The organism is Rhodobacter capsulatus, from assembly GCF_052363175.1.
GTDB classification, from domain to species: domain Bacteria; phylum Pseudomonadota; class Alphaproteobacteria; order Rhodobacterales; family Rhodobacteraceae; genus Rhodobacter; species Rhodobacter capsulatus_D.
On record NZ_CP198946.1, the window covers coordinates 3,844,736 to 3,899,985 of the forward strand.

53 protein-coding genes and 1 tRNA gene (2 of these 54 running past the window's edge) are annotated in these 55,250 nt (G+C 65.3%); 29 read left to right on the top strand and 25 right to left on the bottom strand.

Features of this window, described 5'->3' with window-relative positions; all coding sequences use genetic code 11:
* Positions 1–409: the 5' portion of a type I methionyl aminopeptidase gene (gene map, locus ACTTAI_RS19970; protein ID WP_444453351.1), read on the bottom strand. Its footprint begins 401 nt before the window's first position; 409 of the gene's 810 nt are visible here — the first part of the coding sequence; the start codon lies at positions 407–409; the stop codon falls past the left edge of the window.
* Between the two features lie 112 nt (positions 410–521).
* Here map and ACTTAI_RS19975 point away from each other — a divergent pair, with 112 nt between their 5' ends.
* The 3 genes from ACTTAI_RS19975 to ACTTAI_RS19985 are packed head-to-tail and all read left to right on the top strand — an operon-like array spanning position 522 to position 2,892.
* Entirely contained in the window at positions 522–1,250 is a 729-nt protein-coding gene (locus ACTTAI_RS19975) for a competence/damage-inducible protein A (protein WP_444453352.1), read from the top strand.
* Positions 1,247–1,960, top strand: a complete 714-nt coding sequence (locus tag ACTTAI_RS19980) for a GNAT family N-acetyltransferase (RefSeq protein WP_444453353.1) — start codon at positions 1,247–1,249, stop codon at positions 1,958–1,960. Before ACTTAI_RS19975 ends, ACTTAI_RS19980 begins: the two co-directional genes overlap by 4 nt.
* Positions 1,957–2,892 carry an OmpA family protein gene (locus tag ACTTAI_RS19985; protein ID WP_444453355.1) on the top strand — a complete coding sequence of 312 codons (936 nt, stop codon included), beginning with the start codon at positions 1,957–1,959 and terminating at the stop codon, positions 2,890–2,892. The genes ACTTAI_RS19980 and ACTTAI_RS19985 overlap by 4 nt, the downstream gene beginning before the upstream one ends.
* 39 nt (positions 2,893–2,931) lie before the next feature.
* Here the strand turns inward: ACTTAI_RS19985 and ACTTAI_RS19990 are convergent, their stop codons facing one another.
* The gene (locus ACTTAI_RS19990) at positions 2,932–3,837 is read right to left on the bottom strand and encodes a LysR family transcriptional regulator (RefSeq protein WP_110804644.1); all 906 of its coding nucleotides are present in this window, start codon (positions 3,835–3,837) and stop codon (positions 2,932–2,934) included.
* 270 nt (positions 3,838–4,107) lie between these two features.
* On the opposite strand from ACTTAI_RS19990, the gene ACTTAI_RS19995 reads away from it, so the two are divergent.
* Positions 4,108–6,120, top strand: coding sequence for an oxidoreductase (locus ACTTAI_RS19995; protein WP_444453357.1), 2,013 nt, complete (start codon positions 4,108–4,110; stop codon positions 6,118–6,120).
* 55 nt (positions 6,121–6,175) lie between these two features.
* Here ACTTAI_RS19995 and ACTTAI_RS20000 read toward each other — a convergent pair whose 3' ends face one another.
* From ACTTAI_RS20000 to ACTTAI_RS20010, 3 genes are all read right to left on the bottom strand, one after another.
* The gene (locus ACTTAI_RS20000) at positions 6,176–6,523 is read right to left on the bottom strand and encodes a hypothetical protein (RefSeq protein WP_444453358.1); all 348 of its coding nucleotides are present in this window, start codon (positions 6,521–6,523) and stop codon (positions 6,176–6,178) included.
* A gap of 9 nt (positions 6,524–6,532) precedes the next feature.
* A complete protein-coding gene (locus ACTTAI_RS20005; protein ID WP_444455814.1) occupies positions 6,533–7,297 on the bottom strand; it encodes a DUF6478 family protein in 765 nt (254 codons plus the stop codon).
* A 170-nt stretch (positions 7,298–7,467) separates the two neighbouring features.
* Positions 7,468–8,097: a hypothetical protein gene (locus ACTTAI_RS20010; protein ID WP_444453360.1), complete on the bottom strand. Its 630-nt coding sequence runs from the start codon at positions 8,095–8,097 to the stop codon at positions 7,468–7,470.
* Positions 8,098–8,229: 132 nt separating this feature from the next.
* On the opposite strand from ACTTAI_RS20010, the gene ACTTAI_RS20015 reads away from it, so the two are divergent.
* Together ACTTAI_RS20015 and nagA are read left to right on the top strand one after the other, a co-directional pair.
* The gene (locus tag ACTTAI_RS20015) at positions 8,230–9,054 is read left to right on the top strand and encodes a BadF/BadG/BcrA/BcrD ATPase family protein (protein WP_444453361.1); all 825 of its coding nucleotides are present in this window, start codon (positions 8,230–8,232) and stop codon (positions 9,052–9,054) included.
* Complete coding sequence (gene nagA / locus ACTTAI_RS20020) at positions 9,042–10,187, top strand: N-acetylglucosamine-6-phosphate deacetylase (RefSeq protein WP_444453363.1); 1,146 nt, start codon at positions 9,042–9,044, stop codon at positions 10,185–10,187. Before ACTTAI_RS20015 ends, nagA begins: the two co-directional genes overlap by 13 nt.
* Here nagA and serB read toward each other — a convergent pair.
* Positions 10,163–11,035 carry a phosphoserine phosphatase SerB gene (gene serB / locus ACTTAI_RS20025; protein ID WP_444453365.1) on the bottom strand — a complete coding sequence of 291 codons (873 nt, stop codon included), beginning with the start codon at positions 11,033–11,035 and terminating at the stop codon, positions 10,163–10,165. The two genes, nagA and serB, sit on opposite strands and share 25 nt — an antisense overlap.
* A gap of 156 nt (positions 11,036–11,191) precedes the next feature.
* On the opposite strand from serB, the gene ACTTAI_RS20030 reads away from it, so the two are divergent.
* The 4 genes from ACTTAI_RS20030 (at position 11,192) to ACTTAI_RS20045 (ending at position 16,269) form a co-directional block, all read left to right on the top strand.
* Positions 11,192–12,337 carry a phosphoserine transaminase gene (locus ACTTAI_RS20030; protein WP_444453367.1) on the top strand — a complete coding sequence of 382 codons (1,146 nt, stop codon included), beginning with the start codon at positions 11,192–11,194 and terminating at the stop codon, positions 12,335–12,337.
* Between the two features lie 97 nt (positions 12,338–12,434).
* Positions 12,435–14,030, top strand: coding sequence for a phosphoglycerate dehydrogenase (gene serA / locus ACTTAI_RS20035; RefSeq protein WP_444453368.1), 1,596 nt, complete (start codon positions 12,435–12,437; stop codon positions 14,028–14,030).
* A 63-nt stretch (positions 14,031–14,093) separates the two neighbouring features.
* A complete protein-coding gene (locus ACTTAI_RS20040) occupies positions 14,094–14,825 on the top strand; it encodes a metallophosphoesterase family protein (RefSeq protein ID WP_444453370.1) in 732 nt (243 codons plus the stop codon).
* 268 nt (positions 14,826–15,093) lie between these two features.
* Positions 15,094–16,269, top strand: coding sequence for an acetyl-CoA C-acyltransferase family protein (locus ACTTAI_RS20045; RefSeq protein WP_444453372.1), 1,176 nt, complete (start codon positions 15,094–15,096; stop codon positions 16,267–16,269).
* A 70-nt stretch (positions 16,270–16,339) separates the two neighbouring features.
* Here the strand turns inward: ACTTAI_RS20045 and pbpC are convergent, their stop codons facing one another.
* Together pbpC and ACTTAI_RS20055 are read right to left on the bottom strand one after the other, a co-directional pair.
* Positions 16,340–18,397 carry a penicillin-binding protein 1C gene (gene pbpC, locus ACTTAI_RS20050; protein ID WP_444453374.1) on the bottom strand — a complete coding sequence of 686 codons (2,058 nt, stop codon included), beginning with the start codon at positions 18,395–18,397 and terminating at the stop codon, positions 16,340–16,342.
* A complete protein-coding gene (locus ACTTAI_RS20055; RefSeq protein WP_444453375.1) occupies positions 18,394–23,838 on the bottom strand; it encodes an alpha-2-macroglobulin family protein in 5,445 nt (1,814 codons plus the stop codon). Before ACTTAI_RS20055 ends, pbpC begins: the two co-directional genes overlap by 4 nt.
* 140 nt (positions 23,839–23,978) lie before the next feature.
* Between ACTTAI_RS20055 and ACTTAI_RS20060 the strand changes: the two genes are divergently transcribed.
* Together ACTTAI_RS20060 and ACTTAI_RS20065 are read left to right on the top strand one after the other, a co-directional pair.
* Positions 23,979–25,802 (top strand): ATP-binding protein, encoded by a 1,824-nt coding sequence (locus ACTTAI_RS20060; protein WP_444453376.1) that lies wholly within the window; start codon positions 23,979–23,981, stop codon positions 25,800–25,802.
* Between the two features lie 8 nt (positions 25,803–25,810).
* A complete protein-coding gene (locus ACTTAI_RS20065; RefSeq protein ID WP_444453377.1) occupies positions 25,811–26,215 on the top strand; it encodes a response regulator in 405 nt (134 codons plus the stop codon).
* Here the strand turns inward: ACTTAI_RS20065 and recQ are convergent, their stop codons facing one another.
* Complete coding sequence (gene recQ, locus ACTTAI_RS20070) at positions 26,216–28,279, bottom strand: DNA helicase RecQ (protein WP_444453379.1); 2,064 nt, start codon at positions 28,277–28,279, stop codon at positions 26,216–26,218. It lies immediately after the preceding gene.
* Between the two features lie 4 nt (positions 28,280–28,283).
* The gene (locus ACTTAI_RS20075; protein WP_444453381.1) at positions 28,284–28,571 is read right to left on the bottom strand and encodes a YggT family protein; all 288 of its coding nucleotides are present in this window, start codon (positions 28,569–28,571) and stop codon (positions 28,284–28,286) included.
* A gap of 152 nt (positions 28,572–28,723) precedes the next feature.
* Here ACTTAI_RS20075 and ACTTAI_RS20080 point away from each other — a divergent pair, with 152 nt between their 5' ends.
* From ACTTAI_RS20080 to dxs, 8 genes are all read left to right on the top strand, one after another.
* Positions 28,724–29,263 (top strand): acyl-CoA thioesterase, encoded by a 540-nt coding sequence (locus ACTTAI_RS20080; protein ID WP_444453382.1) that lies wholly within the window; start codon positions 28,724–28,726, stop codon positions 29,261–29,263.
* A 57-nt stretch (positions 29,264–29,320) separates the two neighbouring features.
* Positions 29,321–30,661 carry an MFS transporter gene (locus ACTTAI_RS20085; protein ID WP_444453384.1) on the top strand — a complete coding sequence of 447 codons (1,341 nt, stop codon included), beginning with the start codon at positions 29,321–29,323 and terminating at the stop codon, positions 30,659–30,661.
* A 16-nt stretch (positions 30,662–30,677) separates the two neighbouring features.
* Positions 30,678–31,580, top strand: coding sequence for a penicillin-insensitive murein endopeptidase (gene mepA / locus ACTTAI_RS20090; RefSeq protein ID WP_444453385.1), 903 nt, complete (start codon positions 30,678–30,680; stop codon positions 31,578–31,580).
* Positions 31,553–32,470, top strand: coding sequence for an esterase-like activity of phytase family protein (locus ACTTAI_RS20095; protein WP_444453387.1), 918 nt, complete (start codon positions 31,553–31,555; stop codon positions 32,468–32,470). Before mepA ends, ACTTAI_RS20095 begins: the two co-directional genes overlap by 28 nt.
* Before the next feature lie 97 nt (positions 32,471–32,567).
* Positions 32,568–33,188 carry a queuosine precursor transporter gene (locus tag ACTTAI_RS20100; protein WP_444453389.1) on the top strand — a complete coding sequence of 207 codons (621 nt, stop codon included), beginning with the start codon at positions 32,568–32,570 and terminating at the stop codon, positions 33,186–33,188.
* A gap of 358 nt (positions 33,189–33,546) precedes the next feature.
* On the top strand, positions 33,547–33,789 hold the full coding sequence (locus ACTTAI_RS20105) for an exodeoxyribonuclease VII small subunit (RefSeq protein ID WP_110804625.1): 243 nt from the start codon (positions 33,547–33,549) through the stop codon (positions 33,787–33,789).
* Positions 33,789–34,655, top strand: coding sequence for a polyprenyl synthetase family protein (locus ACTTAI_RS20110; RefSeq protein ID WP_444453391.1), 867 nt, complete (start codon positions 33,789–33,791; stop codon positions 34,653–34,655). The genes ACTTAI_RS20105 and ACTTAI_RS20110 overlap by 1 nt, the downstream gene beginning before the upstream one ends.
* Positions 34,656–34,665: 10 nt before the next feature.
* A complete protein-coding gene (gene dxs, locus ACTTAI_RS20115) occupies positions 34,666–36,576 on the top strand; it encodes a 1-deoxy-D-xylulose-5-phosphate synthase (protein ID WP_444453392.1) in 1,911 nt (636 codons plus the stop codon).
* Positions 36,577–36,684: 108 nt separating this feature from the next.
* Here the strand turns inward: dxs and ACTTAI_RS20120 are convergent, their stop codons facing one another.
* The 4 genes from ACTTAI_RS20120 to mbfA form a co-directional block, all read right to left on the bottom strand.
* A complete protein-coding gene (locus ACTTAI_RS20120; RefSeq protein WP_444453394.1) occupies positions 36,685–37,599 on the bottom strand; it encodes an ornithine cyclodeaminase family protein in 915 nt (304 codons plus the stop codon).
* Positions 37,596–38,213 (bottom strand): HAD family hydrolase, encoded by a 618-nt coding sequence (locus tag ACTTAI_RS20125; RefSeq protein ID WP_444453395.1) that lies wholly within the window; start codon positions 38,211–38,213, stop codon positions 37,596–37,598. Before ACTTAI_RS20125 ends, ACTTAI_RS20120 begins: the two co-directional genes overlap by 4 nt.
* The gene (locus ACTTAI_RS20130) at positions 38,210–39,127 is read right to left on the bottom strand and encodes an AEC family transporter (RefSeq protein WP_444453397.1); all 918 of its coding nucleotides are present in this window, start codon (positions 39,125–39,127) and stop codon (positions 38,210–38,212) included. The genes ACTTAI_RS20125 and ACTTAI_RS20130 overlap by 4 nt, the downstream gene beginning before the upstream one ends.
* 102 nt (positions 39,128–39,229) lie before the next feature.
* Positions 39,230–40,207 carry an iron exporter MbfA gene (gene mbfA, locus ACTTAI_RS20135; RefSeq protein WP_444453399.1) on the bottom strand — a complete coding sequence of 326 codons (978 nt, stop codon included), beginning with the start codon at positions 40,205–40,207 and terminating at the stop codon, positions 39,230–39,232.
* A gap of 153 nt (positions 40,208–40,360) precedes the next feature.
* Between mbfA and ACTTAI_RS20140 the strand changes: the two genes are divergently transcribed.
* From ACTTAI_RS20140 to pncB, 3 genes are all read left to right on the top strand, one after another.
* On the top strand, positions 40,361–40,519 hold the full coding sequence (locus tag ACTTAI_RS20140) for a hypothetical protein (protein WP_444453400.1): 159 nt from the start codon (positions 40,361–40,363) through the stop codon (positions 40,517–40,519).
* Between the two features lie 90 nt (positions 40,520–40,609).
* Positions 40,610–41,215: a bifunctional nicotinamidase/pyrazinamidase gene (pncA, locus tag ACTTAI_RS20145; RefSeq protein WP_444453401.1), complete on the top strand. Its 606-nt coding sequence runs from the start codon at positions 40,610–40,612 to the stop codon at positions 41,213–41,215.
* A gap of 1 nt (position 41,216) precedes the next feature.
* A complete protein-coding gene (pncB, locus tag ACTTAI_RS20150) occupies positions 41,217–42,524 on the top strand; it encodes a nicotinate phosphoribosyltransferase (protein WP_444453403.1) in 1,308 nt (435 codons plus the stop codon).
* On the opposite strand, the gene ACTTAI_RS20155 is transcribed toward pncB, so the two are convergent.
* From ACTTAI_RS20155 to dapF, 7 genes are all read right to left on the bottom strand, one after another.
* On the bottom strand, positions 42,521–43,993 hold the full coding sequence (locus ACTTAI_RS20155; RefSeq protein ID WP_444453405.1) for an inorganic phosphate transporter: 1,473 nt from the start codon (positions 43,991–43,993) through the stop codon (positions 42,521–42,523). The genes pncB and ACTTAI_RS20155 overlap by 4 nt on opposite strands.
* Before the next feature lie 99 nt (positions 43,994–44,092).
* The gene (locus ACTTAI_RS20160; RefSeq protein ID WP_444453407.1) at positions 44,093–44,539 is read right to left on the bottom strand and encodes an NUDIX hydrolase; all 447 of its coding nucleotides are present in this window, start codon (positions 44,537–44,539) and stop codon (positions 44,093–44,095) included.
* Entirely contained in the window at positions 44,536–45,510 is a 975-nt protein-coding gene (locus ACTTAI_RS20165; protein ID WP_444453409.1) for a phosphotransferase enzyme family protein, read from the bottom strand. Before ACTTAI_RS20165 ends, ACTTAI_RS20160 begins: the two co-directional genes overlap by 4 nt.
* A complete protein-coding gene (locus tag ACTTAI_RS20170) occupies positions 45,507–46,769 on the bottom strand; it encodes an aminotransferase class III-fold pyridoxal phosphate-dependent enzyme (protein WP_444453411.1) in 1,263 nt (420 codons plus the stop codon). The genes ACTTAI_RS20165 and ACTTAI_RS20170 overlap by 4 nt, the downstream gene beginning before the upstream one ends.
* Entirely contained in the window at positions 46,762–47,184 is a 423-nt protein-coding gene (gene arfB / locus ACTTAI_RS20175) for an alternative ribosome rescue aminoacyl-tRNA hydrolase ArfB (RefSeq protein ID WP_444453412.1), read from the bottom strand. Before arfB ends, ACTTAI_RS20170 begins: the two co-directional genes overlap by 8 nt.
* A 91-nt stretch (positions 47,185–47,275) precedes the next feature.
* Complete coding sequence (mtaB, locus tag ACTTAI_RS20180; protein ID WP_444453414.1) at positions 47,276–48,535, bottom strand: tRNA (N(6)-L-threonylcarbamoyladenosine(37)-C(2))-methylthiotransferase MtaB; 1,260 nt, start codon at positions 48,533–48,535, stop codon at positions 47,276–47,278.
* Complete coding sequence (dapF, locus tag ACTTAI_RS20185; RefSeq protein WP_444453416.1) at positions 48,532–49,365, bottom strand: diaminopimelate epimerase; 834 nt, start codon at positions 49,363–49,365, stop codon at positions 48,532–48,534. Before dapF ends, mtaB begins: the two co-directional genes overlap by 4 nt.
* Before the next feature lie 105 nt (positions 49,366–49,470).
* Here dapF and ACTTAI_RS20190 point away from each other — a divergent pair.
* The 3 genes from ACTTAI_RS20190 to msrA all read left to right on the top strand — a co-directional run bounded on the left by ACTTAI_RS20190 (position 49,471) and on the right by msrA (position 50,587).
* Positions 49,471–49,546: transfer RNA gene (locus ACTTAI_RS20190), tRNA-Lys, on the top strand.
* Between the two features lie 92 nt (positions 49,547–49,638).
* Positions 49,639–50,085: a peptide-methionine (R)-S-oxide reductase MsrB gene (msrB, locus tag ACTTAI_RS20195; RefSeq protein WP_444453417.1), complete on the top strand. Its 447-nt coding sequence runs from the start codon at positions 49,639–49,641 to the stop codon at positions 50,083–50,085.
* 4 nt (positions 50,086–50,089) lie between these two features.
* The gene (gene msrA / locus ACTTAI_RS20200; protein WP_444453418.1) at positions 50,090–50,587 is read left to right on the top strand and encodes a peptide-methionine (S)-S-oxide reductase MsrA; all 498 of its coding nucleotides are present in this window, start codon (positions 50,090–50,092) and stop codon (positions 50,585–50,587) included.
* Here msrA and fliP read toward each other — a convergent pair.
* From fliP to fliF, 4 genes are read right to left on the bottom strand one after another with little or no spacing between them, the layout of a single operon-like run.
* Positions 50,578–51,300 carry a flagellar type III secretion system pore protein FliP gene (gene fliP, locus ACTTAI_RS20205; protein ID WP_444453420.1) on the bottom strand — a complete coding sequence of 241 codons (723 nt, stop codon included), beginning with the start codon at positions 51,298–51,300 and terminating at the stop codon, positions 50,578–50,580. The two genes, msrA and fliP, sit on opposite strands and share 10 nt — an antisense overlap.
* A 1-nt stretch (position 51,301) precedes the next feature.
* Positions 51,302–51,574, bottom strand: coding sequence for a FliM/FliN family flagellar motor switch protein (locus tag ACTTAI_RS20210; RefSeq protein ID WP_110804587.1), 273 nt, complete (start codon positions 51,572–51,574; stop codon positions 51,302–51,304).
* Positions 51,567–52,172: a FliH/SctL family protein gene (locus ACTTAI_RS20215; protein ID WP_444453421.1), complete on the bottom strand. Its 606-nt coding sequence runs from the start codon at positions 52,170–52,172 to the stop codon at positions 51,567–51,569. The genes ACTTAI_RS20210 and ACTTAI_RS20215 overlap by 8 nt, the downstream gene beginning before the upstream one ends.
* Complete coding sequence (fliF, locus tag ACTTAI_RS20220) at positions 52,169–53,881, bottom strand: flagellar basal-body MS-ring/collar protein FliF (RefSeq protein WP_444453423.1); 1,713 nt, start codon at positions 53,879–53,881, stop codon at positions 52,169–52,171. Before fliF ends, ACTTAI_RS20215 begins: the two co-directional genes overlap by 4 nt.
* A gap of 78 nt (positions 53,882–53,959) precedes the next feature.
* Between fliF and ACTTAI_RS20225 the strand changes: the two genes are divergently transcribed.
* The 3 genes in view from ACTTAI_RS20225 to ACTTAI_RS20235 are tightly spaced (at most 10 nt apart) and all read left to right on the top strand, a layout consistent with a single transcriptional unit that may run on beyond the window.
* The gene (locus ACTTAI_RS20225) at positions 53,960–54,490 is read left to right on the top strand and encodes a flagellar basal body-associated FliL family protein (RefSeq protein ID WP_444453425.1); all 531 of its coding nucleotides are present in this window, start codon (positions 53,960–53,962) and stop codon (positions 54,488–54,490) included.
* A gap of 10 nt (positions 54,491–54,500) precedes the next feature.
* A complete protein-coding gene (locus tag ACTTAI_RS20230) occupies positions 54,501–54,884 on the top strand; it encodes a hypothetical protein (RefSeq protein WP_444453427.1) in 384 nt (127 codons plus the stop codon).
* Positions 54,881–55,250 carry the 5' portion of a MotE family protein gene (locus ACTTAI_RS20235; RefSeq protein WP_444453429.1) on the top strand. It continues 236 nt past the right edge of the window, so only the first 370 of its 606 coding nucleotides appear in the window; its start codon is at positions 54,881–54,883; the stop codon falls past the right edge of the window. The genes ACTTAI_RS20230 and ACTTAI_RS20235 overlap by 4 nt, the downstream gene beginning before the upstream one ends.

A 55,250-nucleotide genomic window follows, 5' to 3' on the forward strand; every position in this document is an offset into this window, starting at 1 on the left:
TGACCTGAATGAGCCGCTCCGCCTTGCGGGTCAGATTGCCCGCGACATACATCCGCGAGGTGTCACCGAACCAGCCGTCGAGGATCACCGTCACGTCGATGTTCAGGATGTCGCCATCGGCCAGCACCTTCGGCCCCGGGATGCCGTGGCACACCACATGGTTCACCGAGATGCAGGACGCATGCTTGTAACCGCGATAGCCGATCGTCGCCGAAACGGCGCCAAGCTCGGTCACGCGGTTGCGGATGAAATCATCGAGCGCCCCGGTGGTTGCCCCCGGCAGCACCATCGGCGCGACCTCGTCGAGGATCTGCGACGCGATCTTCCCGGCCGCCGCCATGCCCGCGAAATCGGCACGGTCATAGATGCGGATGCCATCCTTGGTCAGGCGGGGTTTTGCGTCGTTCACGGGCACTCTCCTGTTCGCTGGCCCCTAGATAGTCACAAATCCGCTGCTTGGCCAGACCCGGGCTTTTCCGCAACGCCGCAGCCGCTTATACCCATGCCGAAGGAGGAGCCCCATGCCCAATCCCAGCTGTGCGATCCTGATCATTGGCGACGAGATCCTGACCGGCCGCACCCGCGAGGGGAATGCGCATCATCTGGCGGGCGAGCTCGTCAAGGCGGGCTTCGATCTGCGGCAGATCCGGGTGATTTCCGACGACCATCCGACGATCGTCGCCGCGGTGCGGGAGCTTTCCGCCTCCCATGACCATCTGTTCACCTCGGGCGGTATCGGGCCGACCCATGACGACATCACCGCCGATGCGGTGGCCGAGGCCTTCGGGCGCCCGATCGGCGTGCGCGACGACGCCCGCGCGATCCTGGCCGCCCATTACGCCGCCCGCGGGGTCGAGTTCACAGAGGCCCGGCTGCGCATGGCCCGCATTCCCGACGGCGCGAACCTGATCGACAACCCGGTGTCGGGCGCGCCGGGGTTCAGCGTCGAGAATTGCCACGTCATGGCGGGGGTGCCCAACATCTTTCAGGCGATGGTCGCGGGGCTTTTGCCGCGGCTCGCCGGGGGGCAGCCGCTTCTGTCGCGCAACTGGCAGATGATGGTGGCCGAGGCCTCCATCGCCGATGCACTGCGCGCGCTCGCCGAAGCGCATCCGGACGTCTCCTTCGGCTCCTATCCCTTCGTGACCGAGGGGCAATATGGCACCAACCTTGTCGCCCGCGCGACCGATCCCGCGGCGCTGGAAACCGCCTTTGCCGCGCTGCAAGCCGCTTTCCCGGAGGGTCGATGACCGATCCGGTGTTCGAGGTCATCGACGCCACATGGCCCGCGGCCTCAGTGCGGGAGGCGGGCGGCTTTCTGATCCGTGAAGGACAGGGCGGCGGCTCGCGGGTCAGTGCGGCGAGCCTGCTCGGTCGCCTTGAAGACGCCGACATCGACGCCGCTCTCGCTGCGCAGCGAAGCCTTGGACAGACAGGGAAATTCATCATGCGCCCCGGCGACGAGGGTCTTGATGCAGAACTCGCAAAGCGCGGGTTTGAGTCCTTCGATCCGGTGGTGATCCTTGCCGCCGATCTCGCAGCCATGCCCTCGGAGGTGCCGCCGGTCACCGCCTTTGCGCATTGGCCCCCCTTGGCGATCGCCCGCGAGATCTGGGCGGAAAATGGCATCGGCCCGGCAAGGCAGGCGGTGATCGACCGCGCCGCGCAGCCGAAAGCCGTCGTCCTTGGCCGCACGAAAGACCGCGCCGCCGGGGCGGCCTTTGTCGCGATCCACCAGCGCACCGCGATGCTGCATGCGCTGGTCGTCGCCCCGGAGTTCCGCCGTCTCGGCCTTGCCCGCGCGATCATGGCCGAGGCCTGCCGCTGGGCCGCGACCGAGGGGGCCGAGCGCATGACCCTTGTCGTCACCAAGGCGAATGTCGGGGCGCTCGCGCTCTATCAGGCCCTCGGAATGCAGCCCGTCTGCGCTTACCATTACCGCCGCGAGGCCCAGTCATGAGACCATTTTTCTGCGCAGCATTTTTCTTTGCCGCCCTGCCCGCACAGGCTGAACAGCTGCAACTGACGCTTCCGGCCGGGGCCTCGGTCTCGTCGGAACGGACGCAGGCCGCGACGTCCTATGGGCTACCGATCGGACCGTGGCGCGATGACACGATGGCCCGCAGCACGCTCGAGGGCACGCGCTCGGACACCGCATGGCGGCTGCGCGGCAATCAACAGACGACGCTGCAAATCCTTGCGCCGCTGCGCGATCAGATCGCGGCGGCGGGCTATATCCTGATGTATCAATGCGAGACCGACGCCTGCGGTGGCTTCGATTTCCGCTATGCGCTCGATCTGATTCCGGAACCGGAAATGCATGTCGATCTGAGCGATTTCCGTTATCTCGCGGCGCAGAACGGCAATGATTGGATCGCGCTGACGGTTTCGCGCTCGTCGGAATCGGGCTTCGTGCATCTGACAACGATGACAGCACAAGACGCCACCCCCGCCACGCCCGACAATGATCTGGCCGCGCCGCAACCGAGCCCGGAACCCGACAGCCCGGCAGGTGATCTGGGTCAGGCGCTGGAAAGCACGGGCAAGGTGGCGCTCGATGATCTGGTCTTTGCGAGTGGCGCCTCGAAACTGGCCGATGAAGATTTCGCCTCGCTCTCGGCGCTGGCCGATTACCTTGCGACCCGGCCCGAGGCGCGGATCGCGCTGGTGGGTCACACCGACAACTCGGGCTCGCTCGCCGCGAATGTGGCGTTGTCGAAGGACCGCGCGGCAGCCGTGCGCAAGCGGCTGATCGAGAAGCTGGGCGTTCCGGCCGAGCAGTTGACGGCCGAGGGGGCGGGCTGGCTCGCGCCTCGCACGTCGAACCTCACGCCCGAGGGGCGCGAGAAAAACAGAAGGGTCGAAGCGGTTCTCGCCTCGACCCCAAGGTGACGGCGCCGGACGGAAAAGGCGCCGTGGGAGGAAGTCAATTCACCAGTTGTCCGGACCCTTGTCGGCAAAGGTCTCGGCCAGAAAGTCGATGAAGGCCCGCACCTTGGGCTGGGTAAAGCGGCCCGGCGGATAGACGGCATAGATGCCGAGCGTCTCCATCGGCAGATCGGGCATGGCCTCTTCGACCATCCCTTTCTTCATCGCATCGGCGTAAAGGAAGCTCGGCAGATAGGCGATGCCAAGGCCCGCGATCGCGGCATGCAGCAGCGATTGCCCATCATTCACCGTCAGCCAGCCCGCCGAGCGCACCTGACGGCGCTCGCCCGAGGGCGCGGTGATTTTCCAGACGTTGCCATTCGACTGGTTCGAATAATGCAGCAGCTTGTGATCGTTCAGATCGTCGATCTTGGTGGGGCGGCCGTATTTCTCGAAATATTTCGGCGAGGCGATCATCCGCTTGGCCGTCTCGGTCAGCTTGCGCGCCTTGAGCGTGCTGTCTTCCAGCTCGCCCACCCGGATCGCCATATCGAAGCCTTCCGAGATCAGCTCGACATAGCGGTTATTGAGCACCATGTTCACGGTAACTTCCGGATATTCCTGCAGAAAATCCCCCAGCACGGGTGAGAGCAGGTTGACCCCGAAATCGGTCGCGACCGAAATCCGCAAAAGCCCCGAGGGCGCCACCTGCATCGAGGTGACCAGCGCATCGGCCTCTCCGGCATCGTTCAGCACCCGTCGGGCACGGTCGTAATAGGCCAGCCCGATCTCGGTCGGCGACACCCGCCGCGTCGTGCGGTTCAGAAGTCGCGCCCCCAACCGTGCTTCCAGTGCCGAGACGTGCTTTGACACGGCCGATTTGGAAATCCCCATCTTCTTGGCGGCATCGGTGAAGCCACCTTGATCCACCACAGTGGCAAAGGCTTCCATTTCGGTCAGGCGGTCCATCGTTCACCCATAGGGAATGTTTCGCATTTCCCTGAGTGATCGGATCGAATTCAGGCACAATTTGGACGCTCAAGGGACAATACGGGGGAAATTGCGGGGTTCGGTTAAGGCAGGGAAACGATTGTTGCCTGCGCCAGCGCGAAAGGGGCTCTGCCCCTCGCCCTTGCGGGCTCACCCCGGGATATTTGGCGCAAGATAAAGATAATGACGTCGCGTTTGCCGTGACAGGGGGGGCGGCGCGCGTAAGGTGGCCGAAAAGGGGAGGACCTGATGAGCCATTATCCGCATCTGCTTGCGTCGCTCGATCTGGGCCATGTGGTGCTGCCCAACCGCGTGCTGATGGGCTCGATGCACACGAATCTGGAGGAAACCGGCGACTGGAACCGGGTGGCCGAGTTCTATGCAACGCGGGCGCGGGGTGGGGTTGCGCTGATGGTGACGGGGGGCATGGCCCCGAACCGAGAAGGCGGGGTGTTTCCCGGGGCGGCGGGATTGTTCACGCCGCAGGATATCGCGAACCACCGGCTGGTGACGGATCGGGTGCATGACGCGGGCGGGCGGATCGCGATGCAGATCCTGCATGCGGGCCGCTATGCCTATGGCCCGGATTGCGTGTCGGCCTCGGCGGTAAAATCGCCGATTTCTCCTTTCGCGCCGAAGGAACTGGACGCAGCCGGGATCGAAAAGCAGATCAGTGACATCGCGACCGCCGCCGCCCGCGCCCGCGAGGCGGGCTATGATGGCGTCGAAGTGATGGGGTCCGAGGGCTATTTCCTCAACCAGTTCCTGGTCCGCCATGTGAACCGGCGCACCGACGACTGGGGCGGATCTTATGAAAACCGGATGCGCTTGCCGGTCGAGGTGATGAAGCGCGTCCGCACTGCGGTTGGCCCGGATTTCATCGTGATCTTCCGCATCTCGCTGATCGATCTGGTCCCGGACGGCTCGACCTGGGACGAGGTGGTGCAGCTTGCCAAAGCCATCGAAGCCGCCGGGGCGAGCCTGCTTAATACCGGGATCGGCTGGCACGAGGCGCGGGTGCCCACCATCGCCACCTCGGTGCCGCGGGCGGCGTTTTCCTGGCTGACGGCGCGGCTGCGCCCCGAAGTCGGCATCCCGGTCATCACCTCGAACCGGATCAACACCCCGGAGGTGGCCGAGGGGATTTTGGCCAATGGACAGGCCGACATGGTCTCGATGGCGCGGCCCTTCCTCGCCGATCCTGAATTCGTCGCCAAGGCCGCCAGCGGCCATGCGGCGGAAATCGCACCTTGCATCGGCTGCAATCAGGCCTGCCTGGATCACACCTTCTCGGGCAAGATTTCGTCATGCCTCGTCAATCCGCGGGCGGGCCATGAAACCGAGTTGGTCCTGACGCCGACCGAAAACCCCAAACGCATCGCCGTCGTCGGCGCGGGACCGGCGGGCATGGCCTGCGCCATCGCCGCGGCCGAGCGCGGCCATGCGGTGAAGCTTTTCGAGAAGGACGCGGAAATCGGGGGGCAGTTGCGGCTGGCGCGCACCATCCCCGGCAAGGAAGAATTTGTCGGGCTGACCGACTGGTTCGCGACGATGCTGTCCCGCGCGGGCGTCAGCCTGCGGCTCAACACAGAGGCGACGGTGGCCGCACTTGGCGGCTTCGACGAGGTGGTGATCGCCACCGGCGTCACCCCGCGCCGACCCGGCATTCCGGGCGAGGAATTGGCCATCAGCTATGCCGACCTTCTGTCCGGCAAAGCCTCGGCCGGGCCGCGGGTGGCGGTTGTTGGCGCTGGCGGCATCGGCTTTGACGTCGCCGAATTCCTGACCGTGACCGACAGCCCGACGCTGCACCCCGAGGAGTGGATGCGCGAATGGGGCGTCGGCGATCCGGCGCAAAGCCCGGGCGGGCTCGCAAGACCCGAACCGACCCCGCCCGCCCGCACAGTCACGCTGCTGCAAAGGAAGCCCGAAAAACCCGGCCGCCATCTGGGCAAGACCACCGGCTGGATCCACCGCGCGGCGCTTTCGGCGAAAGGCGTGAAGATGATTGGCGGGGTGAATTACGACCGCATCACCGCCGAAGGCCTGCACGTCAGCTTCGGCCCCGCGCGCGAAAATCCGACGCTGATCGAGGCCGATACCGTTGTTCTCTGCTCGGGTCAGGACAGCCAGCGCACCCTGGCCGAGGCGCTGACGGCGCAGGGCTTCACCCCCCACATCATCGGCGGCGCCGATGTCGCGGGCGAGCTGGATGCGAAACGGGCGATCGATCAGGGCACAAGGCTCGGCGCCAGCCTCTGATCCCCCTTTATCTTGCGACAAATATCCCGGGGGTCCGGGGGCAGCGCCCCCGGCCTCAGCCCGCGGTCTCGACGCAATGGCGCCGGAACGCCCGCTTCAGCAGATCAAGCTCCGCCCGCAGCAGGTCAAGTTCGGCGCGCAGATCCGCCTCAAGCGGCTGGCCGCTGAGGATGGTGAAAGACCCCACCGTCTCGCCATCGGCCTGCAGAAGAAAGGTCTGCACCCCGTCCGAGAGCAACTCGACCGGGATCGGCAGGCTCAGCCGCCAGCGGCCGTCGCCCAGCCCGTCGCAGGCAAGACCGGGCAGCGCCCGCGCCTGATGCACGATCTGAAACGCCGGTTCCGATGCACCGGCCCAGACACCTTCCCAGCGCCCCGCAATGATCCGCGATTCTTCCAGCATCCCGCCCCCTCAGATATCGGCGCGCGGATGGCGCGCGAAGGTCAGATCCCGCAGCATGATCTGGTTCATCTGCGGACCTTCGAAGATCAGATCGACCCAGATCTTCTCGACCCGCTTTTCGTTCATCTTGGTATAGGCCAGATCGAATTCGACAAAATCCGTGCCGCCACCCAGCGGCATTTCCCGCACCAGCTGATCGGTGTTCGGCCCGTGCTTCACGTTCAGCCGACAGAAAATCTCGATCGGCCGCTCCAGCTCGACCGACATCGCGAGCCGGATCAGATGGTTGCGCTTCAGTCCCGCCACGCCCTCTTCGGGCAGATCAAGCACCAGCGACAGGAACGAACCGTCGAAGCGGAACACATCAAGTCGCAGCCCGAAGGGCGCAGCATCCTGAGCACGGATCTGGCGCAGGGTGATCTCGCTCTCGCGGCAGTCGTGAAACAGCGTCACATCCTCGCCGATCCGGCTGCGGCTGTCGGCCCCGACTATCCCCGCGGGCATCACCGGCCCACGCCAGAGATCAGGACGCCAGACCCAGTCGCAGCCCAGCGGTCGCACGATCCCGTCGAAACCATCGGGCGGCAGCGCCAGACGCGCCTCGGTGACGCACAGCACCCGGTCAAGTTCGCGCCGCAAAGTCCGGGCATCCTCGCGCAGCTGGCGCAACTCGTCCCTGCCCAGCGCCGAAACGAGCCGCCCCGCCCGCGTCCATCGCGCCAGCATCCGGCTTTGCACCAGCCGATCCAGAAACGAGGGGGACTTTCCAGACATCTTCATTTCGGCCATCCGAGAGTGTCGCCAATATGGAAACACTGCGCCACATTCGTTTCCTTCTGCCCTGCATCCAACGGAAAATGAAGACGGAAATCCATCGAAATCCGCGCATTTCCTCCGACGTCAACCAAAGACGGAAACCGGATCGCAGCTTTTGCCCAAAGCGGTCAATTCTGATCGCGGATCGTCTCGTCAAAGGCGGACAGCAGGTCGATCTGCGTCTGATCGTCAAGCCGGCTGCCCGCCAGCGGCAGCACTGACAGCGCCGAGACATGCCCGCCCAGCCCGGTGATCTCGCGCCAATAGACCGGATCGACCGGCGCAACCGTCGGGGCAGAGTGGTCGGAGATTTTCAAAAGCAAGCGCCGCTCCTCGCGCTTGACCGCCAGGATCTCGACATCCCGCGCCTTGCCCGAACGCGCCAGCGCCGCCCGCCCGGCCCGGCCCTTGAAAAAGGCCTCGTAACTCTCGAACGCGGTTTCCACCGGGTCGGCAGTGACCGGGCCGATGGTGGCGCTCAGCATCGCCTGCTGCGCAGGTTTTGGCGCCGAAGCATTGCCGCCGATCGCGGCGCAACTGCCCCAAAGCACGAAACTGCCCTCGGGCCCGTCGCGGGTCGACGTCGGATCGACGCAAAATCCGTCGGGCGCCATCAGGGTCAACTCGCCCTTTTGCACCGTCACCTTGCCGGACACCGGCTTTCGCACCGGCAAATGCAGGTCGAATTTCATCGGTAGCGCCTTGAGACAGCCCGACAGGGCAAGGCTCAGGCACAGAGTGATCAAGACCCGTCTCATCGCCCCACCCTTGCTGCGTCGCTCTTCCTATCAAGGGGGGCAACCTGGGGACAAGCCCGCTTTGCACAGGCGCAAGGTTTCGCCTTGCCGCAGGGGGCTGACCACGGCATCTTGGGCCGAACGGAGGCAAACATGGTCTATCTTGCGATCGATGGCGGCGGCAGCGGCTGCCGGGCAGCCTTGTGCGATGGCGCGGGGCGGGAGCTTGCGCGCGCGGAAGGCGGGCCTGCGAATGTCGCCTCAGATTTCGATGCGGCGCTTTGCAGCCTGCGCGAGATCGCCCTGCGCGTGATTGGCGATCACGCGCTTGATCAGGTGCGCGCAGTGCTTGGCGTTGCGGGGTTGAACCTCTCGGGGGCCGGGCCGCGGCTCGAAGCGGCGCTGCCCTTCCGCGCGAAAGTGATGCAGGACGTGACCACCTCGCTGCGCGGCGCACTTGGGACGGGCGACGGGATCATGGCCGCGATCGGCACCGGCTCGGTCTTTGCGCGGCAGGTGGGCGGAGAGGTCAAGGTGATCGGTGGCTGGGGGTTTCGCTTGGGCGACGAGGCCTCGGGCGCCTGGATGGGGCGGCTGATGCTGAACCGGATCGCCCGGATGCTGGACGGTTATGCACCGCTTTCCCCTTTGGCGAAGGCCGTGGTCAACGATCTGGGCGGCGGTCCGGGGCTGGTGGCCTTCACGCTGCAAAAAACCCCGGCCGAGCACGCCCTTCTGGTGCATCGCATGGCGGCGGCGCTCGATGATCCGCTCTCGCGGTACGTGCTGACCGAGACGCGGGCCGAGTTGCGCGGGGCCATCGGCCTTCTGCAGACCGATCCGCCCTTGCCGGTGGTCTGGCTCGGAGGCCTTGGTCCGACGCTGGCGCTGACCGATTGGCCACGGGCCGAGCCTTTGGGCAACGCTCTTGATGGCGCGATGGCGATAGCGCGGGACGCGGCGACATGGGCCGCGTGATCCTGACCGGGGCACGGCTGTTCGACGGGCAGACATGTCACGACGGCAAGGCCGTGGTGCTGGAAGGCGCGCAGATCGCCGAGATCCTGCCCGCCACCGACCTGCCCGAGGGTGCGCGGATCGACCTTGGCGGTGGCCTTCTTGCGCCGGGCCTGATCGATCTGCAGGTGAATGGCGGCGGCGGGGTGATGCTTTCGGGCGCCGATCCGCTGTCCGAGATCGCGACGATCTGCGCCGCCCATGCGAAGCTTGGCACGACGGGGCTTTTGCCCACGCTGATCACCACTTCGGCCCGGCAGACCCGCGCGGTTCTGGCCGCCGGGGTGGCGGCGGTCGGCCGGGTGCCGGGCTTTCTGGGGCTGCATCTCGAAGGCCCGCATCTCGACCCCAAACGCCCCGGCTGCCATCCGGCCGAGCATATCCGGCCGATGACCGAGGACGATCTGGACCTGATCTGCGAGGCCCGCGCCGGTCTGCCCGCGCTGATGCTGACGGTTGCGCCCGCTTCGGTGACGTCCGAACAGATCGCAAAGCTGACCGAAGCGGGCGTGACGGTGGCTTTGGGCCATGCCGCCTGCAGCTTTGCCGAAGCGCAGGCAGCCCATGACGCGGGCGCCCGCATTGTCACGCATCTCTTCAATGCGATGAGTCAGCTTGGCTCGCGCGAGCCGGGGCTTGTCGGCGCGGCCCTGTCGCTGCCCTTTGCGGCGGGGCTGATCGCCGACGGCATCCATGTTTCGCCCGAATCAGCGCGGCTCGCCCTGCGTCTGGCGGGGGACCGGCTCTTCCTTGTCACCGATGCGATGGCCGTCGCGGGCACCGATCTGCCGGACTTCGACCTTTCCGGGCAGCGCATCCATCGTGCCAACCGATCCCTGAGGACGGAAAACGACACACTCGCCGGGGCGGATCTGAGCCTGCCGGAGGCGATCCGCTTCTCGGTCGAAGTGCTCGACCTCCCCCCCGAACAGGCGCTGGCGATGGCCACCGCGCGCCCGGCTGCGGTGATCGGGTCGAATCGGGGACGCATCGCCCCCGGCCTGCCCGCCGATCTGGTGCATTTCAGCGACGACTGGCAGGTGACCGGGGTCTGGCAGGGCGGGAAGCCTCAGGCGAACTCGCCCACCGCATAGCCCTGAATGTAAAGCAGCGCCGTCAGGTCGCCGTGGTTGATGCGGATATCGCATTGCGCCGCGACCGAGGGTTTCGCATGCAGCGCCACCCCCGCCCCGGCCAGCTGCAACATCCCAAGGTCATTGGCACCGTCACCGACCGCCATGACCTGCGAATGGGCCAGCTTCAATCTTTCCGAAATTTCCAGAAATGCCTGAACCTTGGCTTCACGGCCCAGAATCGGCAGCACCGGAACCCCGGTCAGCTTTCCATCTTCGATGCCAAGAACATTCGCCCGGTTCTCATCAAAGCCAAGCGTTTCAGAGACATAGCCGGTAAAGGCGGTAAATCCGCCCGACACCAGCGCACAATAGGCGCCGTTCGCCTTCATCGTTCGAAGCAGGTCATGGCCGCCCGGCATGAAGGTGATGCGTTCCGAAATCACCCGGCCGATGACGCTTTCGGGCAGGCCGCGCAAAAGCCCCAGACGCTCGGTCAGCGCGCCTTCGAAATCCAATTCGCCATTCATCGCGCGGGCAGTGATCGCACTCACCTGCGCGCCCACGCCCGCCACATCGGCCAGCTCGTCGATGCATTCCTGCTGGATCATCGTGCTGTCCATGTCGGCCAGAAGCATCTGCTTCTTCCGCCCCTCCGCCGCCTGCACCACAAGGTCGAAACCCAGCTTTTGCAGGTCTTCCCAGACCTGCCAGCGGTTCTCGGGAACAGCCTCGATCGGGAACTCGGCGGCGATGCCGGGGGCCAGCCATCGCAGCTCCCCGCCCGCCCAGGCGTTGCGCAGCGAAGTGACCGTGACCGCATCAAGATTGGCGGCTTTCGGGTCGGCGATAAGCGTGGCGATGAACATGGATCAGGGGTCCCGGGGCTGGAGGGATGTCGCTTTTGGTGTCCGATGCGGCGCTTTAGCGTGATTTTCCATCTTGTGCCAGAGGGCCAAAGGCTCTAGGAGCGACGGCGGGACACCTCTCCCCAACGAGAGGCGTTTATCTGGAAGGATAGCGACATGACGAATACTGCCCCGGCCAACCGTCCGGCGAATGCACGTTTCTCTTCGGGCCCCTGCGCGAAGATCCCCGGTTTCTCCCTCAACATGCTCTCGGATGCGCCGCTTGGCCGGTCGCACCGTGCCGCCATCGGCAAGAACAAGCTGAAAGAGGCGATCGACCTTACCCGCGAAATTCTGGGCGTGCCTGCGGATTACCGCATCGGCATCGTTCCCGCCTCGGACACCGGCGCCGTCGAAATGGCGCTCTGGTCGCTTCTGGGCGCCCGCAAGGTGACGATGTGCGCTTGGGAAAGCTTCGGCTCCGGCTGGGTCACCGATGTGGTCAAGCAACTCAAGCTTGACGCCGAGGTGAAAGAAGCTGGCTACGGCGACATCGTCGATTTCGCCAGTGTCGATTTCGACACCGACGTCGTCTTCACCTGGAACGGCACCACCTCGGGCGTCCGCGTTCCGAATGGCGACAAGATCCCGGCCGACCGCGAAGGCCTGACCATCTGCGACGCGACCTCGGCCGCTTTCGCGATGGACCTGCCCTGGGACAAGCTCGACGTCACTACCTTCTCCTGGCAAAAAGTGCTTGGCGGCGAGGGCGGTCACGGCGTTCTGATCCTGAGCCCCCGCGCCGTTGCCCGGCTCGAAAGCTACACCCCCGCCTGGCCGCTGCCGAAGATCTTCCGCCTGACCTCCAAGGGCAAGCTGATCGAGGGCATCTTTGTCGGCGAAACCATCAACACCCCCTCGATGCTCTGCGTCGAAGACTATCTGGTGGCGATGAAATGGGCGAAAACCATCGGCGGGCTGAAGGGCCTTGTCGATCGTGCCGCCGCCAACGCCCAAGTGGTCTGGGACTTCTGCGCCGCCAATCCGTGGATCGCGAACCTCGCCAACGATCCGGCGACGGCCTCGACCACCTCGGTCTGCCTCAAGTTCAATGACGCCCGCATCAAGGACGGCGCCGCCTTTGCCAAGGCCGTTGCCAAACGCCTTGAAAAAGAAGGGGTTGCGCTGGATATCGGCGCCTATCGCGATGCCCCCGCCGGTCTGCGCATCTGGTGCGGCTCGACCATCGAGAAATCCGATGTCGAAGCCCTGATGCCCTGGCTCGCCTACGCCTTCGAGGCGGAGATCGCGGCTCAAGCCTGAACGACCGATGCGTGTGACCCACGCATCCCTTGCCTGAAGTCCTGAGGTGCGGCCCGCCCGCACCTCACCCCTTCCCCATATCCAAGGACTGACCCCAATGGCCCCCAAGGTTCTCATTTCCGACGAACTCTCCGACGCCGCCGTGCAGATCTTCCGCGATCGCGGCATCGAGGTGGATTTCCAGCCGAAGCTCGGCAAGGACAAGGAAAAGCTGGCCGAGATCATCGGCAATTATGACGGTCTCGCCATCCGTTCGGCGACCAAGGTCACCGCGGCGCTGCTCGAAAAAGCGACCAATCTGAAGGTCGTCGGCCGCGCCGGGATCGGTGTCGACAACGTCGACAAGGAAGCGGCTTCGAAAAAAGGCGTGATCGTGATGAACACGCCGTTTGGCAACATGATCACCACCGCCGAACATGCGATCGCAATGATGTTCGCCGTGGCGCGGCAGATCCCCGAGGCCTCGGCCTCGACCCATGCGGGCAAATGGGAAAAGTCGAAATTCATGGGCGTCGAACTGACGGCCAAGACGCTCGGCGTGATCGGGGCTGGCAACATCGGCGGGATCGTCTGCGACCGCGCCAAGGGCCTGAAGATGAAGGTCATCGCCTACGATCCCTTCCTGTCGGAAGAAAAGGCCGAGAAGATGGGCGTGGACAAGGTCGAGCTGGAAGAGCTGCTCCGCCGCGCCGATTTCATCACCCTGCACGTGCCGCTGACCGACAGCACCCGCAACATCCTCAGCCGTGAGAACCTCGCCAAGACCAAGCCCGGCGTGCGCATCATCAACTGCGCCCGCGGCGGTCTGGTTGACGAAGAAGCGCTGGCCGACATGCTGAAATCGGGCCATGTCGCGGGCGCGGCCTTTGACGTGTTCTCGGTCGAACCGGCGGAAACCAACCCGCTGTTCAACCTGCCGAACGTCGTCTGCACGCCGCACCTTGGCGCCTCGACCTCGGAAGCGCAGGAAAACGTGGCGCTGCAAGTGGCCGAGCAGATGGCGAACTACCTGCTTGATGGCGCTGTTGAAAACGCGCTCAACATGCCGTCGATGACCGCCGACGAAGCCCGCGTGATGGGGCCGTGGGTGAAGCTGGCCGAATATCTGGGCGCCTTCATCGGCCAGATGACCGACGAGCCGATCACCGCGATCAACGTCACCTATGACGGCACCGCCTCGACGATGAACCTGCGCGCGCTCGAATGCGCCGTCATCGCCGGGATCATGAGCCGCTCGAACCCCGACGTGAACATGGTCTCGGCTCCGGTCATCGCCAAGGAACGCGGCATCCAGCTTTCGACCACCACGCAAGACAAGTCGGGCGTGTTCGACGGTTACATCAAGATCACCGTCGTCACCGACAAGCGCGAACGCTCGATCGCCGGCACCTGCTTCTCGGATGGCAAGCCGCGCTTCATCCAGATCAAGGGCATCAACGTCGACGCCGAAGTCGGCCGCCACATGCTCTACACGACCAACAAGGACGTGCCCGGCATCATCGGCAAACTCGGCACGCTGCTGGGCAACAACAAGGTCAACCTCGCGAACTTCACCCTTGGCCGTGCGGCCGCGGGCGGCGAAGCGATCGCCATCGCCTATCTCGACGAGGCGCTGGATGCCAAGGTTGTGTCCGAACTTGAAGCCACGGGCCTCTTCCAGCAGGTGAAACCGCTGGAATTCAACATCGCCTGATCTAGATTGGGTGCTGCCCTCAGGCCCTCCGCCACGGCGGGGGGCCTTTTTGCTGGAGAGATCATGCAGACCTATGCCATCGGCGACATCCACGGCCAGTTTAACCTGTTGCAACACGCCTTCGAGCTGATCGAGGCGGACCGGGCGCGGGAGGGGTCGGCAGAAAGTCCCGTGGTGGTGCTGGGCGATCTTTGCGACCGCGGTCCGAATTCGGCAGGGGTCATCGGGCATCTGTACGACCGGCAGGCGGCGGGCGAAAATCTGATCGTGCTCAAGGGCAATCACGACCGGATGTTCTCGATCTTTCTGGACGATCCCTTCGGCCGCGATCCGCGTCTGCGCGCCGAATTCACCTGGATGCATCCGCGGCTCGGCGGTCCCGAGACGCTGGCCTCCTATGGCATCCGCGAACCGGCCAATCGCCCCACCGCGCAGGTCCATGCCGAAGCGCTGGCCGCGGTTCCCGCCGCGCATCGCAGCTGGTTGGCCCAACTACCCGGTTACCACCGGCGCGGCGACGCGATCTTCGTGCATGCGGGCCTTCGCCCCGGCGTGCCGCTCGAGACCCAGACCGAGGATGACCTGCTCTGGATCCGCGCCGATTTCCTGAACGATCCCCGCGATCATGGCGCGCTGGTCGTGCATGGCCATACCGCGATCGATGCGCCCAATCATTACGGCAACCGGCTCAATCTCGACAGTTCCGCGGGCTATGGCGGGCCGCTTTCCACCGCGGTGATCGAGGGGCGCAAGGCCTGGCTTCTGACCGAGAAGGGCCGCGTTCCTCTGGGGTGACCCCGGCCGGCAACCCATCATTAACCAATTCGGCGCATGCTTCCCGTCACAGGCAACCGCGGGGGCAACAATGCGGAACAGATCAAAGCCACGCCTCAGAACGCACTGGGTCGTCACTTGGCCCGACGGGACCGGGGGGCGAACGGAACTCCGGCTCGTCTGGGCCTTCGCCAGCTAGGAAGATGACGTTCCGTCACGCGGCCCGCGGCCCCTGTTCTCGGACTGGCTGCCGGGGGTAACCTTTCCGCATTGCAGCGGAGGGGATCTCATGACCGGCATCGTCATTCTATCGGGCGCACGCACCGCGATCGGCGCATTCGGCGGCAGGCTTTCAGGCTTTGCGCCCGTCGATCTGGCCACCATTGCCGCGCGCGCGGCACTGGAACGCTCGGGCGTTGCGCCCGCGCAGATCAATCAGGTGGTCATGGGCCACATCCTGAACACCGAGCCGCGCGACATGTATGTCAGCCGCGTCGCGGCCATTCAGGCGGGCATCCCGGTCGAGACCCCGGCGATGAACGTGAACCGGCTTTGCGGCTCGGGCGTGCAGGCGATCGTCTCGGCGGCGCAGGCGCTGATGCTGGGCGAGGGCGATTTCGCACTGGCGGGCGGGGTCGATGTGATGAGCCGCGCCCCCTACATCCTGCCCGCCGCCCGCTTTGGGCAGAAGATGGGCGATGCGAGCGTGATCGACATGATGGTGGGGGCGCTGTCCTGCCCCTTCGGCACCGGCCACATGGGGGTGACGGCGGAAAACATCGCCACCGAATCCGCGATCTCGCGCGAGGATCAGGACGCCTTCGCGCTGGAAAGCCAGACCCGCGCGGCGGCGGCGCTCGCGGCGGGGGCGTTCAAGGAGGAAATCGTTCCGGTCGAGATTACCTCGCGCAAGGGCACGGTGGTCTTCGACACCGACGAACACCCGAAGGCCACGACGCTTGAAAAACTTGCCGCACTGAAACCCGCCTTCCTCAAGGGCGGCTCGGTCACGGCGGGGAACGCCTCGGGCATCAACGATGGCGCGGCGGCGCTCGTGATCGCGCGCGAAGAGGCCGCGATGGCGACCGGGCTGAAACCACTCGCTCGCATCCGCGGCTTTGCCACCGCAGGCGTGCGCCCCGAGGTGATGGGCCTTGGCCCGATTCCCGCGGTGCGGCTTCTGTGCGAAAAGACCGGGCTGAAAGTCACAGATTTCGACGTGATCGAAAGCAACGAAGCGTTTGCGGCTCAGGCGCTGGCTGTCTCGCGGGCGCTCGACCTCGACCCGACCAAGGTCAACCCGAACGGCGGCGCCATCGCGCTTGGCCATCCGGTCGGCGCGACGGGCGCGATCCTGACGGTGAAGACGCTCTATCACCTGCGCCGCACCGGCGGGCGGCTTGGCCTGATCACCATGTGCATCGGCGGCGGTCAGGGGATTGCGCTGGCGATCGAGCGCCTCTGACAGGCGTCGCAAGGGCGTATTTGGACCAAGAAAAAGCAGCGTGTTTTTTCTTGGCACAAATACGCCCTTGTCACGGTTTCAGCACGATCTGACGGTGGTCGCTGCGCCCCTTTGCATCGAGCACCGTCAGCGACACAAAGCCCGGGCCGGTCAGCGCCAGCACGGTTTCGCGCGTGCGGCTGCCCACCAGCAGCGGCGCCCCATTTGCCAGCCAGGTGAAGGGCGGCTGGCCGCCGCGCAATTTCACCGTCAGCCCCTGCCCCGCGGTCTCGATCTCGGCGCCTTCGGGCGGGAAGGTCACTTCCGGGGCGCCCTCGACCACGGTCTCAAACGCCGCGTCGCGCGGGCGGAAGCGCTGCAACGGTTGCGGCAGACGCGCATTGGGCAGGATCAGCGTCGCGGGCGGCGGCGGCGGTAAGGGCGCGCGGGTCTCGCCGATGCGGCCGAACAGCTCGAACAGCACCGGGGCGGCAAGCTCGCCGCCAAAGGCCCCCGGCACCGGCGTGCCATCGGCGCGGCCCATCCAGACGCCCGCCACATGCGCGCCATCGAACCCCACCGCCAGCGCATCGCGATGCCCGTAAGAGGTTCCGGTCTTGAACGCGATCCGGTTCGGCGCCGCCCCGGGCGGGGGCGGAATGCGCGACAGGATGTCGGTCACCTGCCAGGCAGCGACCGGGCCGAAAAGCTGCCCGTCGCGCGGACCGGCCTTGCCCGCCTCCGCCGAGAGCCGCAAGGGATGACCGAGCCGCGCCAGCGCCGCATAGGCCTGCACCAGATCCTGCAGACTGATGCCGAGCCCACCGAGACTGACCGCCAGACCTGGCGGGGCATCATTCGGCAGAAGCACTTTCGCGCCCGCCTTGCGCAAGGCAGAGAGCAGCCGCTCCGGCCCCAGCGCCTCGGTCAGGCTGACGACGGGGATATTGAGCGAAAGCGACAAAGCCTGCCGCACCGGCAAGGTGCCGCGAAAGCTGCGGTCGAAATTCTGCGGCCGCCACGGGCCAAATGCCACCGGGCGATCCTCGATCAAGGTCTCGGGATGGGCCAGACCATCATCAAAGGCCAAAGCATAGACGAAGGGTTTCAGCGTCGATCCGGGGGAGCGCAAGGCCTGCGTCAGATCGACAAACCCCGCCCGTTTCGCATCGGTCCAGGCGGCACCGCCGACCGAGGCAAGGATCTCGCCCGTGCGATGATCGGCGACCAGCAGCGCCACGGAAACCTGCCAAGCCTGCCCGGAAACCGCCCGTGCCGCCAGAGCCTCGGCCGCGCGTTGCAGCGAGGGCTCGATCGTCGTCTCGATCCGCGCGCCGCGCGGCGCGCGGCGGCGGAGAGCCGTTCGGTCAGATGCGGGGCAAGCGCGGGAAAGTCGCGCCGCCGGGTCGGGATCGGCTCGGCCTTGGCGGCGCGGGCGGCATCGACCGCGAGCGCCCCCTTGGCGGCCAGACGATCCAGAACCCGGTCGCGCGCCGCCTTGGCCGCCTTGGGGGAACCGATCCGGGCGGCGGCTTTCGGGCGATTGCGGCAGGGCGATCAGCAGCGCCGCTTCGGCCGGGGACAGCCGCCGCGGTTCCTTGCCGAACCACGCGAGCGACGCCGCCCGCAGCCCTTCGACATTGCCGCCAAAGGGCGCCAGACGCAGATAAAGATCGAGGATCTGCGGCTTCGTCAGATGCCGTTCCAGCGCCAGCGCGAGTCGCGCCTGCCGCAGCTTGCCATCGAGCCTGCCGGTGGTGCCGTCCTCCAGAAGCCGAGCCACCTGCATCGTCAGCGTCGAGGCTCCCGAAACGACATGGCCATTCCAGAGCATCTGCGCCCCGGCCCGTAGAACGGCAAACCCATCGACGCCGGAGTGGCGGTAAAACCGACCATCCTCATAGGCGACAAGGTCCTCGAGATAGGCCGGATCGACCGGACCGGGCGCGAGCCGCCAGCGCCCATCGGCGACCGGGAAGGCCCGCAGGATCGTACCATCGCGGGCCAGAACCTCGGTGCCGACCTCGACCGCCAAGGGCGGCAGCGGCGCCGTCGAAACCCAGCGATCGAGCCCGTCGCGCAGGCCCGCAGCCGTGGTCAGAAGAAGGGCGGCGGCGAAAAACCCCGCCGCCCGCAGGCGCAGTGTCATTCCACCGTCACCACCCCGGTTTCGCCATGCGCGCGCATCTCCGGACGATACATGTCTTCGACCGAAGCGGCCGGATGCACGAAAGTGCCCGGGCTGACCGCCCGCACGACATAGGCCAGACGGAACGGCTGATCGCTTTGCCAATCGAGCGCCGCAAGGAACCGATCCTGCCGGAACTCGGTCGTCAGCGGATTTTCCTCGACCGAGAGCCAGTCGAAGGCCGCCAGATCCCCCGAGCGGACGAGGTTCGGGTTGTCGATCTCGAAGCCCGCGGGCAGCGGATCGTTGACCATCAGCCGCGCCTCCTGATGGCCGAGCGGCTTGATTTCGAGCACGGTCACCAGACGGGTGCCTTGCGCAACCTTCGTCGCATCAACCTCCTCGCCCTCGAGCGTGTAGTAGCTGCGCGCAATCGCCCAGCCCTTGCCACCGGCTTTTTCGGCAACCTCGGGCACACCGACCGTGGTCAGCGTCAGCGTCTGCGGGGTTTCCCCCGTATTGGCGATGGCAAGCGAGCGCCCGGCGGTCTCGGCATCGATCACCTTGACGAGCGGCCCGGTCACCGCCGCGCCGTCGACCGTCAGGTTTTCCGCCTCAGGCCGGTCGATCTGCGCATGGGCGGCGAGCAGCGTCCAGGTCGCCTCCTGCGTCGAAAGCTGGGTGCTGCCCAGACGCTCGATCACCGATTTGCCGACCGTCTCGGGGTTGACCGCGGTCGAGCCTGATTCAGACGCAAGCGCCAGCACCGCCGCAGCATCGCGCAGGTTGGTGCCATAATCGTCCCGCCAAACGGGCTTTTCATCGCCCAAAGCCGAGACAGACTTCGCCGCCCGGGCAAACATCGCATCGGCCCGGGTCTGATCACCATAGGAGGCCAGCGCCGCCCCCAGTTGCGCCATCGCCAAGGGCGTCGCGAAATCGTCGCCCTTCACATCGGCAAAGTAGCGCAGATCGCCGATCGAGGCCGCCCCTTCGCGTGCCAGCACCATCAGCTGATAGGCCAGAACCCGACCGCCGCCATTGCTGGTGCTGTCGAAATCGGGCGCGTAATTCACCTGATTTCGCAGGTTATCAAGCGCGTTACGGAAGGCCATGTCCGGCACCGCATGACCGGCCTTGCGGGCGCGGCTGAGGAAGTCGGTGACATAGGCATCCAGCCAGCCATCGCCCGACGCAGGCCCCCAAAGCCCGAAGGCCCCCGAGGCATCCTGATTGGTCAGCACCTTGGAAATCGCCACCTCGATCCGGGCATCCAGATCCTTGGGCGTGCCCAGCTCCATCGCCTCGGCCACCGACGAAAGATAGAGCAGCGGCATCGCCGTCGAGGTGATCTGCTCGGTGCAGCCATAGGGATACTGGTCCAGCGCCTGCAGAAGCGCGGGCGTGTTGAAGCGGGCAATCGGCCCCGCCGCCAGCGTCGCCCGCGCCGATCCGGGCAGGAAGCCCGCAAAGACATTGGCGTCGAAGGTGAAGGTCTTGCCCGCGGCAAGGTCGAACCGCGATTGCCGCGACACGGCCGGGCTGTTGTCCTCGACCGGGATTTTCAGCGCCTTTTCCAGAAGCTTGCCATCGGGCGTCGTCAGCGCCACCCGGATCTCCTGCACGCCTTCGGATTTGGGGGCCGTGATCGGAACCTCGATCTCCGCCTTGCCAAGATCGGCCAGATCGACGCCTGAGGGACGCTCGCCCAGGGTCAACCCGGCCGAGGTCACATCAAGCCCCATCCGCCCGGACGGCCCGGTGGCATGGACGATTTCCAGAAGCAGTCGCGAGGTATCTCCGGGGGCAAGGAACCGCGGCACCGAGGCCGTCACCACCACCGGATCACGCACCAGCACGTCGGACGAAGCCTGCCCGACGCCGGTCTTCGACCAGACCACCGCCGACAGCCGCACGGTGCCGTTGAAGGCGGGCATGTCGAAACTGGTGTGAAGGACGCCATTTTCATCCGCCGTCAGCGCGCCCGAGAAATAGGCCACCAGCTCTTCCGTGGGCGGAGGGGCTTGCATCGACATGTCCCGTCCGGCATCGCCGCCCGAGCGGATCACCCCCATCTCGCCGCTGCGGCCATCGATCAGCCGCCCGTAAACGTCACGCAGCCCGACGCCCAGACGACGTTGGCCGAAGTAATGCGCAGCCGGATCGGGCGCCTTGAACCCGGTCAGGTTCAAAATGCCCACATCCACCGCCGCAATCGTCGCGTAAACGGTTTCGCCTTTCTTCACCCCCGCAACCTTCAGCGCCACCGGAAGCGCGGCGCGCGGGTCGGAAGCGGCGGGCACGTCGAAGGCGGCTTGCAGCTTGCGGTCTCCCGGATCGACACCGGCATAGGCCAGCCCCATCGCCCGGTTCGGCGCCCGCGCCGGGGCCTCCTCGGCCAAGGGCCGCAGCACGGAAGCCGTCACATAGGCCCCTGCCCCCCATTCCTGCGTCACCGGCAGGTCGATGCTGTTTTCCCCCGCAGCAACTTCGACCGATTTCAGCGCCACCACCCGGTTCGACAGAACCGAGACCAGCGCCACCCCCTTGGCGGGGGCGACGATGCGCAGATGCGCGGTGTCGCCCATCGTATAGGCGGGTTTGTCGAGCGCGAGTTGCAGCCGGTCGGGGCTGGCCAGAACGTCGGCAGGCGCATACCAGCCCGCGTCAAACGTCGTGCTGGCGGCAATCGCCCCGCTGTCATCCTCGACCACCAGCTCATACTGGCCCCAATCGACCTTGGCCGCGATCTTCAGCGGTTCGGCCGCGGTCAGATCGCCCTTGCCTTCGGCCACGCGACTGCGCCGGGTGATCGGCTCCCAGTTCCACCCACCATCGAGCGCATACCACTGGTAGTCGGTCTCGACCTTGTTCACCACCCAATGCAGCGCCATCGGCACCGGCTTCAGATCCGCGCCGAGCGTCGTAACTTCGAACCCGGCTTCGGCCCCTTCGGGCACGGCGCCATCGGTGAAGGCGGGCTTGATCCCCAGAACCGGGGCATCGGGCATGACGAGACGCTTGATCTCGCGGCTGATCGGACGGCCCGAGCCTTCGCGCACTTCGACGGCAAAGGTCGCCTCAAGCGGCCGGTCGGCGGTCAAAGCCGCCTCGGGCAGCGAGACGGCAATCTCGGCATGGCCCGCCGCGTCGGTCTCGCCTGCTTCAAGGCTGTCATAGATCGTCTCGAAACCGGTGTCGTGACGGCCGAAGACATAGCCCTCGAACCCCGGCACGGCTTCGGCGGTGCGCAGCGCAAAACTCCCCTCGGTGCCCAGACCAGCCCCGGGCGCACCGAACAGATAGCGCGCCTCAACCCCGATCAGCGGCATGTCCCCCCCGGCCAGAACGCCTTCGGGCAGGGTCAGGGTCGCATCGATCCGCTCGGGCAGGAAATCCTCGACAAGGATCTTGGTCGAGGCCAGCGGCTCCCCTTTGGGATCGGCAAAGACATCGAGCCGCCAGGTGCCGCGCGGCGCCTGCGCCCCGATCGGCAGGGCGATGGTATGACCGCCCGCGCCCGCATCTTCGGTGAGCGCGCGGGAATATTCGACACCATCGGGCCGGTTCAGCACGGCGGTCAGCGGCAGCCCGTCAATCGCCTGCGTGCGCGCATCGCGGGCCAGAACCGTCGCATTCACCGTCTCGCCCGCGCGATAGGCGCCGCGATCGGTGGTCAGGAAGACATCGATCGCAGGCGCGGGGGGCATCCCCTCGACGCCCCGATCAGACAAGTCAAATTCCGCATCGGTGAGGGACAGATAGGCCAGATCCTCGCCATGCGTGACCGAGACCAGCGCCGGGGCGGCATTTTCCTTGCCTGCGGCCTGTTCGGGGGCGAAATGCACCACGCCCTCCGCATCGGTCTTGGCCGTCGCGATCACCGCATTGGCCTTCGACACCAGCTGCACCTCGGCATCCGCCACGGCCGCGGCATCGGAGAGGCCCCGCACCGCCACGGTCAGCCCGTCGGCGCCCGAATAGGTCGTCAGACCGATATCCGAGATCATGAACCACTGCGCCGCGGGCGGTTTTTCATAGGCATCGGCGCCCGGAATCGCCGCCGTCAGCACATAGACCCCCGGCCCGAGCGGCCCGGTCACCTCTTGCACCGGCAGACGGGTGGTCATGTCGCGGTTGACCTCCATCTTCACATCGGCGCTGCCGTGCCAGACTTCCTCGGCATATTGGTTGTTGAAATAGTCGATCGACCAGCTGTCGATCGAGCGGGCAAAGTAATCCTCGCGCATCGAGGCGACGAGGTTGCGATCCGACACCCGCAGGATCTTCAGATCGAGCCCTTTCAGGTTCACCGTCTGCACCGGCACGCCGCTGTCTTCGCCGCGCGGCAGGATATAAGCGCGACCTGGGAAGCTGACGGCAGGCGCGCGATCCCGCACATAGGCGGCGATCACCGTGTCCTTGCCGAGCGTCTCGCCCGTCGCGGCGGGCAGGCCCTTGCGGAAGGTCAGCGCATAGCGTTGCCCATGCTTCAGCCCGCCCACGCAGATCTGGTTCGCCTCGGCCTCGACGGTCAGCCCGGTTTCGGGCAGCTGCACGAAGGGCGTGTAATCGACCCCGGTCTTCACCAGATCGGCGTTGAAATTCGCGCAGATCCGGGGCGTTGCACTGTCCGCCTCGACCGTGTTGTCCTGAATCCGGAAGCCGTATTTGCCTTCGGCATCCACCAGCGCCGCGGCGATATCGTCACGCGCCGAGAGCGTCGCGGCCAGCCGCAGCGCGGCCAAGCTTTCGCGGGTGCGGTCCACCTTTTCCAACGCCTGCGCCAGCACGAACAGCGATTCTGCCTGACCAGCGGGCTTCGCCGCGCGCAGATAGCCGTTCACCGCCGCCGAAACCGAGCGCGCCCAAGAGGACGAATCGTCGATCTTCAGCCCCAGCGCCGCGTAATCCACCCATTGATCCGAGGCATCGCTGAGCACGATCATCGCCCCTTCCAGCGCCTGCGCCCGGGTCCAGTTCGACTGTGTCCGCGCCTGTTTCAGCCCTGCGGCCAGATCCTCGGGGCTGGCGAAATTCGTCAGATGCATCCGCCCCATGCCAACGGCAAGCGCCGTCGCCTCGGCCAGCGTCCCCTCGTTCAGGAAACCGAGATCACCCGCCCGGGTCTTGGCCCGCGCCTCGGCGCCCTTGTTCGCCGCGACGACAACGCCCGAGAAAGCGCCCTGATAGGGCGTCATCGCCTTCACCTCGGCTTTCGGGAAGCAGGAATTGTTGCGCGCGTTGAAGGTCACGGCCTGACAGGCCGAATCGGCCAGACAGGCCGCCTCGCAGGCTTCAAGCGTGGTGTCGAAGATCTGCGTCAGGTCGCGGCCCGAAAGATCCATCCCCTCGGCGATCGACAACCGCTTTGCGGGGACCAGCGGGGTCTCCTGCGCAAGGGCCGGGGCAAGCGATAAAAACAAGGCGGACAAGGAAAGAAAGGCCGAGGACAGACGCATGGAAACCTCCGGGCTGAATGCCGCGATGGTCTCACGGCTCTCGGTCCGGTTCAACGGGGTAGCGGAGAAGTTAAGGATGTTAAGCTGATTTTCATCCACGGCTGCGAGAGTGCACCAAGTGAATTCGACAGGTGCCGGGAATGGACGCCGTCTTGGCAGAAAAATTGGCGCAAGAGCGGCGGGCTCGTCTGGCGGCGGAACGCCTGCTGGAGCAGAAGAAGCGCGAACTCTTCGCAGCGAACCAGAAGCTTGCGTTGCATGCGCGGGCGCTTTCGGAACAGATCGTGCAGCAGCGCCACGGGCTGCAGCAGGCTCTGACCGAGGCGGCCTCGCTCAAGGGCGAGAATTCGCGCGTGCTGGGTGACCTGCAACGGGCGGAATCTGTGGCGATGATCGCGCAGCGGCGGCTGTGGGACGCGCTTGAAACCATCCGCGACGGCTTTGCCGTTTACGACAACGACCTGCGTCTGGTGGTCGCGAACAAGGCCTATCTCTCGTTCTTCCATGGCGAGGTCGCGATCACCGCAGGCGTCACCTATGATGCTGTGCTTAAGATCGTCGCCAAACACGCGATGGTCGACATGGCCGGACGCGATCCGCTGGACTGGCACCACGAGATGATCGCCCGGATCCGGCGCGAGCATATCGAACCCATGGTGCTGCGCACCCGCAATGGCCACCACATCAAGCTGATCGATCGCTGGGGCGAGGATGGCGATCTGGTCTGCCTTGCGCAGGACATCACCCATATCATCGAGCGCGAACAGGAGCTTGAAGAGGCCCGCAACAAGGCCGAAGCCGCGAACCGGGCGAAATCGGCCTTCCTTGCCAACATGAGCCACGAAATCCGCACGCCGATGAACGGCGTCGTCGGCATGGCGGAACTGCTGGGCGAGACGGAACTGACGGACGAACAGCAGCTTTATGTCGAGACCATCCGTTCCTCGGGCGAAGCGCTGCTGACCATCATCAACGACGTGCTCGACTATTCGAAGATCGAAGCCGAAAGGATGCGGCTCTACCCCGAAGTCTTTGATCTCGAACGCTGCCTGCACGAGATCATGGTGCTTCTGCAGCCCTCGGCCAAAGACAAGGGCGTCAAGCTGCTGGTCGATTACGATCTGTTCCTGCCGACGCGCTTCGTCGCCGATCCGGGGCGGATGCGGCAGGTGCTGACCAACCTGCTTGGCAATGCGGTCAAGTTCACCCATGCCGGTCATGTTCTGGCCCGCGTCGTCGGCTTCGAACGCGACCCCGAGCATTACGAGCTTCACATCACCGTCGAGGATACCGGCATCGGCATCTCGCCCGACAATCTCGAACATGTGTTCGGCGAGTTCAATCAGGTCGAAAGCACCTCGAACCGCCGGTTCGAGGGTACCGGGCTCGGCCTCGCGATCACCCGGCAGCTGGTGCATCTGATGGGCGGCTCGGTCTGGGTCGACAGCCAGCTGGGCGAAGGGTCGTGTTTCGGCTTCAGGGTCATCTTGCCGCGCGCCGAACCGGTCGAACCGATCGATCAGCCAACGCCGCCCGTAACGCTGCGCGCGGCGCTGGTGGTCGATGATCTTCTGGTGAACCGGGTCATTCTGGAACGGCAGCTGGAAACCTACGGGCTCGAGGTGACGCTCTGCCGCTCGGGGACCGAGGCGCTGAAGGTTCTCGACGATGGCACCCGCTTCGATCTGGTGCTGACCGATCATCACATGCCGGATCTGGACGGGCTGGAACTGACGCGGCGGTTGCGGGCGATGGGCAATGACACGCCGATCCTGCTTTTGACCTCGGACATTTCCGCGCTGGATGCGGCGCAAGGCAACAGCGACCTGTTCGGCTGTCTCGAAAAGCCGGTGCTGCGGTCTGACCTGTTCCGGATGCTGCAAAAAGCTCTCGCTGCCGGCAGAGCCCCGGGCTCTGGCGCCACCGCCCCCGCCACCGCCCCCCCCCCCCCGCGCCGAGCGTGAAACGGCAGATGCGGATTCTTGCGGCGGAAGATAACCGCACCAATCAGCTTGTCTTCGGCAAGATGGTGAAGGATTTCGACATCGAGCTGCGCTTTGCCGCGAACGGGCTCGAAGCGGTCGAGGAATGGCGGCGTTTCCAGCCCGACCTGATCTTCATGGATATTTCCATGCCCGAGATGGACGGTCGCGAAGCGACGCGGACGATCCGTCTTTACGAACAGGAAAAGGGCACGCGCGTGCCGATTTGCGCCCTGACAGCCCATGCGATGGATGGCGACAGCGAGTCAATCTTTGCCGCGGGCGTCGATTTCTATCTGACGAAACCGCTGCGCAAGGCCTCGATCGCAGAGCGGGTTCTGGCACATCAGCCCGAAGACGCGCGTCCGGTGCTGCCCGAGGGGCTTGAGCTCTGATCAGCCGTGCTCGGCAATGAGCGCGAGGAAAGTGTCGGCAAAGCGGTCGAGCTTCGCCTCGCCCATGCCCGCGACCCGCTCCAGATCGGCGCGGTTGCGCGGCTTCGTCTCGGCGATCCGGCGCAGCATCGTCGCGGTACAGGAGAGAAACCGGTCATGCCCGTCCTCGCCGCGCGCAAGCGTGCGCTGCGCCGTGTCCAGCGCATCGAAAAGGCTCGCCGCCGACGTGCCCGCAAGCTTCATCCGCGCCGGATGCAGCGGCTCGGCCGCGCCCGCCCCCGCGATCACCTCAAGGAAAGCAAGACCATAGCTTTCCAGCTTCTTCGCCCCCACCCCGTTCACCTGCGCGAACTGGTCAAGCGTCCTTGGCCGCAGTTCCGCCATCTCGATCAGGGTGCGATCGGGGAAAATCATATAGGCGGGCAGACCCGCCGCCTCGGCCAGCGCGCGCCGTTTCGCCTTCAGCGCCGACAGCAGCGGCGCGTCTTCATCCGACACCAGCGCCTTCGGCACATGCTTGACCTTGGCCTTGCGGACCAGATCGCGGCGCAGGGTGATCCGTTCCTCGCCGCGCAGGATCGGCCGGGCACGCTCGGTCATCACCAGCGCCCCGTGCCGCGCCGCATCGGGACGAATGAGGTCATGCCCCTGCATCTGCCGGAACACCGCTTGCCATTCGGTGCGGCTCAGATCCTTGCCGACGCCGAAGGTGGGCAGCCGGTCATGGCCGCGCGCGGTGATCCGGTCATTCGTATGGCCGAGCAGAATCTCGATCAGATGGCCCGCGCCATAGCTTTCGTCGGTCCGCAGCGCGGCGGAAAGCGCCTTGCGCACGGCCTCGGTGCCATCAAACAGATCGGGCGGCGTCTCGCACAGATCGCAATTGCCGCAAGGGCCCGAGTCTTCGCCGAAATAGGACAAAAGCCGCTGCCGCCGACAGCCCGTCGCCTCGGCCAGACCCAGAAGCGCATTCAGCCGCCCGTGATCGGCGGCCTTGCGCTCGGGCGGCGCCAGCCCTTCGTCGATCTGCTGGCGCCGATAACGCACGTCGTCGGCGCCATAAAGCGTCAGCGTCTCGGCAGGGGCGCCATCGCGGCCCGCGCGACCGATTTCCTGATAATAGCTCTCGATCGATTTCGGCAGATCGGCATGGGCAACCCAACGGATGTCGGGCTTGTCGATGCCCATCCCGAAGGCCACCGTCGCCACCACGATCAGCCCGTCCTCGCGCTGAAACCGCACCTCGACGCGGCGGCGGTCTTCGGCCTCCATCCCGCCGTGATAGTGACAGGCCGGGTGACCCGCCTCGATCAGCGCGGCCGCCAGTTGTTCGGTCTTCGCGCGCGAGGCGCAATAGACGATGCCCGACTGCCCCCGACGCGCCGCCACATAGTCAAGGATCTGCTTGCGCGGCTGGTCCTTGGGCTCGAAGGCCAGCGAGATGTTCGGCCGATCAAACCCGCGCAGGAAGGTTGCAGGCGGAATACCGTCGAACAACCGGGTAACGATCTCGGCCCGGGTTTCCTCGTCCGCGGTGGCGGTAAAGGCCGCCAGCGGCACATCGAGCATGCGGCGCAGATCGCCGATACGCAGATAGTCGGGGCGGAAATCATGGCCCCATTGGCTGACGCAATGCGCCTCGTCGACGGCGATCAGCCCGGTCTTCGCGCGCCGCAACAGCGCCAGCGTCCCAGATCCGGCCAGCCGCTCGGGCGCGATGTAAAGCAGTTTCAGCCGCCCGGCGTCGATCGCTTCGAAAACGGCTTCCGTCTCTTCCTCGGTATTGCCCGAAGTCAGCGCCCCGGCCTCGACCCCGGCTTCGCGCAGGCTGCGCACCTGATCGCGCATCAGCGCTATGAGCGGCGAAATCACCACCGTCAGCCCCGGTAGACAGAGCGCAGGCAATTGGAAACACAGCGATTTCCCGCCGCCTGTTGGCATGATCGCCAAAGTGTTGCGCCCTGCCAGAACCGCCCGCACGATTTCCTCCTGCCCCGGTCGGAAGGCATGGAAACCGAAAACCGAGGCAAGCATTGCCTCGGGGCTGGGGTCGGGCAGGGTCATAGGCTCAGAGGCCAAGCAACCGTTGCAGGAAGATCATGCCGATGATCACCACCATCGGCGTGAAGTCGATGCCCTGAAACGGCGGCAGGATCTTGCGGATCGGCGCGTAAAGCGGCTCGAGGATGCGATTGAGCAGATCCCAGACCTTGTAGACCATCGGCTGCCGCAGGTTCAGCACGTTGAAATTGACCAGCCAGCTCATGATCACCTGGGCAAGGATCACCAGCCACAGGATCTGGAACACGAGGGCAAGGGCCACATGGACCCCGTCGAGCAGCATGTAAGGGTTCATTCTGACCTCCGTCGGATGCGCCTCACAGGTAAGGCACGGCGGGCCTGCTTGCAACTGCCCGAGGTGGCCATTTCGCGGGGCATTTGCCGCAAGGTCGTTGTTGACGCCCCCGCTGCAGCGCGGCACGACAGGGGGGGCAACAGGGGGCAGACATGTATCCGATCATCCGCATGGGCAAGGCGATCCTTTCGTCGCGCGGCAAGACGATGGACATTCTTGAGCCGCTCTCGACCTTTCACCGTGCCTGGCCCTGGGACATCGACCCCTGGAAGGATCTGAATAACGGCCGGATCGTGACGCTGTTCGATCTGGGCCGGATCGCGCTGGCTCAGCGGACGGGGCTGAACGCCAGCCTGATGCGCAATCGCTGGGGCATCGTCGTCGCGGGCAACACCACGCGCTACAGAAAGCGCATCACGATGATGCAGGCTTTCGAGATGCGGACCCGCTGCGTCGGCTGGGACGCGCGGTTTTTCTACATGGAACAGGCGATGTGGCGGGGCGAAGAGTGCTGCAACCACATCCTGATCCGCGGCGCGATCACCTCGAAAGCAGGGATCGTCGCCCCGCAACGGGTGGTCGAGGACATGGGCCATCAAGCTGCAAGCCCCGAGCTGCCCGCCTGGGTGCAGGCCTGGGCCGCCGCCGATCATACCCGCCCCTGGCCGCCGGAAATGCCGCCTTCAAGGTAAATGTTGCGCCGCCTCCCGGTTTCGGGCTTGATCCGGCAAAGTGACCTGGGGGGCAACATGATCACCGAACGCAAGCGCATCTGGGGCTGGTGGTTCTTCGACTGGGCGAGCCAGCCCTACAACACGCTGCTGCTGACCTTCATCTTCGCGCCCTTCATGGAACATCTGCTGGGCGACGGCACCACCGCGCAGACGGTCTGGGGCTTCGGCATCGGCTTTTCCGGCCTGATCATCGCGGTGGCCTCGCCCTTCCTTGGCGCCATCGCCGACCGTTCCGGTCGCCGCATGCCCTTCATCTGGCTGTTTTCTGCGATGTATGTGCTCGGCGCCTGGTTCCTCTGGTATGCCGAACCGGGGAATTTCAACATCTGGCTGGTGATGGTTTCCTTCTCGATCGGCATGATCGGCATGGAGTTCGCCACCTCTTTCACCAATGCGATGCTGCCCGACCTGACCGGACGCGAGAATATCGGCAAGGTCTCTGGCTCGGGCTGGGCCTTTGGCTATGTCGGCGGGATGCTGTCGCTGATCCTGATGCTGACGCTGCTGCAGGCCAGCCCCAGCACCGGCAAGACGCTGGTCGGGCTGACGCCGCTGTTCGGGCTCGATCCCGCCACCGGCGAGGATACCCGCATCGTCGGTCCGCTGACCGCGGTCTGGTATGCGGTCTTCATGATCCCGTTTTTCCTCTGGGTGCGCGAACCGCGCCATCCGGGCGCCGTGCCGGTGGCGCAGGCCTATCGCGAGGCCTGGCCCGAGCTGCGCACCACCCTGAAATCGCTGCCGAAACGGCCGAGCCTGCTGGCCTATCTCGTGTCCTCGATGCTCTACCGCGATGCGCTCAATGGCATCTTCACTTTCGGCGGCATCTATGCGGCGGGCGTGCTGCATTGGTCGATCACGCAGATCGGCCTGTTCGGCATCCTTGGCACGATCACCGGGGCGACCTTTGCCTGGATCGGCGGCAAGGCCGATGACCGCTTCGGCCCGATGGCAGTGATCGTCTTCAACCTGATCGCGCTCGCCCTCGTGACGCTCGGTGTCGTCTTCGTCTCGCGCGAAAGCGTCTTCGGCATGGCCGTGACCCCGGACAGTCATCTGCCCGACATCGCCTTCTATATCCTTGGCGGGTTGATCGGTGCGGGTGGCGGCGCTTTGCAATCGGCGAGCCGCACGATGATGGTGCGCCAGTCCGACCCGGAAAAGATCACCGAATGCTTCGGCCTTTACGCGCTGACCGGCAAGGCCACCGCCTTCATCGCGCCGATCGCGATCGGATCGGTCACCGCGCTGACGCAAAGCCAGACTTTGGGGATCACTCCCGTCATCGTGCTTTTCGTTCTGGGGCTGATGCTGCTAGCCTTCGTCAAATCCGAGGGAGACCACGCGAAAGCGTGAACCAAAGGGAGCGCGCATGACGCCGATCCGCCTTGCCGTTGCCGCCGCTCTGGTGGCGACAGGACCCGTGACGGCCAGCGCCGAACCGCTGGCGCGGCAGCTGTTCGGTGCTCAATCGCGCCCGACGCAGGGCGCCTCCGAGCCGATCGGGTCTTACGCGCGCGGCTGTGCGGCGGGTCTTGTGGCCCTGCCCGAGAGCGGTCCGACTTGGCAAGCGATGCGGCTCAGCCGCAACCGCTTCTGGGGCCAGCCGGAACTGGTCTCCTATCTTGAAGATCTGTCGAGCTTTGCCGCCCGCCTGCCCGGCTGGCACGGGCTTTACATCGGCGACATGAGCCAGCCGCGCGGCGGCCCGATGACCGGCGGTCATGCCAGCCATCAGATCGGGCTGGATGCCGACATCTGGATGCTGCCCGCAACGCGGCTCGACCTGTCGCAAAAGCAACGCGAGAAGATTTCCTCGATCTCGATCCGCACCGAGGATCAGACCCGGGTGAACGGCAACTGGACCCCGCAACACGCGGCGCTGCTACGCGCGGCGGCCTCGGACCCGCGGGTGGAGCGCGTCTTCGTTTCGGCGGCGGCAAAGCTCGCGATGTGTGCCACTGCGACCCGGGCCGACACACCTTGGCTGCAGAAGATTCGACCGATCTATGGCCATAACGAGCATTTCCATGTCCGGCTGAAATGCCCTGCCGGATCGACCCTGTGCCAGACGCAAACACCGACGGTGGCGGAACTGTCGAAAGGCGGCAATGGCTGCGACGAGACCCTGACCTGGTGGGTGACAACCTATCTGGAGGAATTGCGCCACCCGCCGAAACGGCCGAAAAAGCCCGGTCCGGTCCCGAAGACCGCGAAAACTTATGTCATGTCGGATCTGCCCGCCCAATGTCGAAACGTCCTGTCCGCGCCCTGATCGTCAGCCTCGGGCTGGTGGCGGTCGTGGCCGCCTCGACGCTTCTGATCGGCGCCGCCAGCGCCGGTCAGGACCGCGCCGTGTTTTTGCAAAGCTACATCTGGCGCAATCCGAACCCCGCTTTCGGCGGCATGTCTGCGATTGATTTCGCAGATGATGGTGTGAATTTCGTCGCGGTCTCGGATCGCACGACAATCTGGCGCGGGCAGATGCGCCGGGATGCTCAGGGGCGCATCACCGAAATTGTCACCTCGGGGCCGACGAAATTGCACGACAGGAGGGGCAACCCGCTTGGCCTTCTCAGCGGCGATTCGGAGGGGGTCGCGCTGGCCCCGGATGGCAGCGTGTTCGTCTCTTTCGAAGGTGTGCCCCGGGTCTCGCTCTATACGAAAGATGACGGCCCCGGCAAACTCCTGCCCCGACCGCTCGCCTTCAAGACCATGCCGCTCAACGGGGCGCTGGAATCGCTGGCCATCGACGCCCATGGCGCGCTTTACACGATGCCCGAGCGCTCCGGTGGCAAGACGACGCCCTTCCCGGTCTGGCGCTATTCGGACGGGCAATGGACTCATCCGTTTTCGATCCCGCGCGATGGCGACTGGCTGCCGACCGGCGCCGATTTTGGCCCCGACGGCCGGTTCTATCTGCTTGAGCGCGATTTCTGGGGTCTTCTGGGCTTTCGCAGCCGGGTGCAGGTCTTCGACATTTCAGGCGACAGGATCAGCGGCGGCGAGGTGCTGTTTCAGACCACGGTCGGCATGCATGACAATCTTGAAGGTCTTTCGGTCTGGCGCGACGACAGCGGAGCCATCCGGTTGACCATGGTCTCGGACGACAATTTCAGCATCTTTCAGCGCACCGAGATCGTCGAATATCGCATCTCGCACTAAGGTTTTGCTTGACCGAAACCGGCGGCAGGCGTATCCGCGCCTCCGTCCGCATGAGGCGGACCATGTCTCCGCTACCATGTAAAAACGGTGATCCTGAATGCGCTATCTGCCCGGCATCCTTGCCATGGCCATCATTGTGGTGGCCTCGAACATCCTCGTGCAGCATCTGCTCGGTCAATGGCTGACCTACGGGGCCTTCACTTATCCGCTCGCTTTCCTCGTGAACGACACCACGAACCGACTGCAAGGCGCCCGCGCCGCGCGGATCGTCGTCGTCTCGGGCTTTTTCGTCGGCGTGATCTGCTCGCTCGTCGGCTCGCAGATCGAGGGCGAATTCGGCCCGCTCGTCAGCTTCCGCGTCGCGCTGGCCTCGGGGCTGGCCTTCCTTGTCGGTCAGCTGATCGACATTTCGGTCTTCAACCGGCTGCGCAACCGGCTGCGCTGGTGGCCCGCGCCACTCGCCTCGACGCTGATTGGCTCGTTCCTTGATACCTGCGTCTTCTTCACCATCGCCTTTGCCGCCAGCCTTGCCTGGCTCGAGCCCGGCAACGATGTGACCTGGGCCAATGAAAGCCTGCCGCTTCTGGGGCTTGGTCCGGCCGCGCCGCTCTGGATTTCGCTCGCCGCAGCCGATCTGTGCGTAAAACTTGGGCTTGGCATCTTTGCGCTGCTGCCTTTCCGGGCGATGGTCTGGCGGTTTTCGCCACGGATTGCGTAATTTAACTTGCCATACACCAAATCTGTGCCACCCTCCTCATATCGGCAACACGCATGAAAGGAGGTGGTCCAGTGTCTAGAGTGATATTGGAGAGAGGTGTCGGGACAGTCAGGGGGGCCGAGGCCTGAGGGCAACCCCAAGGGTCGCAGACCCTGGCTGGGACGGAGGATCTGATCCAGACCCTAACCGGACCATCTCCGTAGATCTCGGGGGTCGCAGGCCAAGCCCGCGACCCTTTTACTTTGCGACTTTTCGACCGGAGCAGGCCAATCGGCCTGCTTTTTCATTGCGGGGGCTGGAATTGCCGCCCCGCCCGTGGCAATCCGAAAAGCGGCATCCAAGGGGGCGGGAGAGCGCGATGGACGACAGCGACATTTCCGGCATGACGTTCGAGCAGGCGATGGCTGCGCTCGAACAGGTGGTCAACCAGCTTGAACGCGGGGAAGTGGCGCTGGATCAGTCGGTCCGGCTCTCCGAACGTGGCGCGAAGCTGAAAGAGCGCTGCGCGATGCTTCTGAAGGAAGCCGAGGAGCGGGTCGAAAAGATCATGCTGGGCGAAGGCGGGGTGCCCGCGGGCACCGTTGCGGTGGAAGGACTCTGATGTTTTCCGAACGTTTGAAAGAGATTCAGGACGCCGTGGAAACGGCGATGGCGGCGGCGATCGGGCGGCTGCCCGCGGGCGATCTGCGCGATGCGATGGCCTATGCGGCGCAGGGCGGCAAGCGGCTGCGCGCCTTCCTTGCCATCGAATCCGCCGCGATCCACGGGATTTCGATGGCGCAGGCGATGCCCGCCGCGCTGGCGGTCGAGGCGTTGCACGCCTATTCGCTGGTGCATGACGACATGCCCTGCATGGACAATGACGATCTGCGCCGCGGTCTGCCGACCGTTCACAAGAAATGGGATGACGCCACCGCCGTGCTCGCGGGCGATGCGCTGCAGACCCTTGCGTTTGAACTTTGCACCGCGCCGGTGCTGGGATCGGCGGAAAACCGCGTCGCGCTGGTCGCCGCTTTGGCGCAGGCCTCGGGGGCCGAGGGGATGGTTTACGGCCAGGCCCTTGATATTGCCGCCGAAACCGCCGCCGTGCCGCTGACGCTTGACGAAATCATTCGGCTTCAGGCGGGCAAGACCGGGGCGCTGATCTCCTTTGCCGCGCAGGCGGGCGCGATCATCGCGGGCGCCGACCGCGGGCCGCTCGCCGCTTATGCCAAGGCGCTTGGCCTCGCCTTCCAGATCGCCGACGACATTCTGGATGTCGAAGGTGACGAGGAAGCGGCGGGCAAGCGGCTGGGCAAGGATGCCGAGGCGCACAAGGCCACCTTCGTCTCGCTGCTGGGTCTGCCGGGGGCGAAAGCCCGCGCCGCGGATCTGGTCGCCGAGGCCGAAGCCGCCCTTGCGCCCTATGGCGAAGCCGCGGCTACCCTTCGCGCCTGTGCGCGCTATGTGATCGAACGCGACAAGTGAAGCGAGCCCCATGAGCCAGCCCCCAGTGACCCCGATCCTCGACCGCGTCCGCCTGCCCTCCGACATGAAGGGGCTGAGCGACCGCGAGTTGCACCGCCTTGCCGATGAATTGCGCGCCGAGACGATCTCGGCCGTGTCGGTCACCGGCGGCCATCTGGGCGCGGGGCTGGGGGTGGTCGAACTGACCGTGGCGCTGCATGCGGTCTTCGACTGCCCGCGCGACAAGATCATCTGGGACGTCGGCCATCAGTGCTACCCGCACAAGATCCTGACCGGGCGGCGCGACCGCATTCGGACGCTCCGCACCAAGGGGGGCCTGTCGGGCTTCACCAAGCGCTCGGAAAGCCCCTATGACGCCTTCGGGGCCGGGCACAGCTCGACCTCGATTTCCGCGGCGGTTGGTTTCACCATGGCCCGCGAGCTGGGCTCCGAATGCGGCGACGCCATCGCGGTGATCGGCGACGGCGCGATGACCGGCGGCATGGCCTTCGAGGCGCTCAATCACGGCGGCCATCTGGGCAAGCGGATGTTTGTCGTTCTGAACGACAATGAAATGTCGATCTCGCCGCCCGTCGGTGCGCTCTCGTCCTATCTGACCCGGCTTTATGCCGAGGCACCGATGCAGGATCTGAAGGCGATGGCCAAGGGCGCCGTCAGCCTGCTGCCCGAACCCTTCCAGGAAGGCGCGCGGCGGGCGAAGGAAATGCTCAAGGGCATGGCGATTGGCGGGACCCTGTTCGAGGAACTGGGCTTTGACTATGTCGGCCCGGTCGACGGCCATGATCTGGATACGCTGCTGCATCTCTTCCGCACGCTGAAGACGCGCGCGACCGGGCCGGTGCTGATCCATGCGCTGACGAAAAAGGGCAAGGGCTACGCCCCCGCCGAGAACCGCCCCGACCGCGGCCATGCCACGGCCCGCTTCGACGTGCTGACCGGCGCGCAGGTCAAGGCGCCCTCGAACGCGCCGAGCTACACCAAGGTCTTTGCCGAAAGCCTGATCGACCAAGCCGCGCGCGATGAAAAGATCGTCGCGGTGACGGCGGCGATGCCCGAGGGCACCGGGCTGAACCTTTTTGCCGAGCGCTTCCCGCGCCGCTGCTTCGATGTCGGCATCGCGGAACAGCATGGCGTGACCTTCTCGGCCGGGCTCGCGGCGGGGGGGATGAAACCCTTCTGCGCGATCTACTCGACCTTCCTGCAACGCGGCTACGACCAGATCGTGCATGACGTGGCGATCCAGCGCCTGCCGGTGCGCTTTGCCATCGACCGCGCCGGTCTGGTGGGCGCCGATGGGGCAACGCATGCAGGCGCGTTTGACATCGGCTTCATGGCGAACCTGCCCGGCATGGTGGTGATGGCCGCCGCCGACGAGGCCGACCTCGTGCACATGGTCGCCACCGCCGCCGCGCATGACGAAGGCCCGATCGCCTTCCGCTATCCCCGCGGCGAGGGGATGGGGGTGGATATGCCGTCCCAGGGCGTCCCGCTCGAGATCGGCAAGGGCCGGATCATCGCGGAAGGCGCCCGGGTCGCGATCCTGTCCTTCGGCACGCGGCTGGCCGAAGTGCTGAAGGCCCGCGAAGCTTTGGCCGCCCGCGGCATGGCGCCGACCGTCGCCGATGCCCGTTTCGCCAAACCGCTCGACACCGATCTGATCTTGCGGCTTGTCGCAGACCACGAGGCGCTGATCTGCATCGAGGAAGGCGCGGTGGGCGGCTTCGGCAGCCATGTGGCGCAATTCCTGTCGGATCAGGGCGTGTTCGATCGCGGCTACAAGTTCCGTTCGATGGTGCTGCCCGACACCTTCATCGACCACGCCAATGCCGAGGACATGTATGCCGCGGCCAAGATGAACGCGACGGATATCGAGGCGAAGGTGCTCGATCTGCTGGGCATCGCGGTCGCGAAACGCGCCTGAGGCGCGGGTTTCAAGCCTCGCAAAGAGCGTATTTGAACCAAGAAAAAGCAGGTGTTTTTTCTTGGTACAAATACGCATCCTTCCTTTCGGCAAGGCGCGGCGGTCAGATCACCGCGCCAGCCAACGGTCGCGAATGAAGCTGGCCGTCATCAGATCCAGATGCGCGCCGCCGCCGTTCTTGCTCAACGTGATCTCGTCTGCGCTTTCACGGGCAAACCGGCCCGTTGCGATGTCGTAGAAATCCGCGATCACATCCGTCTCGGCAATCACCCCGCGGGTGAGCGGATCGCGGAATTCGCCGATATGGTGCAACGTAGTCGCCCGCGCATCGCAAAAGAGCCGCGCCCGGCGCAGGGTGGCGTCGTCGGCCTCGCGCATGTCGGGGCGGAAGGCGCCGATCAGATCGATGTGGGTGCCCGGTTGCAGCCAGTCACCGCGCAGCCAGGGGTCCTTGGCCATCGTCGTGCCAGCGATGATCTCGGCCTGCCCCAGCGCGGTTTCAAGGTTCATCTCGACCCGCGCGCCCGTGGCCTCGGCCAAGGCTTCGGCACCCGCTTGCGAGCGGTTCCAGACGGTGAACCGGGCCGCGGGAAAGGCCGCGCGATAGGCCTCGATCATCGAGGCGGCCACCTTGCCCGCGCCGCAGATCAGGATCTCCCGCGCCTCGGGCCGCGCCAAGAGCCGCGCCGCCAGCAGCGAGTCGCCCGCCGTCTTCCATTTCGTCACCAGTGCGAAATCGAGCACGGCCGAGAGAAGCCCGGTCCGGTCCTCCATCAGCATCACGCCGCCGTTGACCGTGGGCAGATCGGTCCCGGCATTCCCCGGCACGATCGTCGCCGCCTTCACCAGCATGCCCAGCCCGTCGATCAGCGCCGAGCGCGTCAGCAGCGTATCGGCGCCGCGATAGAGGAAGCTGTCCGCCACCTCGGCACGCGGCAGGCGGTGCCCGGCGCGGAAGGCCTCGGTCAGGCCAATCCAGTCAAGCTGCGCTTCGGCCTCGGGGCCGATCAGGGCGGGGGTCATGCGGCCTCTCCTTCGGTCAGGAAGCCCTCGGCGATGAGCCTTGCCGCCCAGCCGTCCGGCGTGGTGAACAGATGCGTCTTCCAGCCCCGCGCGGCGGCGGCTTCGATGTTTTCCGGGCGGTCATCGGCGAAAAGAAGATCGGCGCCAGAATAGCCCGTGCCCTCCTCCAGCGCCGCGTAAAAGCGCGGATCGGGCTTGATCAGGCCCAGATAGCCCGAGACGAACAGCCGGTCGAAATTGGTCAGGAACGGGTAGTGCTGGCACGCCAGTTCGAAGGTACCGACCCCGAAGTTCGACAACGCGAAGACGGGCGTCCCCTTGGCGCGCAGGGCCGCCAGCAGCCGGACGGACTGCGGAATGGCCGGGGTGCACATGTCGAGCCAGTGGTCGTGCCAGGCCATCACCTCGGCCCGCCAGTCGGGGTGCAGATCGGCATGGGCGCGCACGGTCTCGGCAAAGGGCGCCCCCAGATCGATACGCTCGTTCATCGCGGCGATGCCGGTCTCGGCCCAGAAGGCGCGGCGGCGCTCAGGACCGATCAGGCGGTCATAGAACGCCTCGGGGTGCCATTCGACCAGCACCATTCCGATGTCGAAAACCACGGCTTTTGTCATGTGTGCACCCATGCGATGACGGCGGGGATGGAAAGGATCGAGACCGCGGTCGAGATCAGGATCGCGGTCGAGACGCGCTGCGGCGCGACGCCGAAATGCGCAGCAAGGATGTAGACATTGCCCGCCACCGGCAGCGCGGCGGCGGCGACCATGACCCCCGCAGCGAAGGGCTCGACCGGGAAGATCAGGAAGGCGGCGACGGCAACGGCCAGCGGATGCAGCACCAGCTTCGCCACGGACAACCAGAGCGCGGGGCCAAGGCGCTCTGCCGAGCGTCCGGCGAGTGAAGCGCCGATGGCGAAAAGCGCCCCCGGCGTGGCGGCGCCGCCGAGGATCTTCATGAACTCTTCGAGCGGGCCGGGCATCGGCAGATGCAGCAGCGCCCAGGCGAGCCCAGCCACCATCGAAACGATCATCGGGTTCTTCGCCAGCCCGAGCGCCAGCGGCGCCACGGCCACGCGGCCATGATGGGCATAGGTGACGATGAGCGTGATCAGCGTCGAAAACACGATCATGTCGGCGGCCAGCACCATCAGCACCGGCCCCGCCGCTTTCGGTCCCAACAGCACGACAAGCATCGGCACGCCCAGAAACCCGGTGTTGCCGGTCATTGCGGTATGGGCCTCCATCGCGGCCTCTGCCAGCGGCCGGGCACGCAGTTTCGCCACTGCAAAGCCGAGCACCCAGATGATGAGAGAGGCGGTCAGATAGGCGGCGAAGAAGGCGGGATCGAAGAGCTCTTCGATCGGCAGCGTCGCGGTGAAGCGAAACAGCATCGCCGACAGCGCGAAGTAGAAGACGAATTTCGTCAGCCAGGCCGTCGCCTCGGGCGGGAAGAAACGCAGCCGACCCGCCGCCCAACCGAGCCCGATCAGCGCGAAGAAGGGCAGCGTCTTGAGGAAGATCTCGATCATGGCAAAGGGCTAACATGCCCGCGCGCCTGGCGCCAGCGAAGGGATTTGCGTATTTGGACCAAGAAAAAACCCACCGCTTTTTCTTGGCCTAAATACGCCCTTTCAACCGCCACCGATCAGCGCCCCCGCCGCAAAGACCAGCGCGCCGCCCACCACAACCTGCAGCACGGCGCGGAAGAAGGGGGTTTCCATGTATTTGTTCTGAATCCACGCAATCGCCCACAATTCGACGAAGACGATCACCATCGCCAGCCCCGTCGCGGTCCAGAAATCCGGAATCAGATAGGGCAGCGCATGGCCCAGCCCGCCCAGCGCCGTCATCACGCCAGAGGCCAGCCCGCGTTTCAGCGGACTACCGCGCCCCGAGATCACCCCGTCGTCATGCGCCGCCTCGGTGAAGCCCATCGAGATCCCGGCGCCAACCGAGGCCGCGAGACCGACGAGCAGCGTCGTATGGGTATCCTGCGTCGCAAAAGCCGTGGCAAAGATCGGTGCCAGCGTGGAGACCGAGCCATCCATCAGCCCCGCGAGCCCGGGCTGCACCCAAGTGAGCACGAATTGCCGATGCGCCGAGGCGTCTTCCTCGGTCTTCGCCTCGCCGCCCAGATTGTCCTCGGTCAGGTTTTCGGCATGGCGTTCGTGCCGCGCCTCGGCCGCGGCGAGATCGCCCAGAAGCTTGCGCGTCGCCGCGTCGGTCGTGTGTTTCGCTGCCTGCACATAAAAGGCCCCCGCGGTGCGTTCCATCGTTTCGGCCTCGGCCCGGATCGCCTCCAGCGACAGGTTGGCCGAAAGCCACATCGGCTTGCGCGCATAAAAGCCCGCCACATGTTCGCGGCGAATGAGCGGGATCACTTCACCGAAGCGGGCCCGGTGGCGCTCGATCAAGGCCTGGCGGTGGCCGTCTTCCTCGGCGGCCATGCCATCAAAGACTGTGGCGGTGGCGGGATAATCGGCGCGCAGCCGTTCGGCAAAGCTGCGATAGATCCGGGCGTCGTCTTCCTCCGAGGAAATGGCGAGGGCCAAAACCTCGCGTTCGGAGAGGTCGGAAAAGCGGCGGCGGTTGGCGAGTGCGGAAAACATGGCGACCCCATTTTAGAATAATTCCAATATAGACGCTGTGTCGCATCTTGCAATCGATTGATGTGAACCGTCTAGTTCATTTTGTCCTTGAAAAGCTGAACGACTCGGTTCATATGGCCCATGTAAACCGATTGGTTCAGATTGGAGACCAACATGAAACGCTTCTTCCTTGGCCTTGCGCTTGTCACGATGACCGCGTCTGCCGCCGCGGCCGGAGGCATGAGCTTCGACCTGCCGCGCCTCGATTTCCCGAGTCAGGGCGCCGAGGTGACCCAGACCTGCAACCTGCTGACGCAAACCTGCAGCCAATAAGTCCGGCGCAAGCGCTGTGCCACGAATGGTTGACCGTGCCGCCCCTGCACCCTACGCATGGGCGGACAGGGTAACCGAACGGGGGACAGCATGGCCAAGACAGGCGAGGCGCTGATCGTCATCGACATTCAGAACGACTTCTGCCCGGGCGGAGCCCTGGCGGTGGCGGGCGGCGACGAGATCATTCCCCGCGTCAATGCGTTGATGACGGAAGCCCCCGTCACCGTGCTGACGCAGGACTGGCACCCGGGCGATCACACGTCCTTCGCGGAAAATCACCCGGGCGCCGTGCCGTTTTCGCAAATCACCCTGCCCTATGGTGCGCAGACGCTCTGGCCCGCCCATTGCGTGCAGGGCACAAGGGGCGCCGACTTTCACCCGGAGCTGCGCACCGATGCCGACCTGATCCTGCGCAAGGGCTTCCGCCCCGCGATCGACAGCTATTCGGCCTTTTTCGAAAATGACCGCACCACCCCCACCGGCCTTGCCGGCTATCTGCGCGAGCGCGGCATCACGCAGCTGACCTTTGTCGGGCTGGCGCTGGATTTCTGTGTGGGCTGGTCGGCGGTCGACGCGGCGAAGCTTGGCTTCACCACCCGCGTTCTGGAAGGTGCCTGCCGGGCCATCGACCTGAACGGCTCGCTCGCGGCCGCGCGGGGCCAGATGATCGCCGCGGGCGTCGCACTGGAGCCCTGAGATGGTCGATATCGCCACCCGCGTCTACAATCACCGCTGGCAGATCGACCCGATCATCCGTTCGCTGATCGATACCGACTTCTACAAGCTCCTGATGTGCCAGTCGGTGTTCCGCCACCGCCGTGACACGCAGGTCACCTTCAGCCTGATCAACCGCACGAAATCCATCCGCCTGGCCGATCTGATCGACGAGGGCGAATTGCGCGAGCAACTGGATTACGCCCGCGGCTTGCGGCTGACGCGGGGCGAAAGCACCTGGCTGCGCGGGAATACCTTTTACGGCAAGCGGCAGATGTTCCGCCCCGATTTCATGGAATGGTTCGAGGCCTTCCGCCTGCCGCCCTATCACCTTGAAAAGCGCGATGGTCAGTATGAGCTGACCTTCGAGGGCAACTGGCCCGAGGTGATGATGTGGGAAATTCCGGCGCTGGCGATCTTGATGGAGCTGCGCTCGCGCGCGGTTCTGCACGGGATGAAGCGCTTCGAATTGCAGGTGCTGTATGCGCGCGCGATGACGCGCGTCTGGGAAAAGATCGAGCGGCTGAAGCGGATCGAGGGGCTGAAGATCGCCGATTTCGGCACGCGCAGGCGGCATGGGTTCCTGTGGCAGGACTGGTGCGTGCAGGCGATGGTCGAGGGCTTGGGCGATGCGGCGCAGGGCGGCTGTTTCACCGGCACCTCGAATTGCCTGATCGCGATGCGCCGCGATCTGGAGGCCGTCGGCACCAATGCACACGAGCTGCCGATGGTGATGGCGGCGCTGTCGGACACCGACGAGGAATTGCGGCAGGCACCCTATCGCGTGCTTGAGGACTGGCACGAAGAACACGACGGCAACCTGCGGATCATCCTGCCCGACACCTATGGCACCAAAGGTTTTCTGCAACGTGCCCCCGATTGGCTTGCCGCCTGGACCGGGATCCGGATCGACTCGGGCAACCCCTATGAGAGCGCGGAAACCGCGATTTCCTGGTGGCAGGCGCGCGGCGAAGACCCGACGAAGAAGCTGGTGATCTTTTCCGACGGGCTCGACGTGGCGCAGATCGAGGCGCTGCACGCGCAGTTCCGCGGCCGGGTGAAGGTCAGCTTCGGCTGGGGCACGCTGCTGACGAACGATTTCCGCGGGCTGGTGGACGAAGACGAGCTGTCGCCCTTCAGCCTGGTGTGCAAGGCGGTGGCGGCAAACGGGCGCCCTACGGTAAAACTGTCGGACAACCCGGAAAAGGCCACCGGCCCCGATGCCGAGATCGCCCGTTATCGGCGCGTCTTCGACGTCGGCGCGCAGACCGCGACGCCGGTCGTCGTTTAACCGTCGAGCGCGTTCATCAGCCAGTAAAGCCCGGCCGACAGCACCGCGGACGCCGGCACGGTGATGATCCAGGCCGCGATGACCGTGGTGATATGCGAGCGCCGCACCAGCAGACGGCGCGAGCGTTCCTCGGGCGGGACGATCTTGCCCTTTTGCAGGCCCAGCATCCGCGCCCGGCGTTCCGCATGCCATTCGCGGTAGAAGCCGACGCCGAAGACGCCGCCCACCGCGATATGGGTCGAGGACACCGGCAGGCCGAGCCATGAGGCGACAATGACGGTGATCGCCGCCGAGAGCGCCACGCAATAGGCGCGCATCGCGTTGAGCTTGGTGATCTCGGAGCCCACAAGCTTGATCAGCCGCGGTCCGAACAGCGTCAGCCCGACCGAGATGCCGAAAGCGCCGACCGCCATGATCCAGAACGGCACCTCGACCTTGTCGCTCAACGTACCGTCCTGCACCGCATGGACGATGGCAGCCAGCGGCCCCACCGCATTGGCCACGTCATTCGCCCCATGCGCAAAGGACAAAAGCGCCGCCGACACGATCAGCGGAATGGTGAACAGCTTCTTCAGCGTCTTCTTGCGGTTTTCCTGCCCGGCAGACTGCGCCCGAACCAGCGGCACCGACACGCCCCAGGCCACCAGCCCGACCAGAACCCCGATCAGCAGCGATGCGCCCAGCGAGATGTGAAGGATCTTCGTCAGGCCCTTGAGCGCCAGATAGGCGGCGAAGGTGCCGGACATGAAGCCGATCAGCATCGGCACCCATTTGCGGGCCGCGGTGATCTTGTCCTCGACATAGATGATCTTGGCCTTGATGAAGGCGAGGAACAGTGCCGCGAAGATCCCGCCCATGATCGGCGAAATCACCCAGCTGGCGGAAATCGTCGCGATGGCGGGCCAGTTCACCGCACCGAAACCGGCGGCGGCCACGCCCGCGCCAACGACGCCGCCGACGATCGAATGGGTGGTGGAGACCGGCGCCCCCATCCAGGTCGCCAGATGCAGCCACAGCGCCGAAGCCAGCAGCGCCGCCATCATCGCCCAGATGAAATGCGCCGCATCGGGCACGGCCTCGGGGGCCAAGATCCCGGTCGAGACGGTCTTGACCACATCGCCCCCGGCAATCAGCGAACCCGAGACCTCGAAGATCGCGGCGATGATCAGCGCCCCCCCCAGCGTCAGCGCATTCGCGCCGACCGCCGGGCCCATGTTGTTGGCCACGTCATTCGCGCCGATGTTCAGCGCCATATAGGCGCCGATCGCCGCGGCAAAGACCACGATCAACCCACCGGGTTGCGCGCCTATCAGGATCGCGGCAAAGACCCCCGCCAACACGATGAAGGCAAGCCCTAACCCCGGCGCCACCAGCGGCCGCGCAACGAATTGCGTGGCTTCTTCAAGCAAGCCGATCCGGCTCAGGTCCTTGTCGAGGGTTTTCCACTGGTTGACGGGCGGTGTGGCCACGGCTCTTCCCCTACTGTCGCGTCGCTAATGATGACGTCACGACTCTGTTACATTCGGGCCGGGGCAGTAGACCTTTTGCGGCGGCAGTTCAACGATGCATTATGCCAGTTGCCGCAGAAGCGGCTTAAGGTCCTTTTCCTTGACACATTTTGCCGCCGCCTTCGGGGAAAGCCATTTGCGGTCGCGGCGTCCCAGTTCGGGATAATCCTCGTCGAAGCCTTCGACATCGACAAGGAAGCAAAGCACCTTGCAGCGCTGCACCAGACCATTCTTGCGCCGCTTGTCGTAATGAAAAGCCCCGACCGGATCGGCATGGACCCGACCGACGACGCCCGCCTCTTCCCAGGCCTCGCGCAGCGCCGCCTCGGCCAGCGTCTTGCCCCGCATCGGCCATCCCTTCGGCACAATGCAGCGCCGCGTGTCGAGCGAGGACACGAGCAGCACCTCGGTTTCCTTGCCGGTGCGACGGCGGCAGAGCGCCGCCACCTGCAGCGCCTCGGGGCGGTGCCCCAGCAGATGACGCAGGAAGGGGGGCAGACCGATCATCCGATCTCTCCCCAGGGGCTGCCGCCCTCAAGCAGCATCCGCGCGAGCGCCACCGCCCGATAGGCATAGGCGCGCTGGCGGCGGGTGTCCGTGGGCGCACGGGTGACAACCCAGCCCGCCGAGACAAAGGCCCGCACAGCCAGAAAGAGCGGCAAGAGCGCCAGTTGATTGACCGTCAATTGTCTTCGGCTGCGATAGCCCGCAACCAGCCGGCGGGCGTGCTCGGGCAAGAGCGGATCGCCCCAGCTTTGCACCAGAGCCGAGGCCAGATCGTAAAGCCGCCAACCCGGCCCGCAGTCGTCAAAGTCGATCAGCCGCAGACCCTGCCGCGTGATCATCACGTTCGAACGCAGGGTGTCGGCATGGATCGGCCCGAAATCCTGCGCCAGCGGCAGCAGATCCAGCGCCTTTGCCCGCGCGGCCAGCAGGATCGCGCTTTCTTCGGGCGTCAGCGTCGGCGCCTCCCAGAACCGGCCGAGCCGCGGGGCATCGCCCAGAAGCGCCGCGGCATCCCAACCCGCGCGCGGGAAGGGCACGGGGCAGGCGCCCGCATCGGTCGCATTGTGCAAATCGGCGATCAGCGCCCCGAACTCCTCGGCCCGGACCAGCACGGCAGAATTTTCCAAAGGGGCGACGGCCTCGCCCATCGGCCGCCCCTCGATCCAGCGCAGGCAGGAAAAGGTCAGCCCGTGCACCTGTGCAACCCAGGCGCCATTCGCCGCCGGGATCGGCTCGGCCACGGCCACGCCCCGGTCGCAGAGCCGCGCCGACCAAGCCAGTTCGGCCGCAATCGCCTGCGCATCCTGATAGCCGGGCCGATGCAGCCGCAGGGCCGCCTTGGTGCCGGTGGGCAGGATGGTGCCGAAGACGATGTTTTCCGACCGCCAGATCAGCTGCAGCGGCGCCCCCATGCACAGCCAGGCACGTTGCGCCTCGGCGGCGATCTCATAGGCGTCGGCATCGTCCATCATGCGGGGATCTTTCGCAAAATGATGTCGATCGTCTCGACCAGTTGCGCAGCATTCGCGCGCGAAAACGGCATCGGCGGGCGCATCTTGAGGATATGCTGACCGCGCCCGACGCGGCCGAGCAGGATGCCTTCGTCCTTGGCGGCCTCGACCACCCGGCCACAAAAGTCCGTGGCGGGCTGGCCCTCGGCAGCAAATTCGATGCCGAAGAACAGGCCGAAGCCGCGGGTATCGGCGATCAGCGGATGGCGCAATTCGCGCAGAAGGCTCAGCGCATATTGGCCCACATCGCGGGCGTTATCGACCAGCCCCTCGTCCTCGATCACATCAAGGACGGCACTGGCCGCAGCGCAGGACACCGGGTTCCCGGCAAAGGTATTGAAATAGCCGAAGGCGTTGCGGAACGCCGCCATCACCTCGGGCCGCGCGATCACCGCGGCGACCGGATGGCCATTGCCCATCGGCTTGCCCAAGGTCACCACATCGGGCGCGAAGCCCAGAAACTCATGGCCCCACCAGTGCGATCCAACCCGACCAAAGCCCGGCTGCACCTCGTCGCACAGGATCAGCCCCCCGGCCTTGCGCACCACCTCGACAGTCGGATCAAGGAACCCGGGGCCAATGCCGGGCGTGCCTTCGTTGGCGAAGATCGGGCAGAGCATGATCCCCGCGAAGCCATGCCCCGAGGCCTCCAGATCGGCCATCGCAGCCGCCACCCCCTCAGCAAAGGCCTGCGGCTGCGCGGCCAGCGAACCGCCCAAGGGCGCCAGACTGTCGGGCGCAGGCACGCGGCGGATATGAGGCGGATAGCCACCAATCGGCGGGCGCCGGGTCGAGAGATGCGCCACCGCCGTCGTGTTGCCGTGATAGGTGTTGTCCGTCGCGATCAGCCCGGTTTTGCCGGTCATCGCCTGCGCCATCCGCAGCGCGACGTCATTCGCCTCGGAACCCGTGCAAGTCATCAGCATCTGGCTGAGATCATGCGAGAATTTCGCCACGAGCCGCTCGCCATAGTCCAGAATGCCCTCGTGCAGATAGCGCGTATGGGTGTTCAGAACCGACGCCTGCCGGGCAATCGCCTCGACCACCTTCGGGTGTCCATGACCGACATGGGCGACGTTGTTGTAGCAGTCGAGATAGCGCCGCCCGGTCTCGTCGAAAAGCCAGACACCCTCGCCGCGCACGATCTGCAGGGGGCGCTCGTAAAAGGTCGGCACATTGGGGCCAAGCAGCCGCGCCCGGCGGGCCAGCAGATCATTCATCTTCGCCCACCCTGCCCCGCAGCGCCTTCACTTCACCGCGCACCGTCTTCGCCGCCAAACGCCGCCGCTGACTGCCCAAGGTCGGCTTCGTCGCCACCCGGCGCTTCGGCGCCACCAGCGCCGCGCGGATCAGCTCCACCAGTCGCTCCCGCGCCATCTCGCGGTTGCGCAACTGGCTGCGCGTCTCCTCGGCGCGAATGACGATCGCGCCATCCAGCGTCCATTTCCGCCCGGCCAGCCGCTTCAACCGCGCCTTCACCGGCACCGTCAGATGCGGACTGCGCTCGGCCTCGAAGCGCAACTCCACCGCGGTCGAGACCTTGTTGACGTTCTGCCCCCCCGGCCCCTGCGAGCGCGTGAAGCTTTCCGACAGTTCCCAGTCGGCAATCGCCAATGTGTCATCGATCCACAGCATGGGCCCAACCTAAACACCGATTCGAAAAACAAAAGCCCCCGGCCCTTTATCTTGCCGAAAATATCCCGGGGTGCGGGGCAGAGCCCTGCTCTCAGGCCAGCAAACGGGCACCATCGTGACCGGAAATGCGCAAGGACATCACCGTGCCCTGCGGCATATCACGATCAAACGACACTTCGGTGAAATACTCGGTCCGGCCCAGCCGCGGCCCCTCGGTCAGCACCTGTCGGGTCTGACCGACTTCTGCCGTCAGATGCCGCAGCAGCGCCGCCTCCCCCGCCGCGCGCAGCCGTGCCGCGCGGTCCTTGATCAAAGGCCCCGCCACCCGCGGCATCCGCGCGGCGGGCGTGCCCTTGCGGGCGGAGAACGGGAAGACATGCAGGAAGGTCAGGCCGCAGTCCTCGACCAACTTCAGCGAGTTTTCGAACATCTCCTCGGTCTCGGTCGGGAACCCGGCGATGATGTCGGCGCCAAAGACGATGCCCGGACGCAGCCGCCGCGCCGCTTCGCAGAACGCGATCGCATCGTCGCGCAGGTGCCGTCGCTTCATCCGTTTCAGGATCATGTCATCGCCATGCTGCAAGGACAGATGCAGATGCGGCATCAGCCGGGGCTCGGTCGCGATCGCCTGCATCAGGTTCTCGTCCGCCTCGATACTGTCGATCGAGGAAATCCGCAGCCGCGCCAGATCGGGCACCAGCTTCAAAATCCGCATCACCAGATCGCCAAGCCGCGGCGCGCCCGGAAGATCGGCGCCCCAGGAGGTCAGATCGACCCCGGTCAGCACCACCTCGGCAAAGCCGCGATCGACAAGCCGCTTGATCTGCTCGACCACCACCCCCGCGGGCACAGACCGCGAATTGCCCCGCCCGAACGGGATGATGCAGAAGGTGCAGCGATGATCGCAGCCGTTTTGCACCTGCACATAGGCCCGATGCCGCCCGAAGCCATCAATCAGATGCCCCGCGGTTTCCTTGACCGAGAGGATGTCATCGACCATCACCCGCTCGGTCTCGCCAATGAAATCGGCCCCTTTCGGCGCCAGCGCGGCCCAGGTTTCCGGCTGCATCTTTTCATGGTTGCCAACGACGCGGGTCACCTCGGTCATCGCGGCAAAGGTCTCGGGCTCGGTCTGCGCGGCGCAGCCGGTCACGATGATCGCCGCTCCGGGGTTTTCCCGCGCAAGCTTGCGGATCTCCTGCTTTGCCTTGCGCACAGCTTCCGCCGTGACGGCGCAGGTGTTCACCACGACCGCCCCCGACAGCCCGGCCTGCGCGGCCAGCTCTTTCATCGCCTCGGTTTCGTAAGCGTTCAGCCGACAGCCCAGCGTCGAGAAAACCGGCGGCTTCATAGCGCGGCAAGGAAGGCGGGGGACAGCTGCGCCTCAAAGACCAGCGCGGTCGGGCCGGTCATCCAGACGCCGTCCTCGCGCCAGTCGATCTCCAGCCGCCCGCCATCGACATCGACGACCACATGCCGCCCTGTCAGCCCGCGCAGATGCGCCGCGACCGCCGTGGCACAGGTGCCCGAACCGCAGGCCAGCGTGATTCCCGCACCGCGTTCCCAGACCCGCATCCGCAGATGATCGGGGCCAACGAGCGAGGCAAACTCGACATTGGTGCGCTCGGGAAAAAGCGGATGATGCTCGATCTTCGGACCCAGCCCCGAAACATCGGCCGTTTCGGCATCCTCGACGAAGAAGATGCAATGCGGATTGCCCATGCCCACCGCGATCGGTTCGCCCGTCAGGGGCAGCGCCAGCGGATCGGCGGTCACGGGAATCGCGGCGGCCTCGAGAATCGGGGCGCCCATGTTCACCGAAACCAACCCATCCGCGCGCCGCTCGGCCGACAGTCGGCCCCGCGCCGTGGTCAACGTGACCCGATCCTTGCCCAGATCGCGCATCATCAGATCGGAGACGCAGCGCGTGGCATTTCCGCAGGCGCCCGCCTTCGAGCCATCGGAATTCCAGAATTCCAGCGTGAAATCCGCGCCCTCGGCGGGCAGGATCACCGCCAGCTGGTCGAAGCCGACGCCGCGATGCCGGTCGCCCAACGCCCGCGCAAGCGCAGGCGTCACCGGGTTTTGCCCGCTGCGCGCGTCGATCACGACGAAGTCGTTGCCAAGGCCGTGCATCTTCAGAAAGCGCAGGCCGGTGTCGGAAAGAGGTCTGTTGTCCATGCGCGCCCTCTACACCCCGTCAGCAGTTTTTTCCAGAGCTGCGATTTTTTCGCGCTTTGGCCCTTGACCCCCCCGACGCAGGCCTTTAGAGAGCGCCGCAGTGATGGGCCGTTAGCTCAGTTGGTAGAGCAGCTGACTTTTAATCAGCGGGTCGCAGGTTCGAATCCTGCACGGCTCACCATCACTCTCCCCGCGGATCGAAAAAAGAAACAACCCCTTCGGGGGCTGGACTTTTTGCGCCCTCGGACCATCTGGGCCGCAGGAGGCTGAAAGATGGACAAGAAATATCGCAAGACCCCCGAAGCGCTGGCCCGACTGACGCCGGAGCAATTCCGCGTCACGCAGGAAAGCGGCACCGAGCGCGCCTTTACCGGGGAATTCTGGAACACCACCCTACCCGGGCTTTATGTCGATGTGGTGTCGGGCGAGCCGCTGTTTTCTTCACGCGACAAGTTCGAGAGCGGCTGCGGCTGGCCCTCGTTCACCCGACCGGTCGAAGAGGCGCATGTGACCGAGCATCGCGATGTCAGTCATGGCATGATCCGGACCGAGGTACGCTCGACCCACGGAGACAGCCATCTCGGCCATGTCTTCCCCGATGGCCCGCGCGATCGCGGCGGGCTGCGCTATTGCATCAACTCGGCCAGCTTGCGGTTCATCCCGAAAGATCGCATGGCAGCAGAGGGTTACGGCGACTGGCTGGCAGAGCTGGAGGAGTGAGACGATGGAAAAGGCGATTCTGGCGGGCGGCTGCTTCTGGGGCATGCAGGATCTGATCCGCAAGCTGCCCGGCGTGATCTCGACCCGCGTCGGCTATTCGGGCGGCGATGTCGCGAATGCCACCTACCGCAATCACGGCACCCATGCCGAGGCGATCGAGATCACCTTCGATCCGGCACAGATCAGCTTTCGGCGGCTGCTCGAATTCTTCTTCCAGATCCACGACCCGACGACGCTGAACCGGCAGGGCAACGATGTCGGCCTGTCCTACCGCTCGGCGATCTTCTTCACCGATGCCGAGCAGGAACGCATCGCCCGCGACACCATCGCCGATGTCGATGCCTCCGGCCTCTGGCCGGGCAAGGTGGTGACAGAAGTCGCCCCGGCCGGGCCGTTCTGGCAGGCCGAGCCGGAGCATCAGGATTATCTGGAGCGGATCCCGAACGGCTATACCTGCCACCGGATCCGCCCGAACTGGGTGCTGCCGAAGCGTCAGGAATAACTGCGCACCAGGGCACCGGACAGCAGAACCCAGCCGTTCGCCACCACGAAGAAGGCCAGCTTGAACGGCAGGGCCACGACGGCGGGTGGCACCATCATCATCCCCATCGACATAAGGATCGCCGAGACGACGAGGTCGATGATCAGGAACGGCAGGAAGACCAGAAAGCCGATCTCGAAGGCGCGGGTGATTTCCGACAGCATGAAGGACGGCACAAGGATCGACAGCGGCGCTTCGCGCGCGGTGCCGGTGTAGTCCGCGCCTTCGCGAATTGCGGCAAGCTGGGTGAAGGTCTCGGGATCGGTGCGGCCCGCCATGAAGATGCGGAACGGCTCGACGCCCTTTTCGAACGCAGTGATGATGTCGATCTTTTGCGCGATCAGCGGCTCGATCCCGGCCTGATAGCTGGCCATGAAGGTCGGCTCCATCACGAACCAGGTCAGGAACAGCGCCAGGCTGATGATCAGCATGTTCGGCGGCGATTGCTGCAGCCCCATCGCCTGACGCAGGATCGAGAGCACGGTGACGATGAAGGGAAAGCAGGTCACCATGATCGCCAGCCCCGGCGCGAGGCTCAAAAGTGTGATGCCCGCGATCAGGATCAGCGAAGAATTCGTCAGACTTCCGTTCCCGCCCATGTCGAGCGTGATCTCCTGCGCGCCGACCGGCGCCGCAAAGATCATTAACGTTAATGCAAGGGCAAGAACGCGCATGTCAGAGCCCGTTCTGCAAATCGACGACCTCGGTCAGGCGCACGGCCAACTGGCCGTTCGAATCGCCCTCCATCTCGGTCAGCTCGCCGCGGGCGATGAGCTTGTCACCGACGTAAAGCTCGACCGGATCCTCGACCCGACGATCAAGCGGCAGGATCGAATCGCGCTTCATCCGCAACAGGTCGCGCACCAGCGGCCGGGCCTTGCCCACCGAAATGGTGATCTCGATCGGCACTTGCGAGAACGGGTTGCTGGACTGGGGGGTGTCATCCATGAGCGGCCTCCTGCTGGCTGGCGCTGAAATAGGTGTCGATCGCTTCCGCGATCAGGCGGATCACCCCGTCGAGGTCGATCCGGGTCTCGGTATCGGCAAACTTGAGATAGACCTGACCCTCGCCAAGGGTCTGATCGCCCACGAAAACAAGTGGCAGACTGGAGCGGTTGCCCAGAACCTCCTCGATCACCGGCAGGCTGAGCGGGCTCGCCAGAATGGTGATCGGCACCGAGGTCGCCGATTCGGCCAACGGCTGCAGCTGCTCGGCCACGATCTGTGCCAGCGTCTGCCGTGCCATCGCCGGAAGCAGCTTCGCGGCGATGTCGACCAGAAGCGGCCGCAGCGCCATCAAGATCTCCTGCCGCGCCTCGTGATAGGTGAAGGACAGCTCCTGCAGGTTTTGCCCCAGATCCGAGCGCAGCTTCACGCCTTCAGCCTCCTGCGCGGCCACGGCATCGTCCCAGCCCGCGGTGTAGCCCTTTTCGAAAGCTGCCAGCCGTTCTTCTTCGAAGACGCTCGGATCGATCTCGATCTGCGGCGGCGGCGGCGGGGCCGGTTCGGCCTCGAAGGATTCCAGCCTGATCCTGGTCCGGTTCATGCCCGTTCCTCCGCCTCATCCATCCAGCTGCGCAGGATCTCGACCGATTCGGCCTGCCGCTCCTCGATCAGTTTTTTCAGGCGCGCCACCGGGTCGAGAGGTTGATCCGAGCCACCGCCAACGCCAGCCCCCATCTCGCCAAAGTTGCCCGTGCCCATCGATAGCGACATCGGCATGTCACCCAGATCGAAGTCGGAGACCACGTTCATCGCGCCGATCGGCATGTCGCCATCGGCGATCTCGCCCGTCAAGGCGCGGCCGGTGCCTTCATCAGATCCGATCATACCGCCCGGCAGATTCATCGCCCGCTCCGCTTCGGCAGCGGCTGCGCGTTGCGCCAGGATCGGGCGCATCACGAAGAGGCCAAGGATCAGCGCCACAACGGCCAGAACCCCGATCTTGATAAGCTGCATCGCATCAAGCGGCGCCGAGGCGAACAGGCTGCTCTTGGCTTCGATGCCGGTTTCGGCCAGAGGCTCAAAGGCCATCGAGCGGATCGTGATCACATCGCCGCGTTTTTCGTCGAAGCCGACAGCCGAGGCCACCAATTCCTTGAGGGCCGCCAGTTCTTCATCGGTGCGCGGCGTGATCGCGGTCACGCCATTGGCATCCTTGCCCTCAACGCCATCCACCAGCACGGCCACGGTCAACCGCCGGATGTCCCCCGGAGCACGCACGACCTCCCGAGTCGTTTCCGACACTTCGAAATTGGTTTGTTCTCGCGTTTCCGAGGATTGGCTTTGCGACTTCCCGCCATTCGCGGCGTCACCTTGCGGAAGATTCGACGCCACCGTTACAGCACCCGGCTTAGTATCGTCGGATTTCGCTGATTTTTCCTGGGTCTCGGTCGAAATCGCCACCCGGCTGTCCGGCTCGATCCGTTTTTCGGTGATCGCTTCACGCTCAGTCACGGTCTGAACCGAGACCTCAACCACGGCATTGCCGTATCCGACCCGCGCCTCAAGCAGCCGCTCGACATTCTTGCGCAGTTCCTCGGCGCGATCGTTCGCCGCGGGGTTGAAGGCGTCATCACCGGTCGAGATCAGCCCCGCGACGGAGTCAATGATCGACACATCATCCGGAGTCATTCCCTGGACCGCAGAGGAAACAAGGAATTTCAAGGCCTTGGCATGCGTCGGAGACAGACCGCCCGCGGCCGTCACCACGGTGACTGATGCCGTCGGATGGCTCTCCTTGCGGAAAGATTGCCCCGTGGGCGCCGCAATATGCACCCGCGCCGACCGAATCATCGGGTTCGAGACGATGGTCCGCGCCAGCTCGCCTTCCTTCGCGCGCCAATAGGCCGCGTCAAACATCTGCGAGGTCGTTCCGAAGCCCGAAAGGCCATCAAGCAGTTCGTAGCCCGACCCGCCCGTCGCAGGCAGCCCCTCGCCAGCCAGAGCCATGCGCAACTCGTCGCGCCGCCCGGCCTCCACATAAATCGAATCGCCCCGAACCTCATAAGGAACATTACGCGCTTCGAGCGCAGTCACCACTTCCCCTGCCCGCTGCGCTTCGAGCCCGGCATAAAGCAGCGCCATATCGGAGCGAGACGCAAAGCTCGATAGTGCCAAAATGGCCGCAAACATGAAAATCGTTGCACCGGCCACAAGCACGCGTCGCGTCGTGTCCAACCCCTGCCATAAGGCGATCAATTGCTGCAAGACGCACCTCCTTCGAGCGGACTTCTGCCCCGTCGTCCTGCGCATCTTTCTCCGATCGCCCTTAACAATCGGTTAGTGGGTGCAGGGGTATAGCTTGGTGGATCGAAGAAATCGGGGACCGCCATGGCAGAGCCAGCAACCGAAGGCGAAGAAGCGCCAAAGAAGAAATCAAAACTGCCGATTCTCATCGGGCTGGTGCTGATGCTCCTGCTCGGTGGCGGCTCGTTTTACGCGATGTATTCCGGCTTGATCTTCGGATCGGCGGAGCACGCGGCCGAATCCGGCGGAGAGGCTACTGCCGCAGCCGAAGGGGGCGGTGAACATGGCGAAGGGGGCGAAGGCGGCTCGGCCCTGCCCGGAGTTGCCTTCGTGGCACTCGACCCGATGGTGATTTCGCTGAATGACGGCAAGGCACGGCACCTGCGATTCTCGGCCCAGCTTGAAGTCGCCCCGGCGCATCAGGCCGAGGTCGAGGCCCTGAAACCGCGGGTGATGGACGTGCTGAACGGCTTCCTGCGGGCCGTCGAAATGAAGGATCTCGAAGACCCCGCAGCGCTGCTGCGCCTGCGCGCGCAAATGCTGCGCCGGGTCCAGATCGTGGTTGGAGAAGGCAAGGTGAACGACCTTCTCATCGTCGAATTCGTGATGAACTAGGGAGAGCAAGATGCAGCTGATCGCAGATATTCTGATGGGGCTCGGCGCCTTGGGCGCAAGCATCTACTGCATGGTGCTCGCGCGGAGGCTGAAGCGTTTCAACCAGCTTGAAAGCGGGATGGGAGGGGCGATTGCCGTTCTATCCGCGCAGGTTGACGACATGACGAAAGCCCTGAACCGGGCCCAAGCCACGGCCGGAGCTTCGGCGGAGCAACTGCGCAACCTGACGGAACGCGCCGAACAAGGCGCGCAGCGGTTGGAATTGATTCTCGCGTCGATGCAGGAGGAGCAAGAACGCGCAGCGGAGCCCGCCCCGATGCCGGAACCGGAACCGCAGCGCCATCGCGTTTTGCGGCGTCGGGTCCGTCCGTCCTCGCTGGAGGCCGCGGAATGAAAGCGCCGAAACCTCCGGCTCAAACCGTGAAGAAGCCGCGGCGTCGCTTCGGACGCGGCTCGTTGATGCTGATCGCGGCGCTGTTCGCCGGATCGGCGGTAGTGCGATTTGGCACGGGAATCGCAGAGGCAGTCGCAGCCACCTCTGGGACGGAAACGGCATCCGCGGAGACCAAATCCGATTGTGTGACCGAACCCGGTCTCATGAAGATGCTGACCGAAGTCCAGGATCGCGAGAAGAAACTCGCCGAGCGCGAAAAGGTCGTCTCGGACCGGTCGCAGGCTCTGGCACTGGCCGAGAAGCGAATCGAGCAGCGCCTCGCCTCTTTGGTTGAGGCGGAGAAGAACCTGTCACAAACTGTTGAAG

What these genes read in the sequence shown, in the direction of transcription:
- dxs (WP_444453392.1), top strand. Translation starts at nt 34,666, where the DNA reads ATGAGCCAGCCCCCAGTGACCCCGATCCTCGACCGCGTCCGCCTGCCC.
- pncB (WP_444453403.1), top strand. Translation starts at nt 41,217, where the DNA reads ATGGTCGATATCGCCACCCGCGTCTACAATCACCGCTGGCAGATCGAC.
- mbfA (WP_444453399.1), bottom strand. Translation starts at nt 40,207, where the DNA reads ATGTTTTCCGCACTCGCCAACCGCCGCCGCTTTTCCGACCTCTCCGAA.
- arfB (WP_444453412.1), bottom strand. Translation starts at nt 47,184, where the DNA reads ATGCTGTGGATCGATGACACATTGGCGATTGCCGACTGGGAACTGTCG.
- ACTTAI_RS19980 (WP_444453353.1), top strand. Translation starts at nt 1,247, where the DNA reads ATGACCGATCCGGTGTTCGAGGTCATCGACGCCACATGGCCCGCGGCC.
- ACTTAI_RS20095 (WP_444453387.1), top strand. Translation starts at nt 31,553, where the DNA reads ATGTCGAAACGTCCTGTCCGCGCCCTGATCGTCAGCCTCGGGCTGGTG.
- recQ (WP_444453379.1), bottom strand. Translation starts at nt 28,279, where the DNA reads ATGACCCTGCCCGACCCCAGCCCCGAGGCAATGCTTGCCTCGGTTTTC.
- ACTTAI_RS20005 (WP_444455814.1), bottom strand. Translation starts at nt 7,297, where the DNA reads ATGTCTGGAAAGTCCCCCTCGTTTCTGGATCGGCTGGTGCAAAGCCGG.
- ACTTAI_RS20125 (WP_444453395.1), bottom strand. Translation starts at nt 38,213, where the DNA reads ATGACAAAAGCCGTGGTTTTCGACATCGGAATGGTGCTGGTCGAATGG.
- msrA (WP_444453418.1), top strand. Translation starts at nt 50,090, where the DNA reads ATGGAAAAGGCGATTCTGGCGGGCGGCTGCTTCTGGGGCATGCAGGAT.
- ACTTAI_RS19995 (WP_444453357.1), top strand. Translation starts at nt 4,108, where the DNA reads ATGAGCCATTATCCGCATCTGCTTGCGTCGCTCGATCTGGGCCATGTG.
- ACTTAI_RS20130 (WP_444453397.1), bottom strand. Translation starts at nt 39,127, where the DNA reads ATGATCGAGATCTTCCTCAAGACGCTGCCCTTCTTCGCGCTGATCGGG.
- serB (WP_444453365.1), bottom strand. Translation starts at nt 11,035, where the DNA reads ATGTTCATCGCCACGCTTATCGCCGACCCGAAAGCCGCCAATCTTGAT.
- dapF (WP_444453416.1), bottom strand. Translation starts at nt 49,365, where the DNA reads ATGGACAACAGACCTCTTTCCGACACCGGCCTGCGCTTTCTGAAGATG.
- ACTTAI_RS20045 (WP_444453372.1), top strand. Translation starts at nt 15,094, where the DNA reads ATGACCGGCATCGTCATTCTATCGGGCGCACGCACCGCGATCGGCGCA.
- ACTTAI_RS20055 (WP_444453375.1), bottom strand. Translation starts at nt 23,838, where the DNA reads ATGCGTCTGTCCTCGGCCTTTCTTTCCTTGTCCGCCTTGTTTTTATCG.
- pncA (WP_444453401.1), top strand. Translation starts at nt 40,610, where the DNA reads ATGGCCAAGACAGGCGAGGCGCTGATCGTCATCGACATTCAGAACGAC.
- ACTTAI_RS20080 (WP_444453382.1), top strand. Translation starts at nt 28,724, where the DNA reads ATGTATCCGATCATCCGCATGGGCAAGGCGATCCTTTCGTCGCGCGGC.
- msrB (WP_444453417.1), top strand. Translation starts at nt 49,639, where the DNA reads ATGGACAAGAAATATCGCAAGACCCCCGAAGCGCTGGCCCGACTGACG.
- ACTTAI_RS20085 (WP_444453384.1), top strand. Translation starts at nt 29,321, where the DNA reads ATGATCACCGAACGCAAGCGCATCTGGGGCTGGTGGTTCTTCGACTGG.
- fliP (WP_444453420.1), bottom strand. Translation starts at nt 51,300, where the DNA reads ATGCGCGTTCTTGCCCTTGCATTAACGTTAATGATCTTTGCGGCGCCG.
- ACTTAI_RS20010 (WP_444453360.1), bottom strand. Translation starts at nt 8,097, where the DNA reads ATGAGACGGGTCTTGATCACTCTGTGCCTGAGCCTTGCCCTGTCGGGC.
- ACTTAI_RS20100 (WP_444453389.1), top strand. Translation starts at nt 32,568, where the DNA reads ATGCGCTATCTGCCCGGCATCCTTGCCATGGCCATCATTGTGGTGGCC.
- ACTTAI_RS20140 (WP_444453400.1), top strand. Translation starts at nt 40,361, where the DNA reads ATGAAACGCTTCTTCCTTGGCCTTGCGCTTGTCACGATGACCGCGTCT.
- ACTTAI_RS20075 (WP_444453381.1), bottom strand. Translation starts at nt 28,571, where the DNA reads ATGAACCCTTACATGCTGCTCGACGGGGTCCATGTGGCCCTTGCCCTC.
- nagA (WP_444453363.1), top strand. Translation starts at nt 9,042, where the DNA reads ATGGGCCGCGTGATCCTGACCGGGGCACGGCTGTTCGACGGGCAGACA.
- ACTTAI_RS20160 (WP_444453407.1), bottom strand. Translation starts at nt 44,539, where the DNA reads ATGATCGGTCTGCCCCCCTTCCTGCGTCATCTGCTGGGGCACCGCCCC.
- mepA (WP_444453385.1), top strand. Translation starts at nt 30,678, where the DNA reads ATGACGCCGATCCGCCTTGCCGTTGCCGCCGCTCTGGTGGCGACAGGA.
- ACTTAI_RS20210 (WP_110804587.1), bottom strand. Translation starts at nt 51,574, where the DNA reads ATGGATGACACCCCCCAGTCCAGCAACCCGTTCTCGCAAGTGCCGATC.
- ACTTAI_RS20060 (WP_444453376.1), top strand. Translation starts at nt 23,979, where the DNA reads ATGGACGCCGTCTTGGCAGAAAAATTGGCGCAAGAGCGGCGGGCTCGT.
- ACTTAI_RS20105 (WP_110804625.1), top strand. Translation starts at nt 33,547, where the DNA reads ATGGACGACAGCGACATTTCCGGCATGACGTTCGAGCAGGCGATGGCT.
- ACTTAI_RS19990 (WP_110804644.1), bottom strand. Translation starts at nt 3,837, where the DNA reads ATGGACCGCCTGACCGAAATGGAAGCCTTTGCCACTGTGGTGGATCAA.
- ACTTAI_RS20040 (WP_444453370.1), top strand. Translation starts at nt 14,094, where the DNA reads ATGCAGACCTATGCCATCGGCGACATCCACGGCCAGTTTAACCTGTTG.
- pbpC (WP_444453374.1), bottom strand. Translation starts at nt 18,397, where the DNA reads ATGACACTGCGCCTGCGGGCGGCGGGGTTTTTCGCCGCCGCCCTTCTT.
- ACTTAI_RS20065 (WP_444453377.1), top strand. Translation starts at nt 25,811, where the DNA reads ATGCGGATTCTTGCGGCGGAAGATAACCGCACCAATCAGCTTGTCTTC.
- ACTTAI_RS20170 (WP_444453411.1), bottom strand. Translation starts at nt 46,769, where the DNA reads ATGAATGATCTGCTGGCCCGCCGGGCGCGGCTGCTTGGCCCCAATGTG.
- fliF (WP_444453423.1), bottom strand. Translation starts at nt 53,881, where the DNA reads ATGCGCAGGACGACGGGGCAGAAGTCCGCTCGAAGGAGGTGCGTCTTG.
- serA (WP_444453368.1), top strand. Translation starts at nt 12,435, where the DNA reads ATGGCCCCCAAGGTTCTCATTTCCGACGAACTCTCCGACGCCGCCGTG.
- ACTTAI_RS20165 (WP_444453409.1), bottom strand. Translation starts at nt 45,510, where the DNA reads ATGATGGACGATGCCGACGCCTATGAGATCGCCGCCGAGGCGCAACGT.
- ACTTAI_RS20215 (WP_444453421.1), bottom strand. Translation starts at nt 52,172, where the DNA reads ATGAACCGGACCAGGATCAGGCTGGAATCCTTCGAGGCCGAACCGGCC.
- ACTTAI_RS20225 (WP_444453425.1), top strand. Translation starts at nt 53,960, where the DNA reads ATGGCAGAGCCAGCAACCGAAGGCGAAGAAGCGCCAAAGAAGAAATCA.
- ACTTAI_RS20015 (WP_444453361.1), top strand. Translation starts at nt 8,230, where the DNA reads ATGGTCTATCTTGCGATCGATGGCGGCGGCAGCGGCTGCCGGGCAGCC.
- ACTTAI_RS20120 (WP_444453394.1), bottom strand. Translation starts at nt 37,599, where the DNA reads ATGACCCCCGCCCTGATCGGCCCCGAGGCCGAAGCGCAGCTTGACTGG.
- ACTTAI_RS19985 (WP_444453355.1), top strand. Translation starts at nt 1,957, where the DNA reads ATGAGACCATTTTTCTGCGCAGCATTTTTCTTTGCCGCCCTGCCCGCA.
- ACTTAI_RS20110 (WP_444453391.1), top strand. Translation starts at nt 33,789, where the DNA reads ATGTTTTCCGAACGTTTGAAAGAGATTCAGGACGCCGTGGAAACGGCG.
- ACTTAI_RS19975 (WP_444453352.1), top strand. Translation starts at nt 522, where the DNA reads ATGCCCAATCCCAGCTGTGCGATCCTGATCATTGGCGACGAGATCCTG.
- ACTTAI_RS20230 (WP_444453427.1), top strand. Translation starts at nt 54,501, where the DNA reads ATGCAGCTGATCGCAGATATTCTGATGGGGCTCGGCGCCTTGGGCGCA.
- ACTTAI_RS20030 (WP_444453367.1), top strand. Translation starts at nt 11,192, where the DNA reads ATGACGAATACTGCCCCGGCCAACCGTCCGGCGAATGCACGTTTCTCT.
- ACTTAI_RS20000 (WP_444453358.1), bottom strand. Translation starts at nt 6,523, where the DNA reads ATGCTGGAAGAATCGCGGATCATTGCGGGGCGCTGGGAAGGTGTCTGG.
- mtaB (WP_444453414.1), bottom strand. Translation starts at nt 48,535, where the DNA reads ATGAAGCCGCCGGTTTTCTCGACGCTGGGCTGTCGGCTGAACGCTTAC.